This window comes from Paenibacillus sp. FSL R10-2748, assembly GCF_038005565.1.
GTDB lineage: Bacteria > Bacillota > Bacilli > Paenibacillales > Paenibacillaceae > Paenibacillus > Paenibacillus polymyxa_B.
On sequence record NZ_JBBOTK010000006.1, the window covers coordinates 57,672 to 115,342 of the forward strand.

47 protein-coding genes, 1 tRNA gene, 1 pseudogene and 3 riboswitches (2 of these 52 cut by a window edge) are annotated in these 57,671 nt (G+C 45.8%); of the genes and pseudogenes, 22 read left to right on the top strand and 27 right to left on the bottom strand.

The genetic code is table 11. From position 1 onward, the window contains the following. Together NSS66_RS18395 and NSS66_RS18400 are read right to left on the bottom strand one after the other, a co-directional pair. A protein-coding gene (locus NSS66_RS18395) for a carbohydrate ABC transporter permease (RefSeq protein ID WP_028541563.1) crosses the window boundary here: on the bottom strand, window positions 1-693 show its 5' portion. It extends 201 nt beyond the left edge of the window; only the first 693 of its 894 coding nucleotides appear in the window; it begins with the start codon at window positions 691-693; the stop codon falls past the left edge of the window. A 70-nt stretch (window positions 694-763) separates the two neighbouring features. Beyond that, window positions 764-2,092 carry an ABC transporter substrate-binding protein gene (locus NSS66_RS18400; RefSeq protein ID WP_075154653.1) on the bottom strand — a complete coding sequence of 443 codons (1,329 nt, stop codon included), beginning with the start codon at window positions 2,090-2,092 and terminating at the stop codon, window positions 764-766. Between the two features lie 284 nt (window positions 2,093-2,376). On the opposite strand from NSS66_RS18400, the gene NSS66_RS18405 reads away from it, so the two are divergent. Further along, window positions 2,377-3,417: a LacI family DNA-binding transcriptional regulator gene (locus tag NSS66_RS18405; RefSeq protein ID WP_023989982.1), complete on the top strand. Its 1,041-nt coding sequence runs from the start codon at window positions 2,377-2,379 to the stop codon at window positions 3,415-3,417. A gap of 85 nt (window positions 3,418-3,502) precedes the next feature. Here NSS66_RS18405 and glpK read toward each other — a convergent pair whose 3' ends face one another. Next, window positions 3,503-4,996 (bottom strand): glycerol kinase GlpK, encoded by a 1,494-nt coding sequence (gene glpK, locus NSS66_RS18410; protein ID WP_053325979.1) that lies wholly within the window; start codon window positions 4,994-4,996, stop codon window positions 3,503-3,505. A 32-nt stretch (window positions 4,997-5,028) separates the two neighbouring features. Next, the gene (locus tag NSS66_RS18415) at window positions 5,029-5,853 is read right to left on the bottom strand and encodes an MIP/aquaporin family protein (RefSeq protein ID WP_028541560.1); all 825 of its coding nucleotides are present in this window, start codon (window positions 5,851-5,853) and stop codon (window positions 5,029-5,031) included. Window positions 5,854-6,169: 316 nt separating this feature from the next. On the opposite strand from NSS66_RS18415, the gene NSS66_RS18420 reads away from it, so the two are divergent. Next, the gene (locus NSS66_RS18420) at window positions 6,170-7,648 is read left to right on the top strand and encodes a PTS transporter subunit EIIC (protein WP_068941698.1); all 1,479 of its coding nucleotides are present in this window, start codon (window positions 6,170-6,172) and stop codon (window positions 7,646-7,648) included. A 141-nt stretch (window positions 7,649-7,789) separates the two neighbouring features. Here the strand turns inward: NSS66_RS18420 and NSS66_RS18425 are convergent, their stop codons facing one another. From NSS66_RS18425 to NSS66_RS18455, 7 genes are all read right to left on the bottom strand, one after another. Beyond that, a complete protein-coding gene (locus tag NSS66_RS18425; protein ID WP_340959521.1) occupies window positions 7,790-8,914 on the bottom strand; it encodes an acyltransferase in 1,125 nt (374 codons plus the stop codon). 79 nt (window positions 8,915-8,993) lie between these two features. Then, the gene (locus NSS66_RS18430) at window positions 8,994-9,614 is read right to left on the bottom strand and encodes a malonate decarboxylase holo-ACP synthase (RefSeq protein WP_068941702.1); all 621 of its coding nucleotides are present in this window, start codon (window positions 9,612-9,614) and stop codon (window positions 8,994-8,996) included. Beyond that, window positions 9,608-11,281: a biotin-independent malonate decarboxylase subunit beta gene (gene mdcD, locus NSS66_RS18435; RefSeq protein WP_068941704.1), complete on the bottom strand. Its 1,674-nt coding sequence runs from the start codon at window positions 11,279-11,281 to the stop codon at window positions 9,608-9,610. Before mdcD ends, NSS66_RS18430 begins: the two co-directional genes overlap by 7 nt. Continuing rightward, on the bottom strand, window positions 11,271-11,570 hold the full coding sequence (locus NSS66_RS18440; RefSeq protein ID WP_023989989.1) for a malonate decarboxylase subunit delta: 300 nt from the start codon (window positions 11,568-11,570) through the stop codon (window positions 11,271-11,273). The genes mdcD and NSS66_RS18440 overlap by 11 nt, the downstream gene beginning before the upstream one ends. A 27-nt stretch (window positions 11,571-11,597) precedes the next feature. Next, the gene (locus tag NSS66_RS18445; RefSeq protein ID WP_023989990.1) at window positions 11,598-12,422 is read right to left on the bottom strand and encodes a triphosphoribosyl-dephospho-CoA synthase; all 825 of its coding nucleotides are present in this window, start codon (window positions 12,420-12,422) and stop codon (window positions 11,598-11,600) included. A 4-nt stretch (window positions 12,423-12,426) separates the two neighbouring features. After that, complete coding sequence (gene mdcA / locus NSS66_RS18450; RefSeq protein ID WP_023989991.1) at window positions 12,427-14,073, bottom strand: malonate decarboxylase subunit alpha; 1,647 nt, start codon at window positions 14,071-14,073, stop codon at window positions 12,427-12,429. Continuing rightward, window positions 14,070-14,933, bottom strand: a complete 864-nt coding sequence (locus tag NSS66_RS18455) for an ACP S-malonyltransferase (protein WP_023989992.1) — start codon at window positions 14,931-14,933, stop codon at window positions 14,070-14,072. The genes mdcA and NSS66_RS18455 overlap by 4 nt, the downstream gene beginning before the upstream one ends. Before the next feature lie 175 nt (window positions 14,934-15,108). Here NSS66_RS18455 and NSS66_RS18460 point away from each other — a divergent pair, with 175 nt between their 5' ends. The 5 genes from NSS66_RS18460 (at window position 15,109) to NSS66_RS18480 (ending at window position 20,575) form a co-directional block, all read left to right on the top strand. Then, the gene (locus NSS66_RS18460; protein ID WP_023989993.1) at window positions 15,109-15,981 is read left to right on the top strand and encodes a LysR family transcriptional regulator; all 873 of its coding nucleotides are present in this window, start codon (window positions 15,109-15,111) and stop codon (window positions 15,979-15,981) included. A 229-nt stretch (window positions 15,982-16,210) separates the two neighbouring features. Beyond that, window positions 16,211-17,494, top strand: coding sequence for an ABC transporter substrate-binding protein (locus NSS66_RS18465; protein WP_023989994.1), 1,284 nt, complete (start codon window positions 16,211-16,213; stop codon window positions 17,492-17,494). Window positions 17,495-17,525: 31 nt separating this feature from the next. After that, a complete protein-coding gene (locus NSS66_RS18470; protein ID WP_034095207.1) occupies window positions 17,526-18,401 on the top strand; it encodes a carbohydrate ABC transporter permease in 876 nt (291 codons plus the stop codon). A gap of 22 nt (window positions 18,402-18,423) precedes the next feature. Next, window positions 18,424-19,251, top strand: coding sequence for a carbohydrate ABC transporter permease (locus tag NSS66_RS18475; protein WP_023989996.1), 828 nt, complete (start codon window positions 18,424-18,426; stop codon window positions 19,249-19,251). Window positions 19,252-19,402: 151 nt separating this feature from the next. Then, a complete protein-coding gene (locus tag NSS66_RS18480; protein WP_053325982.1) occupies window positions 19,403-20,575 on the top strand; it encodes an iron-containing alcohol dehydrogenase in 1,173 nt (390 codons plus the stop codon). Window positions 20,576-20,632: 57 nt separating this feature from the next. Here the strand turns inward: NSS66_RS18480 and NSS66_RS18485 are convergent, their stop codons facing one another. Both NSS66_RS18485 and NSS66_RS18490 read right to left on the bottom strand, forming a co-directional pair. Next, on the bottom strand, window positions 20,633-22,051 hold the full coding sequence (locus NSS66_RS18485) for an alanine/glycine:cation symporter family protein (protein ID WP_023989998.1): 1,419 nt from the start codon (window positions 22,049-22,051) through the stop codon (window positions 20,633-20,635). A gap of 159 nt (window positions 22,052-22,210) precedes the next feature. Beyond that, window positions 22,211-22,305, bottom strand: a riboswitch (glycine riboswitch). A gap of 18 nt (window positions 22,306-22,323) precedes the next feature. Further along, a riboswitch (glycine riboswitch) is annotated at window positions 22,324-22,400 on the bottom strand. 172 nt (window positions 22,401-22,572) lie between these two features. Continuing rightward, on the bottom strand, window positions 22,573-24,030 hold the full coding sequence (locus NSS66_RS18490; protein ID WP_069079901.1) for a glycoside hydrolase family 1 protein: 1,458 nt from the start codon (window positions 24,028-24,030) through the stop codon (window positions 22,573-22,575). Between the two features lie 213 nt (window positions 24,031-24,243). On the opposite strand from NSS66_RS18490, the gene NSS66_RS18495 reads away from it, so the two are divergent. From NSS66_RS18495 to NSS66_RS18510, 4 genes are all read left to right on the top strand, one after another. Further along, a complete protein-coding gene (locus NSS66_RS18495) occupies window positions 24,244-25,215 on the top strand; it encodes a LacI family DNA-binding transcriptional regulator (protein WP_340959524.1) in 972 nt (323 codons plus the stop codon). A 233-nt stretch (window positions 25,216-25,448) separates the two neighbouring features. After that, the gene (gene licT, locus NSS66_RS18500; protein ID WP_023990001.1) at window positions 25,449-26,291 is read left to right on the top strand and encodes a BglG family transcription antiterminator LicT; all 843 of its coding nucleotides are present in this window, start codon (window positions 25,449-25,451) and stop codon (window positions 26,289-26,291) included. Window positions 26,292-26,521: 230 nt separating this feature from the next. Next, the gene (locus NSS66_RS18505; RefSeq protein ID WP_340959525.1) at window positions 26,522-28,378 is read left to right on the top strand and encodes a beta-glucoside-specific PTS transporter subunit IIABC; all 1,857 of its coding nucleotides are present in this window, start codon (window positions 26,522-26,524) and stop codon (window positions 28,376-28,378) included. A 256-nt stretch (window positions 28,379-28,634) separates the two neighbouring features. Continuing rightward, a complete protein-coding gene (locus NSS66_RS18510) occupies window positions 28,635-29,150 on the top strand; it encodes a thioredoxin family protein (RefSeq protein WP_028541550.1) in 516 nt (171 codons plus the stop codon). Window positions 29,151-29,346: 196 nt separating this feature from the next. On the opposite strand, the pseudogene NSS66_RS18515 reads toward NSS66_RS18510, so the two are convergent. After that, window positions 29,347-30,706, bottom strand: a pseudogene (locus NSS66_RS18515) (sugar phosphate nucleotidyltransferase). 160 nt (window positions 30,707-30,866) lie between these two features. Here NSS66_RS18515 and NSS66_RS18520 point away from each other — a divergent pair. Then, a complete protein-coding gene (locus NSS66_RS18520; protein ID WP_023990005.1) occupies window positions 30,867-31,562 on the top strand; it encodes a response regulator transcription factor in 696 nt (231 codons plus the stop codon). 42 nt (window positions 31,563-31,604) lie between these two features. Here the strand turns inward: NSS66_RS18520 and NSS66_RS18525 are convergent, their stop codons facing one another. The 3 genes from NSS66_RS18525 to NSS66_RS18535 are packed head-to-tail and all read right to left on the bottom strand — an operon-like array spanning window position 31,605 to window position 38,268. Next, a complete protein-coding gene (locus tag NSS66_RS18525; protein ID WP_340959527.1) occupies window positions 31,605-36,035 on the bottom strand; it encodes a hypothetical protein in 4,431 nt (1,476 codons plus the stop codon). A 50-nt stretch (window positions 36,036-36,085) separates the two neighbouring features. Continuing rightward, on the bottom strand, window positions 36,086-37,822 hold the full coding sequence (locus NSS66_RS18530; protein ID WP_076264937.1) for an ATP-binding protein: 1,737 nt from the start codon (window positions 37,820-37,822) through the stop codon (window positions 36,086-36,088). Then, entirely contained in the window at window positions 37,819-38,268 is a 450-nt protein-coding gene (locus NSS66_RS18535; RefSeq protein ID WP_023990008.1) for a hypothetical protein, read from the bottom strand. Before NSS66_RS18535 ends, NSS66_RS18530 begins: the two co-directional genes overlap by 4 nt. 45 nt (window positions 38,269-38,313) lie before the next feature. On the opposite strand from NSS66_RS18535, the gene NSS66_RS18540 reads away from it, so the two are divergent. Further along, window positions 38,314-39,018, top strand: a complete 705-nt coding sequence (locus NSS66_RS18540) for a response regulator (protein ID WP_023990009.1) — start codon at window positions 38,314-38,316, stop codon at window positions 39,016-39,018. Here the strand turns inward: NSS66_RS18540 and NSS66_RS18545 are convergent. The 4 genes from NSS66_RS18545 to NSS66_RS18560 are packed head-to-tail and all read right to left on the bottom strand — an operon-like array spanning window position 38,986 to window position 43,458. Next, window positions 38,986-39,897, bottom strand: coding sequence for a glycosyltransferase family 2 protein (locus tag NSS66_RS18545; protein ID WP_023990010.1), 912 nt, complete (start codon window positions 39,895-39,897; stop codon window positions 38,986-38,988). The two genes, NSS66_RS18540 and NSS66_RS18545, sit on opposite strands and share 33 nt — an antisense overlap. Beyond that, a complete protein-coding gene (locus tag NSS66_RS18550; protein ID WP_023990011.1) occupies window positions 39,857-41,083 on the bottom strand; it encodes a glycosyltransferase family 4 protein in 1,227 nt (408 codons plus the stop codon). Before NSS66_RS18550 ends, NSS66_RS18545 begins: the two co-directional genes overlap by 41 nt. Continuing rightward, window positions 41,067-42,332 (bottom strand): transporter, encoded by a 1,266-nt coding sequence (locus tag NSS66_RS18555; RefSeq protein ID WP_053325987.1) that lies wholly within the window; start codon window positions 42,330-42,332, stop codon window positions 41,067-41,069. The genes NSS66_RS18550 and NSS66_RS18555 overlap by 17 nt, the downstream gene beginning before the upstream one ends. A 4-nt stretch (window positions 42,333-42,336) precedes the next feature. After that, the gene (locus tag NSS66_RS18560; protein WP_028541542.1) at window positions 42,337-43,458 is read right to left on the bottom strand and encodes a glycosyltransferase; all 1,122 of its coding nucleotides are present in this window, start codon (window positions 43,456-43,458) and stop codon (window positions 42,337-42,339) included. Between the two features lie 505 nt (window positions 43,459-43,963). On the opposite strand from NSS66_RS18560, the gene NSS66_RS18565 reads away from it, so the two are divergent. The 5 genes from NSS66_RS18565 to thiE all read left to right on the top strand — a co-directional run bounded on the left by NSS66_RS18565 (window position 43,964) and on the right by thiE (window position 49,160). Beyond that, the gene (locus tag NSS66_RS18565) at window positions 43,964-45,685 is read left to right on the top strand and encodes an NAD-dependent malic enzyme (protein WP_340959529.1); all 1,722 of its coding nucleotides are present in this window, start codon (window positions 43,964-43,966) and stop codon (window positions 45,683-45,685) included. A 92-nt stretch (window positions 45,686-45,777) separates the two neighbouring features. After that, a riboswitch (TPP riboswitch) is annotated at window positions 45,778-45,880 on the top strand. Between the two features lie 136 nt (window positions 45,881-46,016). Continuing rightward, entirely contained in the window at window positions 46,017-46,706 is a 690-nt protein-coding gene (gene tenA / locus NSS66_RS18570) for a thiaminase II (protein WP_071558338.1), read from the top strand. A 74-nt stretch (window positions 46,707-46,780) separates the two neighbouring features. Then, window positions 46,781-47,623 carry a hydroxyethylthiazole kinase gene (gene thiM / locus NSS66_RS18575; protein ID WP_179085460.1) on the top strand — a complete coding sequence of 281 codons (843 nt, stop codon included), beginning with the start codon at window positions 46,781-46,783 and terminating at the stop codon, window positions 47,621-47,623. Further along, window positions 47,620-48,450, top strand: coding sequence for a bifunctional hydroxymethylpyrimidine kinase/phosphomethylpyrimidine kinase (thiD, locus tag NSS66_RS18580; protein WP_076264934.1), 831 nt, complete (start codon window positions 47,620-47,622; stop codon window positions 48,448-48,450). Before thiM ends, thiD begins: the two co-directional genes overlap by 4 nt. Continuing rightward, entirely contained in the window at window positions 48,447-49,160 is a 714-nt protein-coding gene (gene thiE / locus NSS66_RS18585; protein ID WP_076264933.1) for a thiamine phosphate synthase, read from the top strand. The genes thiD and thiE overlap by 4 nt, the downstream gene beginning before the upstream one ends. Here the strand turns inward: thiE and NSS66_RS18590 are convergent. The 3 genes from NSS66_RS18590 to NSS66_RS18600 all read right to left on the bottom strand — a co-directional run bounded on the left by NSS66_RS18590 (window position 49,105) and on the right by NSS66_RS18600 (window position 52,216). Continuing rightward, on the bottom strand, window positions 49,105-49,272 hold the full coding sequence (locus NSS66_RS18590) for an aspartyl-phosphate phosphatase Spo0E family protein (RefSeq protein ID WP_071558335.1): 168 nt from the start codon (window positions 49,270-49,272) through the stop codon (window positions 49,105-49,107). The genes thiE and NSS66_RS18590 overlap by 56 nt on opposite strands. Window positions 49,273-49,664: 392 nt before the next feature. After that, window positions 49,665-51,083 carry a helix-turn-helix domain-containing protein gene (locus NSS66_RS18595; protein WP_023990020.1) on the bottom strand — a complete coding sequence of 473 codons (1,419 nt, stop codon included), beginning with the start codon at window positions 51,081-51,083 and terminating at the stop codon, window positions 49,665-49,667. 158 nt (window positions 51,084-51,241) lie between these two features. Beyond that, window positions 51,242-52,216 (bottom strand): LacI family DNA-binding transcriptional regulator, encoded by a 975-nt coding sequence (locus NSS66_RS18600; protein WP_053325993.1) that lies wholly within the window; start codon window positions 52,214-52,216, stop codon window positions 51,242-51,244. Window positions 52,217-52,402: 186 nt separating this feature from the next. Between NSS66_RS18600 and NSS66_RS18605 the strand changes: the two genes are divergently transcribed. Beyond that, window positions 52,403-53,746: a 6-phospho-beta-glucosidase gene (locus tag NSS66_RS18605; protein WP_028541535.1), complete on the top strand. Its 1,344-nt coding sequence runs from the start codon at window positions 52,403-52,405 to the stop codon at window positions 53,744-53,746. A gap of 95 nt (window positions 53,747-53,841) precedes the next feature. On the opposite strand, the gene NSS66_RS18610 is transcribed toward NSS66_RS18605, so the two are convergent. Then, window positions 53,842-54,816, bottom strand: a complete 975-nt coding sequence (locus NSS66_RS18610; protein WP_023990023.1) for a nitronate monooxygenase — start codon at window positions 54,814-54,816, stop codon at window positions 53,842-53,844. Between the two features lie 191 nt (window positions 54,817-55,007). Here NSS66_RS18610 and NSS66_RS18615 point away from each other — a divergent pair, with 191 nt between their 5' ends. Then, window positions 55,008-55,616 (top strand): TetR family transcriptional regulator, encoded by a 609-nt coding sequence (locus NSS66_RS18615; protein ID WP_069080426.1) that lies wholly within the window; start codon window positions 55,008-55,010, stop codon window positions 55,614-55,616. A 122-nt stretch (window positions 55,617-55,738) separates the two neighbouring features. Here the strand turns inward: NSS66_RS18615 and NSS66_RS18620 are convergent. Next, window positions 55,739-55,812: transfer RNA gene (locus NSS66_RS18620), tRNA-Arg, on the bottom strand. Window positions 55,813-55,986: 174 nt separating this feature from the next. On the opposite strand from NSS66_RS18620, the gene NSS66_RS18625 reads away from it, so the two are divergent. Then, window positions 55,987-56,280 carry a DUF4870 domain-containing protein gene (locus NSS66_RS18625; RefSeq protein WP_016324668.1) on the top strand — a complete coding sequence of 98 codons (294 nt, stop codon included), beginning with the start codon at window positions 55,987-55,989 and terminating at the stop codon, window positions 56,278-56,280. A gap of 319 nt (window positions 56,281-56,599) precedes the next feature. On the opposite strand, the gene NSS66_RS18630 is transcribed toward NSS66_RS18625, so the two are convergent. Then, a complete protein-coding gene (locus tag NSS66_RS18630) occupies window positions 56,600-56,959 on the bottom strand; it encodes a hypothetical protein (protein WP_069080427.1) in 360 nt (119 codons plus the stop codon). A 163-nt stretch (window positions 56,960-57,122) separates the two neighbouring features. Here NSS66_RS18630 and asnB point away from each other — a divergent pair, with 163 nt between their 5' ends. After that, window positions 57,123-57,671, top strand: partial view of an asparagine synthase (glutamine-hydrolyzing) gene (asnB, locus tag NSS66_RS18635; RefSeq protein WP_028541532.1) — the start only. It continues 1,296 nt past the right edge of the window; the window shows 549 of its 1,845 coding nt (coding positions 1-549); its start codon is at window positions 57,123-57,125; its stop codon lies beyond the right edge, outside the window.

Consider the following 57,671-nt stretch of genomic DNA (forward strand, 5'->3'; position numbering starts at 1 on the left):
CTGCAAGGCGCCGATAATGGACAGCAGCATATTGACGGTAAAGGACGGTGCAATCATCGGAAAGGTAATATTTTTGAACGCTTTCCATCCAGAGGCACCGTCCATATACCCTGCTTCATATAAGTCACTGGGGATAGATTGGAGTCCGGCTAAGAAAATAGTCATCGAGTAACCCATATACATCCAAATTTGCACAAAAATAATCAACTCAAATGCAATATTGTAATCCCCGAAGAAGTTAGAGCTCGTTCCAAAAAAGTTCATCAAGGCTTGCGCAGGACCCCCAAGCGGATTGGCAAGCAGCTGCCAGATCAGGCCGGATACCGTTACCCCGAGTACAACAGGGAGGAAAAATACAGAGCGATATAACATATCCCCTTTAAGCTTTTTATTAATCAGGACGGCCATGAACAGCCCTACCGCATTTTGAATTACAACCACCGCTACGGCAAAATACAAGGAACGTCCTATAGAAGCGAGACGATCTCCAGAATCGGAGGAGGTGAAGAAAGTTGTGTAATTCTCGAATCCGATAAAACTCCATGTCTGTCCCGGAACCCCGGTAGCATCTGTAAAGGAAAAAAGCACCGTTACCATAGAGGGTCCAAAACCAAGAAGCAAATAGAGCAGAACCGGTATACCCAGCAAAAGATAGGGCATTATCCGGGCCGCACCCTTTCCGAAGGGATACATGTGCCTCACACCTTTTTACATTATTTAAGGTCTTGCAGTTGCCCAATTGTTTTCCTGTAAAATCTATGCATTATTTAGGAGCAGCCGCATCCCAGTCAGCCTGAGATTTCTGAGCAAGTTCCAAAGGCGTCTTTATCGGACCAGCAGGAGCCAAGAATTCTGCATGTGCACTGGCATCCTTAACGTATTGCCCAGCATTCTTACGGTTGATAAACAACTGATCCCAAGAGAGCTTGAAGTTTTCAAGTGACGGCTGAATTTCAGCAACAAAATCACTTTTTATCTTCACATCAGGCTGTGTTGGCAAAAATCCAGCAACGTTCACGAAATCGGTATAGTTCTGCTTCTCAGAAAGCATTTCAAGCCATTTAATCGCATATTCCTTATTCGGTGATTTTTCCAGAACCATCCATGTCATATCGTATTTTCCTGCTAGATTTTTATTTTTGGCAGGATCATTACTACCTGGAATCGGGAAATATCCAAATTTCATCTCTGGATTGGCTGTCTGAATCGTAGTTGCATCCCATGTACCATCCGCAATCATGGCCACACGACCTGAAGCAAACAAGCTTGGCAAGGTTCCATAGTCAATCCCCATAAATCCACTAATGGCGTTGTTCATCAAAATTTGTGATTTTTCCAAAACCTCGAGCTGGACGGGGTCTGTCAGCTTCGTCTTACCTGTCCACAACCCTTTGATATATTCCAGCTGATCATCATGGATAGAGGCTTGAAGCCCTTGGACAGCAAGGTTAATAGGCCATACATCCTTACCGCCAAAACCAAGCGGTTCTACGCCATTATCCTTGAGCACCTTCATCACATTCACCAGTTCGTCCCATGTCGTTGGCACAGTAAGATTATATTTTTCAAAAATCTCTTTGTTGTAAAACAGACCTGTCAGGGCCACCTTTCCCATGTTTACACCGTATACTTTGTCGTTGTAGGTCATGGCATTTTTGACATCTGTAGGATTATAGTTTTTGATAAAAGCTTGATCCGACAGATCTGCAATGAGTCCTCCCTCAATCCACTGCTTCCACATCGGATCAGCTGCTCCCTTAGACCATTCCTGCGGTGCGCCTACGAAGCTGAATTTCAAAGGAATAATGTCTGCATCACCGGTTGAACCAGCATTCATACGCGTTTGCATCAGTTGATCATAAGTTGAATCAGCAGGAACCGTCGTATACTCCACCTGAACATCGGGATACTTCTCTTCAAACTTTTTATTAAATCCCTTTATATAGTTATTAATATTTTCTTGCTGCCAATGAATAATCTTTAACGTGACCTTTTTATTCCCGTTCTGTCCAGCTTCACCACCTTTGCCGCAAGCAGCCAATACCACTATTAAAGCGGTTACAACAAGTAAAGAAAAACACTTTTTCAGCATTGCAAAATTCCCCCTGTACTCTTAGAATAAATGCATTCACTTTTACGAAAGCGGTTTAGTTAATTACAGCTACTATTATGTATCGGATAGCCTGTATTTGTAAATAGAGAATTGTAAATTATCAAATAAAACATAAATCACCGTTATTACTCCTTGAAATATTAGGCAATATCCTTTATTCACACTGTTGACTCACTTCTATGAGGTAGCATAGAATACGAGTAATCATTAAGTTTGAAAAGCAAAGTCAATTTAACTAAATCAGTTTAGTTACGGAGGATTCCATGAATATAAAAACAATAGCTAGCATGGCAGGCGTTTCAGTGGCAACGGTTTCGAAAATCATTAACAATTACACGGACATCAGTGAGGAAACCCGGCAGCGGGTACTTAAAATCATGGAGGAAACAGGCTATAGACCCTCCTCCTCGGCTAAAACGCTTGCTACCAAAAAATCTAATCTGGTAGGCGTTATATTTGCCGGCAAGCTGAATGTTGATTTTAGTCATCCTTTTTTTGTAGATATCATTAATGTCTTCAAAAAACAGATTGGCTTGCTCGGTTACGATCTGCTGTTTTTTTCAAATGAGAAATTTCTGGATAATGGAGAGGACTATTTGGCTCGCTCGAAATATTTTTCAGTGGACGGGTGCATTATTATTGCTGGAGATGAGGTGGAGAAGAGTGTTTTTGATCTCGACGCCAGCCCTATCCCCTGCATCGGTGTCGATATTGAGCTAACCGGAGCTAGTTCCTGCTATATCATGTCCGACAATCAGAAGATTTCAATGAAGGTTGTTGAGCACTTTTACATGAATGGATACCGCGAAATGGGTTTTATAGGCATTGAACGCCCCTCCTTGGTTATTAAAGAGAGAGAGGAGGCTTTTATTGCTTCACTAAAACGGTTTAGTCTTGATGTCAGACCTGAATGGATCGTGTATGGTAAGGACTACGCGGCAGAAGATGGATACCAGATCGCGAAGGCGTGGATACAGCAAGGAAATTTACCAAAAGCTATTTTTGCGGCTACCGACTTACTTGCTTTTGGTGCCATACGTGCTTTCAAGGAAAGCGGCTTGAGGGTACCCGAGGATATTGCTGTAGTGGGATGTGATGATATAGAAGCCTGTCGTTATACCGAACCTCCACTGACGACGGTAAAACAAGACAAGCAAAAAATAGGCCGTCTAGCCGCTATGGTGCTGTTTGACCTGATGAATAAACAAATGGACACGAAATGTATTAAAGTAGAGCCGGAACTAGTCATTCGTAGCTCCTGCGGAGCCCGGCAACATTGGAACCATACGAAGGTCAAGAGTTAGCATATGCCTTAAAAAAGATGACTTCTGATAAATTCAGAAGTCATCTTTTTGCAGTTTAATATTCAGAGACCCAACGCTTAATCTATTACTTGTAGGCCATCGTCGCATTCACAGCCTTTTTCCAGCCTTCATACAAGCTTTCACGTGTTGATTCATCCATATCCGGGGCAAAAGAGGTTTCCACCCTCACCCGCTTGCGAAGTTCATCCGTGCTCTTCCAATATCCAATAGCCAAACCTGCCAGACATGCAGCCCCCAGTGCCGTCGTCTCATGGATAACTGGCCGCTCCACTGTTGCATCCAAAATATCGCTCTGGAATTGCATCAGAAAATTGTTCAATACAGCTCCTCCATCCACCCGCAGCGTCTTCACTGCAATACCTGAATCAATCACCATGGCTGTAAGCACATCCTTGGTCTGATAAGCAAGTGACTCCAATGTGGCGCGAATAAAATGCTCCTTCGTGGTCCCGCGTGTCAAACCGAACATCGCTCCGCGCACCTCGCTATCCCAGTAGGGGCTGCCCAGTCCGACAAAAGCGGGTACAAGATACACTCCTTCTGTAGACGAAACACGGGCGGCATAAGGCTCACTGTCCTTCGCTTCACGGAACATACGCAGCCCGTCTCGCAGCCACTGGATCGCCGACCCCGCTACAAACACACTCCCCTCGAGTGCATATTGTACTTTGCCTTCCTCCAGTCCCCAAGCGATGGTCGTAATCAGGCCGTGCTTGGATTCAACAGGCTGATTCCCCGTATTCATCAGCATGAAGCAGCCTGTGCCGTAAGTATTTTTGATCATCCCTTTTTCGTAACATGCCTGACCAAACAAAGCTGCCTGCTGGTCACCTGCTGCACCGGCGATTGGTACATTCTGACCAAAGAAATGATAATCCACGGTGTGCGCATATACCTCGGAAGAAGGTCTTACCTCAGGTAGCATGATTTTCGGAACACCCAGAATGTCCAGCAGCTCTTCGTCCCACTTTAGTTCATAAATGTTGTACATCAGCGTCCTAGCTGCATTGGAGTAGTCTGTTACATGTGCCGTTCCGCCGGATAATTTCCAGATCAGCCACGAGTCAATCGTACCGAATAACAGGTCACCTCGTTCTGCCTTTTCCCGAGCGCCCTCCACATGGTCCAGTATCCACTTTACTTTAGTGCCTGAAAAATACGGGTCGATCAACAGCCCTGTTTTGCTGTGAAACAGCTCCTCGTGCCCTTGCCGCTTCAATTCTTCACAGATGTCCGAGGTTTGGCGTGATTGCCATACGAGTACGTTATACACAGGCACTCCTGTATTTTTGTCCCACACAGCCACCGATTCTCGCTGATTGGTAATGCCGATGGCAGCCACTTGATTTGCTTTTACACCGGATTCGGAAAGACAGGAGGCAATGACTCCGAGAATAGAGCTCCAGATTTCATTCGCATTCTGCTCTACCCAGCCGGGATGAGGAAAATATTGCGGAAATTCTCGCTGAGCCGAGTACACTACATCTCCTTCGCTATTGAACAAAATCGCTCTTGAGCTTGTCGTTCCCTGATCTAGTGACAGAATATATTTTCCCATTGTTCATCTCTCCCCTTGTAAATCCATCGTTTTTACGCTGTAAGTTTGTGATCCGTTTTATGATTTTTATAAGTACGACTCATACGGAAGGTAATCAAAAGTACAATCACGATGATCCCTAGTAAAATCCAGAAAGCCGGAGTCACACTCCCCTTAAAAACAGCCTGATAAAATAGCCCTGCGAAAGATCCACCCAACAGCGGCCCTACAATGGGTACCCAGGCATATTTCCAATTGGATGCTCCCTTACCGGGAATCGGTAGTAAATAATGCATCAGACGCGGCCCAAAATCTCTCGCTGGATTGATGGCATAGCCCGTTGTGCCTCCAAAGGATAAACCGATACTGACAACCAAAAAACCCACAATCAGCGGTTTCAAGCCCCCTGTAAATGAATTGGCACCAAATGACTGCAGAGCAAGAACAAAGATGAAAGTACCTATCATTTCACTAAGCACGTTGGCAAACGGATGATCAATAGCCGGTCCTGTCGCAAATACACTGAGTTTGGTTGCTGTGTCCTCCGTCTCTTTCCAGTGAGGCCAATAATGCAAAACGACGATTATCGCACCCGCCATGGCCCCGAGAAGCTGAGCCACAATATAGCCGGGAACGTCCTGCCATGGAAAAATGCCCTGAAATGCCAACGCCAGTGTCACTGCCGGATTCAAATGCGCTCCGCTGATTTCACCCACTGCATACACCCCAATAGCAACCGCGAGCCCCCATCCCATTCCAATCACAATCCAGCCGGAAGCGTGAGCAAATGACTTTTTCAGAGACACCCCTGCGCACACTCCGCCACCTAGGGCAATAAGAATCATTGTCCCTATGAATTCGGCTGCGTATGGCGACATACAACCTACCTCCTCAATAGATCATCCGATTTCGATCGCTTTCATCGCGCAAAAAAAGAAAAGCCATCACAAACCAACCCTGTGCTGTACCATGGGTGTCTGCGTGGCTCTCTTGTCTCCGTCACGATTATTAACTTAAATTTGATACTATATAAGCATGTAAGCGATGTCAACTACGGATTTACGTCTTTTCATAGCTTAAAATAATCGTTGACCATGTTAGTTTCTCCGATTTATGATGTAAAAAAATGGTTTAATGTAAGGGTTTCAGGATGAATACGACACTCCCAAACTCGATGAAGAAGGGAAGAATGTTATGCTGAAATTTCTGCAAAAAATCGGCAAGTCGTTAATGCTTCCAGTAGCCACTCTACCCGCCGCAGGGATTTTACAAGGATTAGCACTGATTAATTATGAAACGGATATACCACTTGGTCCCGGAGTTGGCGGATTTCTGAATCATTATGTCACTCCTTTTCTGAACGAGGGGGCGGGGGCCATCTTCGGTAACCTTGCGCTCATTTTCTCCATCGGTGTTGCCATTGGTCTGGCAGGCGACGCAGTAGCCGCATTATCGGCAGTCATTGCCTATATGGTGCTGACCCGTATTTTGGCGGCAGTGCCGGGTATATTTGCATATATTCCAGACGACGTCAAGCTGGACATGGGCGTATTGGGTGGTATTTTTATCGGTGGATGGTCTGCTTTTCTGTTTAAAAAATATCACAATATTCAGCTCCCAGATTGGCTTGGCTTCTTCTCGGGCAAACGTTTTGTCCCCATGATCACCGCCTTTACGACCATGATTCTGGCCATTCTGCTCGGTATGATCTGGAGTCCGATACAAGATGGGATTGCAGTCTTCGGCAACTGGATTGTCGGCTTTGGCGGAATCGGATCAATGATATTCATGATTGCCAATCGGCTGCTGATCCCGCTCGGTTTGCATCATGTGTTGAACTCGATCGCATGGTTTCAAATTGGTGACTACACCAATGCTGCCGGTGAGGTCGTTCATGGTGACCTGACGCGTTTTTTCGCAGGCGATACATCGGCGGGTATATTCATGTCCGGCTTCTTCCCCATTATGATGTTCGCTCTCCCAGCAGCAGCCCTCGCATTCATCCATACGGCCAAACCGGAAAAACGTAAAGCCGTCGCTTCCATTTTCATCGGTTCTGCACTGGCATCGTTCCTGACCGGAATTACCGAGCCCCTCGAATTTTCGTTTATGTTCATTGCACCATTGCTTTACGGCGTTCATGCTCTGCTGACAGGCCTGAGCGGCCTGGTCGTATACCTATTGGATGTCAAACTCGGCTTTTCTTTTTCAGCAGGACTCATTGACTATCTGGTCAATATGAAACTCTCCACCCACCCATTGCGAATGATCCCGGTTGGGCTTGTCTTTGCCCTCATCTATTACTTTCTGTTCCGATTTATCATTCTCAAATTCAACCTAAAAACTCCTGGGCGTGAAGATGATGTAGAAGACAGTCTCCTGTCTGAGGTTAACGAAACTATACCCGATGGAAAGGCAAGCACCACATCCGATACTCAGTCCAGTCAGGCAGGCAGAATACTAACCTATCTCGGCGGTTCAGACAATATCCAAAGCATTGATGCCTGCATCACACGGTTGCGTCTTGTCGTCAAAGACGACAAAGCGGTTAATGATCAAGCTCTCAAGCAGCTCGGAGCGTCGGGAATCATCAGGCTTGGTAACGGTACCCTGCAGGTTATTTTCGGGACTCGGTCCGAAATTCTGAAAGATGAAATACAGCGATTGATGTAAGTAAGTTCAGGTTCACAAAAAGGGTATCTCTTCAATCATCGAGATACCCTTTGGGGTTGCCGTCAATACGCCAATAACTTAGATACGCCTAAATTATGATGTCATATATGCGTTGTTATCTGCATTATTTCTTTTAGGCATTTATCTTAGATCGGTGCTTTGCGCTCTTTTTTGTTTCAACAATAACCATTCACGACATACCTTTATCTGCGCAAAGGCATAGACGATGCCGAAGGAGCATGCTACAGTCGTCAGATAAACCAAAAGCAGTGCCACAAATAAAGGAAGCTGACTTACCAAATCACCGACCAAGCGCAGCACGATGACCAAAATAAATACGTTCGCTGTAAAGGCCCGGTACGCATAAGTAGATAACCATTTGTAATAGGGAAGTGAACGGGAATTTACGCTGATTAAATGTCTTGCCAGCATGTAAATCAGGAAAATCACTACCAAGCTGTACAAGGTCATGGACGGCTTCAGATAAATCAGATTTCCGAAGGACATATCCTCAAATCCAAAACCGAAAAATTCGTGATTTGTCCAAATGAGAATAAGAAGCATTACCGGAATGAGTATGAACTGAATCCGGCGAAGCACTCCGTCGAACTGTTTCTTATATACCCAAGCGATTCCACCTAGTAAAGCATAAATAAAATAACTAACGAAAAAGCGGTCAAGGTAACGCAGACTAATCGCATATGCTCCTTGGAATACGAAGGTATCGTACATCCATAGCCACGCTCCGAAGATCACGAAGCTCACAATAAGCAGCGGAATGACCCGCTTAGGCTTAGCCAAGTATTTGTAGCAGATGAAAATAAGGACTGGCATCAGCAATTGAAATTGCAACATCATCACCGTGTACCAAAACTGTGATGATGCATTACCGAGCACAAATGACTCGATGAGCGTCCGGAATGATGCAACGTGCTGATTAACCTGAATTTCCGGGAAGAAAATTAAGCCAGCCGCTGCCCACAGTAAATAAGGGATCACGAGCTCCCCGAATTTTTCCTTGTAAAAATGGGATACCTTCGTATGCTGATTATTTTTCACCATCCCATATACAATGGCAAAAATAAAGACTGGCGCAGTATACTTTACTATATTGAAAATGACGCCTAATAAGGCTAGGTTATCGTTAGTGTGTGCATACTTCAGAAACATCCCCAGAACGCTTTGCAAGATCGCTCCGCTGACGGCAAACACCTTTAAGATGTCGCTCTCATTAATATTAATATTCCGCTCTTCAGTGTTTTCCATAATACGCACTTCCCCTTTGACAGCTTGCCTGAAGCCAAATGGTCGTGCATTCCTCCCTTTTGCCGTTGATTATAGCTCCTTATTGCCAAGGATTACGAACGAGCTTGGGACCCGAAGAAGTTCGCAGCACCACAGTGCTGGCCCGTCTCTCAAGAATTTCGCGCAGGACGTAGGCACCGTCTCTTGTCTCCAATTGAATGTCAATTCGAACACCCAGATGCTCCAACTTGTGCACAAGTCTTTCAACTACTGCATAATCAATAACCTCTGAACCATCTATAACAAGGTCAAGATCACTCGTTTCCTTCACAGTCGGGTATTGCGTTACTATTTCGAATCCTGCGCTCCCCGCTGGCCCCCAGCGCCAATCCGCCATCATTTCTGCTAACAAGTCCATCAACTGAAGAACAGGCTGCTGCCGTCTCTCTGTAGGCAAGGAGTTCCACATCTGACGTTTCACTATCGCATAGGGAGACACGAGCTGGGACACCCCCTTCGGGTCCAGGAATGCAGCTTCCCGTTGATTTCGCTCCTGTCCACGTACTCCGACGGGAATACAACCATCCGCCGACGGATCGGCTCGGCGAACGACCACAAAGGGGGTCCGCCTCAGCGAGGCGGTTACCCACTCCTTGTCTTCATATAAGGAGAGATATTTCAAATTGGACACTTCAATCAGATCATGTGGATGGATTACCATTGCTCCAAAAGCGCATCTCGAACGCCACGGGTTGCAGTCCGCCCGCCCGCCATAGCTTCCTTGGTCTGCAATCGGAAGCTAAGGTCGCGGGGCGCTCCTTTTGTACTCTCGATTGCCTCGGAAACGGTCTTTTCCACGATGGCTACATCACTACTCTGTGGATCGTCTGCATGGATACCGCTCAGCATCTGATATAATGCCCCCAGAGTACTGTAGCTACGAACATCGTAGGCCATAGCTGGAACTTTCTTGGTAGCTTCTTCAAGCTCGGCAATCGTCCGCTTGGTAATCCGAGCAGCAGAAGCCTTGGACATGGCCTGAATATTGACCTTGCTGTCATCCAGTGCGATCAAACGATTCGATTGCAGCCCATGCGCGAGGAAGCCCCCGGAAATCGCGTTACCGACAATCACACCGATAACTGGATGGCCTTCTAATCTAGCGGTTGCGTAAGCATCTGCACTTGCAGCCAGGGCAAGACTGATACCGACCATTTCTTCCTTATAGCCATAGGCTTGACTGGGTACATCAATGATGGCAATGATCGGACGTTTGGTTTCTTTTTTCTCATCTTGACGGATTGCGTCCCTGATGATTTGAGCCACCGTCCAGCCTTCAAGCATACCAACCTCACCGTTTCTGACACGCGGGAATCGGTTGGAGGCATTCGGAACAATGGCGATATATCTGCACAGTTGTCCGTTCTTATCCACGTCTGCCGCAAGCACTGAAGGAACATCGCTGATTGGGTGAGCAATGCCCGTCAAGCGGGAGAACCAGCGATAACCTCTACTATCCGACATGTCGGCCGCACCCTCTTTTGCCAGCGGGACAGGCTGCTGCACAGGCTGTATCTGCGTGTAAAATTCGCGATAGCGCTCAGGTGTCCAAGCTTCTGTAGGATCAAGAGTGTTTAACAGGGTCAGATAGAAATCGATTTGCTCTGTTTTAGCAGGCTTCGCCGGTGCCTTGAGCGCAGTATCAATCGCTTCGACAACTGCATCCGTCGTATCTTCCACCATTTCGTCAATCAATCCGGTTTGGAAGCGCTGGTTAGCTCCGATTGTGTTCCAAATCAAGGCTTTGTCGCTTGCATCGAACTCCATGACCCCTGCTTCCTGCTCAATGACCTCCGGCCCGTTCAGACCGAGGCGCGCTTTCTTCGTAGCAATCAGAGTGGTAAACAATTCTGCAGTAATGGACATTCCCCCAAATGCCCCTACGCGGCCCGGGATCAGTCCGATAACAGGAACGTATTTACGCAGGGCAACGATCTGGGTAGCAATCTCCGAAATCGACAACAATCCATAGTTCGCTTCCTGTAGCCGAACACCCCCTGTATCGAAGATCATGACGGGATATAGTTTGTTCCCTCTCTTATTCTCTTCCAGTGCCAGTTCGAGCGCTCCGGAAATTTTGGCCCCGCTGACTTCTCCAATCCCCCCTCCTTGAAAAGCGCCTTCCATCGAAATGATCAAGACCTTCTGTTTGTGTATTTCGCCAAGAGCCAGAATAATCCCGTCGTCGCTCTGAGGAACAATGCCTTGCGGCTCTAGGTGGGGGGATTGGATTTTGTCTAACGGCCCAAGTATCTCACGGAAAGTCCCTTCGTCCAGCAGCGCTTTAGCTCTCTCGCGTCCATTCAGCTCCACAAAACTATTCTGCATAATCCAGCACCTCCAGCACTTGCGTAAATCTAAGCATTACTACACCCGGAGTAGCTCCGAAGTCATGAACTGTAATATTGGCAGTAATCGGATAACGGTTAAAAAAACGGGTCAGAACATTCTCCCATACTTGTTCAAATCCTTCACTGCCTGTTAAAATGCTGACGTTGGTGGTCTGGCCTTTTACAGGCTCTACAATAATCTCCAAATCTCCCGAACCGACAACACCGATATGTGCCGGCTTACAGATGGGCTTCGTAGTCTGGTATTGAAACTGTAATTTTTCCATCCTTCAGAAACACCTCCAATTAAAGTATCAATCGATTAGAAATAATGTGGCAGCTAGCAGATCGGCACTACCTCCGGGTGAGAGTTGTCTAACATTACAATACTCGGACAAGCGGTAGAGCAGCTTTCTGCCCGACTGGGTTCTTAATCCATCTGCTGCAAGGAAGGCTGCGGCCATACTCTGAATCGCCATCAGATCCGTCAACTGACCGCGGTGTAGGATGCAGGTATCATCCACACATGCCACCAAGGCCAATAAAGCTTCTAAGCGTGCTTCGACCTCTGTCTTCCCACAAGCCCTAGCGCGCAGCAAAGCAGGTAAAGCTTCGTCCCGGATGTGCGGAAAGCCTAGCTTCGCTTCTTCCTCTGCCCCCACTACCGCGTATTTCTTCTTAACCGTTCGTCCATTCGTCTGCTGCATCGGACGGTACCGGTCATGGAACGATGCAATTCTTCCTGCAATGCTCATAATCTGATGTGGGTCCCGCTCCCTTGGAAAGGCTGCCCGTGCACTTGTTAAAAGCCCAAGGGCCCAAATGGCACCCTTATGTGTATTGACACCGTTCGTTGCACTGAGCATCACCTTCTCGCCCTCCCGCCCGATTAGAGCGATCTGCTCACGCAAAGTCTGGTCCACCGGGTGAAGGTATGACACAATGGCTATTTCCCGAAACGTATCCTCCAATGCTCTTGCGGATGCAAGCATAAGATCGATGGACATATCAGTATGAGAGCCATTGTCTCTGGCATCGACAAGTCCAGGCTTGGGCGTAAGAAGAGCCTCTTCCATCAGTGCCTTTACAGCTTTGGCAGCCAGAGAAGCCGCGAAAGCTGAATGATTCATCGTGAGCATGGCTTTAAGACCAGCTCCGGAATTTAGCCGGTGGATCATACAATCCGTCTGACCAATCTACGAGATCGTTAATCGTCTGTGCTGCCAGCATCGAGCGCTTGGCTTGTCTGCGCATGATCCCAAGATCCTCCGGATAGGCCACGATCCCTCTGTCACGCAACAGGCTTGCATCGCTTTCATTACTTTCCATTCCTAAAGGTGTTACGCCTCCGATTGCCGCGAGAGCCTTCTTTCTCTCCTCTATGCTGTCCGTCTTGTAGAGGTATGCAATGCCTTCCTCGGTAAGGACGTGGGTGACATCATCCCCGTAAATCATAATTGGCGTAATGGCGAGACCAGATTCATCCTTCACCTTGATGGCATCTAGCGAATCTACAAATACTGGCTTTTTGTTGGCACCGTATGTTTCAACCATCTGCACGACCAATTTCCGGCCTTTGGAGAGTTCCGTCGGGCGCTCGATCATGTCAAGCCAGGCAGGAGTCGCATGTCGCCGCCCCCGAGGATCATGCCCCATATTCGGCGCTCCTCCAAAACCGGACAATCTGCCGGAAGTAACGGTAGACGAATTACCTGCACAGTCCATTTGTAGCGTTGATCCGATAAACATATCTACAGCGAACTGGCCTGCAACCTGACACATCGCGCGGTTGGAGCGCATAGATCCGTCCTTGCCGACGAAGAACACATCTGAACGAGCCGCAATGTATTTCTCCATACCGACCTCGCCTCCAAAGCTGTGAATGCTTTCGACCCAACCCGATTCAATCGCCGGAATCAAAGTTGGATGCGGATTCAGGGCCCAGTGCTTGGCAATCTTCCCTTTCAGGCCAAGCTGTTCACCATAGGTCGGCAGCAAAAGCTCAATCGCTGCAGTATTAAAGCCAATGCCGTGATTAAGCGACTGCACCTGATGTTTTCCATAAATACCCTTGATCGCCATCATGCCCATCAGGATTTGCAGTTCAGTAATATTCTGCGGATCACGGGTAAACAGTGCTTCCAGTGCGTACGGTTTTTCGGCCTGTACAATGACGTCGACCCAGGACGCTGGAATATCGGTTCGCGGCAGCTCATCCACGATTTCGTTAACCTGCACGATTACGATCCCATCCTTGAAAGCCGCTGCTTCCACGATCGTCGGAGTTTCTTCCGTATTGTTTCCGGTATACAGATTGCCCTCGCGATCTGATTTGTCTGCCGCTACCAGCACCACATCTGGAATAAGGTCAATGAAGAGACGTCCGAACAATTCCAAATACGTATGGATGTCACCGAGCTTAAGTATCCCGTCATCAATCATTTGCGCAACACGCAGGCTTTGGGAGCCACTGTAGGAGAAGTCCAGCTTCCCGGCGATGCCCTTCTCGAAAATATCCAAATGTTCGGGTCTTGAAATGCTGGACATAATCATATGCAAATCATGCACTTTGCCAGGATCGACTTCCAGCAGCTTCTGGGAAAGGAAAGACGCTTGCTTCTGGTTATCTCCTTCCAGGACGACCTTCGCGCCTGGATCAATTAGCGCCTCCATCAGGTCGACAATTCGGGAGGAGTCGATGTATTTTCCGTCGAGCCACTTTTCCACCTTTCCTAACTTTTCCTGCTTTTTATCACGTTTTTGTGACCAGGATCGCAGTACTTTATTCATTCTTCTTGCTCCTTCCATTTTCTAATCAGATACTGAGTCGCTTCCAGACCGATCTCGTCCACGGCCATTTGCCGGGTATCCTTGTGGGCTTGCTTGACAAGTCTGGAAAGAGTATGACCCGGCGGCATCTCGATGAAACAGTCAGCTCCCGATTCGACGCAGACAGCCGCCATATCCATCCACCGAACGGGATATGCTACGTTTAGTGCAAGGTCCTCCGCGATTTTTTCCTTGGCTTTCGTCTTTCTGCCCGTATGATTCACCAAATATGGTATTTGAGCGTCCCGCAAAGAAAAAGTGTGTATTTTCAGCAATAGCTTATTGGCTACCTCTGACATCAGCAGGGAGTGTGAAGGAATCGGAACCTTCAGAAACGCCGTTTTAGCGGTCCCAAGCTCTTTCACATGCATAAATGCTTTATTTAACCCTACCAATGATCCGGATACGACGATTTGCTGCTCTGCGTTTATATTCGAGAGGTAGACTGGCGTCGCCTCACTATGGGAGAGAAGCACGGCTTGTTGAACCTCGGCCTGCGTAAGCCCAATAATCACACCCATTCCATAGCCTTCAGGAAAGGTTTCTTCCATCAACCGGGCACGGAGCCATACGATCCGAAGCGCATCCTCGAACGAGAGAACTCCCGCGATGACCGCCGCAGGAAATGCACCAATGGAATGCCCTGCCACGAATTGGGGCCGGATACCCTGCTCGATCAACCGGTAGGCTATTGCCGTCTCCTTAACGAAGAGTGCCATCTGAATCCAGACCGTTGAGCCCATAGCCTCCTCATCATCACGCAGTTCAGTTCCGATGATACTTGTTGCCTTTTTCACATACTCGGGTACATCTTGGAGCATTCCAGGAACCTGTGACCCCTGGCCGGGAAATGTAAAAACGATGTTCAGAATCTCACCACCTTTAGCGGATTCATTTTCTTTACATTGTTAATTGTAAGAAGTGAGTAAATACCTGTAAAATATATATATTCACATATGATCGATAACCTAGTGGTTATAAAGGAGATTTTTCACTATGGATTATTTGCAGCTTAAGTATTTTCAAGTGACCTCGAAGTATGAGCATGTCACACGTGCCGCGAACGAGTTGTTTATCTCACAGCCTGCCTTAAGTAAAATGATTAGAAACCTGGAGACGGAATTGGGTGTGCAGCTATTTGACCGCGAAGGAAAACATATCGTGCTGAATGAATATGGCAAGAAGTTCCTGAAAAGAGTGAACCAGTCGCTATCAGCACTAGAGCAAGGCGTATCCGAAGTCAAAGAAATGAAGAACGAAAAGGTAGAGGTCATCACGTTATACGTCGCTGTCGGCTCTATGCTATTGCCCAACCTTGTCGGCAAGTTTCGCGATCTCTATCCTCAAATTAGATTCAACCTGACCCAGCACCCTGCGAAGATGAAGAAAGGACCGGCGTACGATTTTGCGATTACGTCCGAAGAGTTGGCGGACAACGAGCATGCGATCCTGCTGGAGGAGGAAATTTTGCTTGGCGTACCAAAATCTCACCCTCTGAGCGTTCAGGACACCGTATTCCTGAAAGATCTAGAGCATGAGAAGTTTATCAGCCTTACACCTGGTAATTCGCTTAGGAAAACAACGGACCTCTTTTTTACTCACATCCCTTTTGAACCCAACATCGTCTTTGAAAGTGATGATCCGGCTACGGTAAGAGGGTTGATTCAAACAGGACTTGGCATCTCCTTTATTCCTTCTATCCTGTGGAGGAACGTCGTAACCGAAGACATTAAGCTGCTTCAAATCAGGGAGCCTCGATGTACGCGAACAATCTATCTGTCCTTTCCTACTGGGGAACTGCACACCGATATAGAGAAATCGTTCTTCGAATTCATCATTAGATTTTTCCAAGATATTGCTCAGCATTGACGATTTAGATACCTTTTGACATAATATCTGCCTTATTGTTTTATCATTCTTCGGATTAGTAAGATCAATATCTTTAGAGTATTTAATTTCTATACATGCTTTGTTTCAATTTTTTTGTTTTTGGTTAAGTCAATGCACATAAATGGGTAACAGCTTCATATGATGGAGCTAAACCATTTACAACTTGTTTAGCAGGCAGATTATCTCAGACAGCAAGGAGGGAAATGATGTGAAAACAGTACAATGGCTGGTATTATGTCTTGCTTTTCTCACGATGTTCAGTGCTTGTAGTGGACCCTCGTTCTCTGAAAGTCAATCATCTGAAACTAATTTGTCAAACGGAAAAAAGATAACGCTTACATTGTGGTACTGGAACCGTTCCATTGACGATGAACTACTCGCCCAGGCGGAAAAACAATTTCCCAACATTGAATTAAAAACTCAAAAAATAGGCGGTGACTTCAAAGCCAAACTGAAGACAACGCTCGCAGCTCGTTCCGGTGAACCAGACATCGTAGCTCTGAACGATTGGATGGTGGAGCTGTTCCCCAGTGCGGATCGTTTTTATGACTTAAGGGAACTCGGAGCAGACCGCTTAAAGGATCAATATTTGGAATGGAAATGGAATCAGGGGATTACTCCTGATGGTAAAATGATCGCATTTCCCATGGATACAGGACCTACCGCCCTCTTCTACCGAAGTGATCTGTTTGAACAAGCAGGCTTGCCTAGTGATCCTGAAAAGGTTAGTGCCTCCATTCGCACATGGGATGATTACATGGCGGCCGGAGAACAACTTCGCCAGAAATTCGGAAGCCGTTCATTTTTGGCTGACAATATTGTAAACGTTTACAATCAGGTACTCGCTCAGCATACAAACCTTTACTTCAAGCCAGATGGCAGCTATATCGGCAATCAATCTCCTGACATCCGTCTGGGCTGGAAAACCGCTGTCGATTTCCACAAGAAGCATCTGCTCGCCAATGCGGATGGCTGGACTCCCGAATGGAACGCTTCAGTCAATAACGGCAAAATCGCCTCTTTTGTAGGGGCTATCTGGATGAAGCAAGTTCTCACAGAGGCCGCGCCGGATACAGCGGGTAAATGGAGAGTCGCCCGTGCTCCTGGAGGAGACGGCAACCTGGGTGGTTCTTTCATTTCTATCCTCAAATCCAGCAAACATCCCAAAGAAGCCTTTGAAGTGCTGACCTGGCTGCAAAACCCGGAACACCAACTGGAAGCCTACCACAAAATCGGACTGTTCCCGTCCACTCCCGGCGTCTATAACGATCCTATCATGGGGACACCCGAGCCTTTCTTTGGTGGTCAGGCCACCGGACTCATCTTTGCCACCTCCGCACGTAATGTGAAAAGCAGCTATTTCGGCGAGCGCTATCCTGTCATCCACGGCATTGTGACCCGTCGTCTTGCTAATGTCGCCAAGCAGGATGCCAATTCCGATGCATTATGGACGGAAACAATGGATCGAATCGAACGGGAATTACAGCGGTAAAAACAAAATCCAAAAAAGGCGTGTGGACAATATGCTGAGAGAAATCTGGAAGCACCGTGCCGTTTATGCTGCGATCTCGCCGTTTTATCTACTGTTTGGCATCTTTGGACTGTTTCCGATTGGTTTTTCATTATATCTAGCGTTTCACAAATGGGACGGGATCGGAGACATGACCTACAACGGCTGGGGCAACTTTCGCTACCTTGTAACAGATCATGAATTTTGGCAGGCTGTAGGCAACACCTTTGTGATCTGGGTGTATGCAACGATTCCGATGCTATTCTTCGCACTGATTATTGCCTTTCTGCTTTATGCCCCTTTTGTGAAAATGCGTACCTTATGGCGAGTCGGATTCTTCCTGCCAAATGTGACGTCTATTGTAGCTGTTGCCATCATATTCGGTGCCTTATTTGCCAACAATTTTGGATTTCTCAACTACCTTCTGCAACTCATGGGGCTACCCATGGTTCAATGGCTGAATGTGCCATGGGGTATCCAAATCGCCATTTCTTCTATGGTCGTATGGAGATGGATGGGCTATAACTCAATCATCTATCTGGCTGGACTCCAGAGTATTCCGCATGTGCTGTATGAGGCCGCCAAAATAGACGGGGCAACCGGAGCGCAAGCTTTTTTCCGCATCACTATCCCCATGCTACGCCCAGTCATTCTGTTTACGGTGATTACGTCCACCATCGGCGGTATGCAGCTCTTCACCGAGCCACAGGTCCTGGTCGGTAATGACGGCGGTTCCGGGGCAAGTGGCATGACCATCGTTTTATACCTGTATCGCGAGTCGTTCATTAACAACTATTTTGGATATGGTGCAGCCGTCGGATGGGGCATGTTCCTCATCATTGCTCTATTCTCCATCATAAACTGGAAACTCGTTCAAGGTAAAAAATAACGATGGGAAGGAGCTTCACAACATGATGCAGACACGCGCAAAATCCTTTGTTTTATATGCTGGATTGTTGGTGGGAATCATCCTGTCGATGTTTCCATTTTACTGGCTGATCGTCATGGCAACCCGTACAACCTCAGACATCTATCGTTTTCCACCACAATTGTGGTTTGGCAGCCACTTCTTGGATAACATAACGAGAGTATTACAACAGATTAATTTTGCCGGAGCCTTTTTTAATACCCTTTTTGTAGCCGGTTCTGTTACCCTATTGGTTCTGTTTTTCGATTCACTAGCAGGTTTTGCATTCGCCAAGTTTGATTTTCCGGGCAAAAAAGTGCTATTTATCGTTCTGCTAGCTACGATGATGGTCCCTTCACAACTTTCGCTTGTCCCCTCCTTTGTCATGATGGCCTCCTTTGGATGGGTAGGTACGTTCAAAGCGCTTATCATCCCGGGGATGGTAAATGCCTTCGGCATTTTCTGGATTCGTCAATATGCGGAAGAATCCATTCCAAAGGAACTGCTGGATGCGGGCCGGATGGACGGATGCAGCTTTTTTCGACTGTACTTGAATGTAGCACTGCCTATTCTACGTCCTGCGTTCGCTTTTCTCGGCGCGTTTACCTTTATAGGAGCCTGGAATGATTATTTATGGCCGCTAATCGTCTTAACGGATGAGCGTAAATTCACGCTCCAGATTGCACTGTCACAATTGAACGGGATTTACAATACGGATTATGCGATGGTCATTGCGGGCACCCTGCTGGCTGTACTGCCACTTATTATTTTATTTCTTTTCATTAGCCGCCAGTTTATTTCCGATCTTGCCGCCGGAGCGGTCAAAGATTAGATTTACTTGAATTCCCTTATTCATTTCATGTATAATAGTTAATCGTCATTTCAAATAGCTTACATGATGAAGTTAGGTATCCAACAGGCAATCAGGTTAAGCGATTTACGATTTGAACATGAACAATGAAGAACTGAGGGAAACTTACCAGATGAACAAATTCACATATTATAACCCCACCAAATTAATTTTTGGAGACAATCAAATTGAAGAACTCCAGCAGGAACTGCTGAATTACGGCAAAAACATTTTGCTGGTATATGGAGGCGGAAGTGTCAAACGAAATGGTCTATATGACCAGGTATTAAACGCGTTAGAACCGCTACATCTGAACATTCATGAATTGTCCGGCGTAGAACCGAATCCGCGCTTGTCCACCGTTAAGAAGGGTATCGACATTTGCCGAAATGAAAAAATCGACTTCTTACTTGCTGTAGGCGGTGGAAGCGTTATTGATTGCACCAAAGCCATCGCAGCAGGGGCTGAATATGACGGCGATGTGTGGGATATTATCAACAAAAAGCACATGCCGACCCAGGCTCTGCCATTCGGCACCATCCTCACACTCGCCGCCACCGGTTCAGAAATGAATCCGGATTCTGTTATCACCAACTGGGAAACGAACGAAAAATACGTATGGGGCAGCGCGGTAACGCATCCGAAATTCTCGATTCTGGACCCAAAAAACACCTTCTCTGTGCCACGTGATCAGACGGTATATGGCATGGTGGATATGATGAGCCATGTGTTTGAACAATATTTTCACAATGTTAAAAATACACCGTTGCAAGATCGTATGTGCTTTTCCGTGTTGCAAACCGTGATCGAAACTGCACCTAAGCTGCTGGAGGATTTGCACAACTACGAGCATCGTGAAACGATTTTATATGCCGGAACGATTGCCCTTAACGGAACACTACAAATGGGCTACTTCGGGGACTGGGCTTCGCATACGATTGAACATGCATTATCCGCTGTATATGATATTCCTCATGCTGGCGGTCTGGCGATCCTGTTCCCCAACTGGATGAGACATACGGTGGATCAGGATGCTGCACGCATGAAGCGGCTGATGCTCAGCATGTTTGATTTAGATACCACTGGTAAAACGGATAAGGAAATTGCTTTGGAGGGGATTGATCGCCTGAGTGCATTCTGGACAAGTCTCGGTGCCCCTTCCACCCTGGCCGATTACAATATTAATGATGAGCAATTGGAAAAAGTCGCAAACATTGCAGCCCGTGAAATGGAATACGGAGGCTTCGGTAATTATAAAAAGCTGAACCAAGAAGATATTTCAGCTATTTTGCACGCATCGTTATAACATTCAAAAGGGAGTGTCCTCAAGCCTGTGATGACTGAGGGCACTCCCTTTTGGAAATTATGAATTAACCGTTTGTCCTTTTTCTTCTACTTGGATAGCTGCCCCTACACTGGCACCTGCAAGAATGCCCTTTTTCTTACTAGAATTCAGAGAATCCATATAGGTTCGGGTTTCTGCGACTACAATTCCTGATAAGCCGAGCAGGGCAATCAGGTTCGGGAAAGCCATCATTGCGTTAAAGATATCTGCCAGCAGCCAAATCGCATCCAGTTTAATGAACGCGCCCCCGGCAACCAGTAGGATGAACAGATAGCGGTATGGCTTAATCCACTTGACCCCAAGCAAATATTCAACACAGCGTTCCCCGTAATAGTTCCAGCCGAGCATGGTGGTGAACGCAAACATAATCAGAATGATTGTGAGCAGTTCTGCCCCCAGCGGGAATGCGCTGGAAAATGCTTGCTGAGTCATCAGGCCCGCATCGGTAGGCCCGCTCCACACACCACTAACCAGTAGCGTCAACCCGGTCATCACACAAATAACCATCGTATCAATAAACACGCCTGTCATGGAAATTAGCCCTTGCTCCGCAGGCCATTTGGTTTTGGCAGCTGCGGCTGCAATCGGTGCGCTTCCCAATCCGGCCTCATTGGCAAAAATACCTCTGGCTACCCCACTTCGCATCGCCAGCATAATCGTAGCTCCGGCAAATCCGCCCGTTGCAGATGTAGTTGAAAATGCCGAATGGAGCACCAGCGCAATTGCGGCAGGTAGTTGGTCAGCAAACCGAATTAGTACGATGAGACAGATCAGTACGTACAAGCCTGTTTTAAAAGGAACGACCTTCGTCGATACCTTGGCAATGCTTTTGAGTCCTCCAATAGTAACAAGTCCTGTAAGGATAGCAATAATCAGTGCCGTTACAATGGGCGGAACGCCAAAACTATTTTCAGTCGAAGATACAATCGCTTTGACCTGCGGAAACGTTCCAATCCCGAACAACGCTACCAGCATGCCCGAAAAAGCAAACAGCATCGCCAGCGGTTTAAAACGGCGTCCCAGACCTTTCTCAATATAATACATCGGGCCGCCGGAAAATTGCCCATTCCGATCCTTCACCCGGTATTTTACCGCAAGTACACCTTCCGCATATTTCGTCGCCATCCCAAAAAAGGCTGCAACGACCATCCAGAACAAGGCACCCGGCCCGCCCAGCTTAATGGCTGTCGCTACGCCGACAATACTTCCTGTGCCAACTGTAGCCGCCAACGCTGTACTCAAAGCCGCAAAACTACTTACATCCCCGCTGCCTTCATTCGGGGCCTTACCGATCAGCTTGATCGCCAGGGGCAGGCGGAATACCTGCAGCATCTTCAAACGTATGGTCAGCCACAACCCCGTTCCCATGACAAGAATGATGAGAGGCGCCCCCCATATCCAACTGCTAATCGCTTCTAACACATGTACCAAATTCATTTCAACCCGCTCCTCCAGCATATTAGAAAACAAAAAAGAGTCAAATCCGCTGATTCGACTCCTGGAGAGGTTAAAGGCACGAAAAAATACAACCATCTTGCGCAGGTTTCTGCCTCTAATAGCTTATAAAAAAGCCTAGGGCATCCCCTGTCACAGGTTATTCGCGTCTCTGTCCTTTTGCCTGAGAGTTTAAGCAGATGTTCTCTGCGGTGCACCTTCGGCGCCCAATTAAGGGTCTCTCCAGAGTTCTGTCCGTTTACGGTCCCCGCTTGTTGCTGTAATCAGCCTAAGCACCTGAGAGTTTTGCCCCTTCGGTCGGAACTTTCGTTCCATCTCCCGCAAACATCAACCAGACATATGAAATTTTTATTTATTATACAGAAAACTTTCAGCTTATTACAAGTGAAAAGTTTGTGAAGCCCTCTGAAATAAATATTATTATTATGTCTATCAAAAAAGCGGGTACAGCAGATTGCATCCTTAGGATGTCCTCTGCTATACCCGCCCGAGAAAATTTGGAATTACAATTCTTCACCATTGGTTGCTATCACATTTTTATACCAGTTAAATGAGTCCTTTTTGGAGCGTTTGAGCGTTCCGTTACCGTCATCATCCAGATCAACGTAAATAAATCCGTAGCGCTTGGACATTTCGGAAGTAGACATGCTCACAAGGTCGATAGGACCCCAGCTGGTGTAACCAAGCAGATCAACACCGTCGGCAATTGCTTCCTTCATTTGAACAATATGCTGACGCAAGTAATCAATACGATATGTGTCATGCACAGAACCGTCTTCCTCTACCTTATCATAAGCACCTAGGCCATTTTCCACGATGAACAGTGGCTTTTGGTAGCGGTCATATAACGTGTTCAGCGTAACACGCAGACCGATCGGATCAATTTGCCATCCCCAGTCAGAGGACTGTAAATATGGATTTTTCACGCCGCCAATCAGGTTTCCTGCTGCTTTCTCGCCTTCTGGACCTGCAGATACGGTCAAGGTCATGTAGTAGCTGAATGAGATATAATCGACCGTGTTATTTTTTAAAATTTCGGCATCGCCTGGTTCTGTGTGTATAACAACATTATTTTCTTCAAAATAACGATTCATGTAGTTGGAATATTCCCCACGGGCATGCACATCCGTAAAGAACAGGTTCATCTGATTTTCATGCTGGGCTTTCAGTATATCCTCTGGGTTACACGTATGTGGGTAGCTTTCCAAACGAGCCAGCATACAGCCGATTTGAGAGCCCGGGATGATCTCATGTCCTCGTTTTGTCGCCAGTGCACTAGCTACAAATTGATGATGCAGTGCTTGGTATATCGCTTGCTGCTTGTTTTCTACGCGGTCAATGACCACCCCGCCACCAGTAAACGGACTCATGGTCATTACATTGATTTCATTAAAGGTCAGCCAGTATTTTACTTTATCCTTATAACGCGTGAACACAGTTTCGGCATAATTTACGTAGTGCTGTATAACTTCACGACCCAGCCAACCATTATACTTCTGAGTCAAACCCAGCGGTGTCTCATAATGTGACAATGTTACCAGCGGTTCAATACCATATTTGCGCAGCTCATCAAATACATTGTCGTAGAATTGCAGTCCCGCTTCATTCGGCTCGGCATCATAGCCATTTGGGAAAATCCGCGACCAGTTGATGGACATACGAAATACCTTAAAGCCCATTTCCGCGAACAATGCAATATCTTCTTTGTAGTGGTGGAAGAAGTCCACACCTTCACGTTTTGGAAAACGGGCATTGACTTTGCCTGCCAAAATGTCTTCGAGTCGCTCGGACGAAATCTCCATAGCATGATCGTTCTTGCGCTCTGCTTTGGGTACATAGGCAACCATGTCCGCACTGGACAATCCTTTTCCATCTACGTCAAAAGCACCTTCCAATTGGTTGGCTGCGGTTGCCCCGCCCCACAAGAAGTTTTTCGGAAATCCTTTTAGCGTCTTCGTCATGGTATAAAAACCTCTTTCCGTATTTAAGATTTTTACTTTGGTCAAGTAATCCCATCAAGTGCTGCAAATGTGAATCAATACCTAACGGTAACCGTTCTTCCTTTGAAAAGGATTGACAGATGCTTTAAAATAGACGTAATGCCTTCATAAGCATCCTAATCGTTGTAACGCGTTTCATGTCAAGTATTTTTTTCTTATGTGAGGAGAAGCACCATGTCGAATCTTGATCAAATTGCAAAACTGGCGGGCTTTTCCAAAGCTACGGTATCCAGAGTATTAAATCAGTCACCCCATGTCAGTCACGAAACAAGAACTAAGATTTTGAAAATCATGCAGGAATTGGATTATGTTCCTAATCGGAATGCCATTTCTCTATCCAAGGGTCAGACGCTTCAGATCGGTATCATTACTTCAACTATTAATGAAATTGTTCTCGCTTTTCTGGACAGCTTTGTGGAAGTAGCCGGCCAGTATGAATTCCAAACCATTATTTATACTTCGGGAGAAGACAAAAAGAAAGAGCTTCAAGCCTTTGAGGATTTAAAAAGAAAAAGAGTCGATGCGCTGGTCATCATTTCCTGCGTGAATGACACTGATTTTTTGAGTACCTATTGCAAATATGGCCCGATCGTTTCGTGGCAACGAATGGAGCATACCGATATTCGCTCCGTCGCTATGGATCAGTATGAAGGATATATGTTAGCGCTAAAACATTTGATACAAAAAGGCTATACTCGTATAGCCAATGCTTTTGGTCGTCCGAGCAGCATCAATACCCATAGCAGACAACGAGCCTACGAACAGATCATGAGTGAGCACAATCTGCCAGTGTTGCAACACTGGAATCACTCTTCTATTTATAATATCCGTGATGGCGAACAGGTCGTACGGGATTTGTTACAGCGTCGGGAAGAATTCCCAGAGGCTATTTTATGTGCTAACGATTATGTAGCAGTGGGCATTCTCTGCGAAGCACGCAGACAACGGCTGAACGTACCGGAAGATCTGGCGATTGTCGGATTCGATAACACGGAGCTGGCGCATACGATGGGGATTACAACGATTCAAAATCCCATCATGGCTCAAGCACAAAATGCTTTTTTCATGCTTTCCCCTCAGCTGATTGGACGCCAACTGGAGCTTCATTCGCTAGAGTACTGCCTCATTGAACGTACGACCACGTAAGGTAACGATTTACTTGCAAATTAGGCAAAAGGGCCTTGATATGAAATATTTTTTGTCGAATCAGAATAAAATATGTTGAAATCGCTTTTTTTTGTGCTACAATAGCACTATATCGAAGGATTGTGACCGGTGATGCGGGCAATGCCTGAGTTCAATTGAGTGCTATTGCTAACAATAGTGTTGAATTGTGCTTAGGCATTTTTTATTGGTAAAGGATGGGAGGGGGAACTTCAATGATTATTGAGAAGGTGCTCAATAACAACGTCCTATTGACTAAAAACGATAAAGGCAAAGAGGTCATCGTGATGGGAAGAGGTATTTCCTTCAAAAAGGTGGCTGGCGATCAAGTCGATGATGATAAAATAGATAAGATTTTCATGTTAAATGAAAACGAGTTCACGGCTAAACTAACTGAACTGCTGAACGATATTCCAGTGTCTCATCTGGAGGTCGTGAATGAAATCGTAACCCATGCAACGGAAGTGCTGGATACGGAGTTAAGCGATAATATTTATTTAACATTGACCGACCATATTCATTTTGCCATACAACGGCAAGAAAAAGGACTGGCACTCCAAAACGCGATGCTGTATGAAATTAAACGCTTTTACAAAAAAGAATTTGCAGTTGGACTGGATGCTCTCCAAAAAATTGAAAATACGCTCGGAGTAAAATTGGGCGAAGATGAAGCAGGATTTATTGCATTGCATATGGTGAATGCACGGATCGACGGTAACGAAATGAAATCTACACTGAAAATGACCGAGATTGTCCAACATATATTGAACATTATTACGTATCATTACGGAATTGTGCTGGATGAGTCTTCTTTTAGCTATTCGAGATTTTTGACACATTTGCAATATTTTGCGATGCGAGTGATTCGCAAAGAAGTCATTCACAGTGGTGAAGAATTTTTGTACAACCAGGTGAAGCAGACGTATACCGAAGCTTTTGCTTGTGCCCAAAAGATCAATGAGTATCTGGAAAAAACATACGATCAATATTTAAGCAAGGATGAATACGTATATCTAACTATCCATATTCATCGGGTTACTGAGCGTAATAACATATAAGATTAACAACTTCATATCCTCATCGTTCATGGATTGTGACTGGTAAGGCAGGCAAAACCTAAACTGATGGTGAAATCGACGTTCCTCTATAGGAGAGTGCGTAGTTTTCACCACGAGTTTAGGTTTTTCTTGTTTACAAGTTTAAAAAGGTGCACGCCGGCGCATCTTAGCAACAGATGTAAACAGTAAATCCTATCAGTAGCAAGAATAACCCATAAGGAGTTCTGAACATGAGTGATAAAGAACTATCTAAAAAAATAGTGACCCTCGTTGGTGGCGAAGAGAATGTCAATTCGGTATTCCATTGCGCTACACGCTTGAGATTTAAATTAAATGATCGTACAAAAGCAGACAAAGCCGCACTGGAAGCAACCCCTGGTGTCATTACAGTAGTGGAAAGCAGCGGCCAGTTTCAAGTGGTCATCGGTAACAATGTAGGTCAAGTGTTTGAGCATATGATGGCAGAAACGAATTTGCAGGATGCAGATAATCCTAATGCCAAAAAAGAAGAATCTTCTGAAAAAACGAATTTTCTTGGCAAAGCAGTCGATATCATTTCCAGCATTTTTTCTCCCATTCTTGGTGCTCTTGCCGGGGCAGGTTTGCTTAAAGGGCTACTGGCGTTAATTTTATCTTTTCAATGGATTAATGATAAAAGCGGTACGTACCTGATCCTAAGTGCAGCTTCCGACAGTGTTTTCTATTTTCTACCTGTGTTCTTGGCTATTACATCGTCCCGTAAATTTAAGACAAACACCTTTGTATCGGTGGCAATCGCTGGAGCTCTGGTCTATCCAGCAGTTATAGCGGCGGTAAGCAACCCAGAAAGATTGGCGTTTTTAGGTATTCCGATCATTCTGATTAATTACAGTTCCAGTGTCATTCCAATTATTCTCGCGGTCTGGGTTCAGTCCTATGTGGAGCGCTGGTTCAATTCCTTTATCCATCAATCGGTTAAAAACATTATCGTGCCGATGCTTTCGCTCCTGGTCGTTATTCCGTTAACATTTCTGGCCTTTGGTCCAGTAGGTAACCTGATCAGTCAGGGCTTGGCAAACGGTTTTACATGGGTATACAATTTAAGCCCACTAATTGCCGGGGCTGTTGCCGGGGCATTCTGGCAAGTGTTTGTTATTTTCGGCGTACACTGGGGCTTCGTTCCGGTCATGCTGTCGAATATTGCAACATTGGGCTATGACACGATGCTTCCGATGCTTACAGCAGCCGTACTTTCTCAGGCTGGTGCAACATTGGGGGTATTCCTGAAATCCCGGAACACTCAGATGAAGGCTTTGGCAGGTTCCTCTACGCTGGCCGCTATTTTTGGGATTACAGAACCAACAATTTATGGAATAACTTTGAAATTGAAAAAGCCGTTCATTTATGCTTGTATTTCCGGAGCAATCGGCGGGGCGATTATCGCTTCTGGCGGAGCGCACGCACAATCCTTTGCATTACCGGGTCTACTGGCGTTGCCGACTTATTTCGGACCTGGATTCTTGTGGGTAGTCATCGGTTTGCTCGTTGCCTTTGTACTTGCAGTTGTATTGGTTATGATTTTGGGCTTTGATGATCCAAAAGAAGAAACTGCAAAAACAGAAGCTGCACCCGTAAAGAAAGAAGTGGCAATCGAGAAAGAAATTCTCGTAAGCCCACTGCAAGGTAAAGTATTGCCTTTGGAACAATCTTCTGATGTTGCTTTTGCTTCAGGTGCTATGGGGAAAGGAATCCTAATTGATCCTACAGAGGGTGTGCTGACATCTCCTGTCAATGGAACGATTACGACAGTATTCCCGACCGGACATGCCATCGGTATTACTTCCAATGACGGAGCAGAAATTCTGATTCACGTGGGTGTTAATACAGTGAAGCTGAAAGGACAATTCTTTGACAAGCGCGTCAAGGAAGGCGATATAGTTAAGCAAGGACAACTGTTGCTTGAATTTGATATCGAGCAAATTAAGGCGGCAGGCTATACTACGGCTACGCCGATTATCGTAACAAATTCCGCTCAATACCTGGATGTGTTGAACACAATGGAAACTGAAGTGAAGCGTGAGGATTACTTGTTGACTGTTGTGGTCTAACGTTTAACTTTCAGACTAGAGCATTTTGCATAAATCCCAGGAGCGTTTTCAAATCAGCAGTATATAGATCGAAACGCTTTAGTTCGTCTATATATTGTACTTACAAGCGTTGGGAATCGAATTATGCAAAATGCTGATTAAAGAAGCTTTCCCCATGGAAAGCTTCTTTTTTTATACATAATGAGACAAGTGTTACAGCGAAAAATGGAAATATCATTTATTGTAAGTGTAAGAATGTAAAAAAAGGAGGATTTCTGTGAAAAAAGGATATATCGCCGGGTTAAGTGTCATTGTGTTGCTTGTCATTGGTATCGCTATTTCAGCTGTAGTTAAATTTCAAGACCTAGAGCAGGTTGTTCAACAAAAAGACAAAGAAATCCAAGCGAGCAAAAGCAATTACCCAGAAATATATGACCACTTGAATGCGGTTACATTTGATGGTTTTAAGAGTTTGATTCAACAGGATCAAAGTGTATTTGTCTATGTCGGCAGACCGAGTTGTGGCGACTGCAATAGGTTTGAGCCTAACTTTAACAAGATGATCGAACAGTATAATCTAGGCTCTAAAATTACTTTTTTGAACGTTCACAAAATCCATAAGGACAAGCCCCAATGGAATAAATTCAAAGAGGATTACAACGTTAAATACACCCCCACCATTGCAGAATTCAGAAACGGCAAGCTGGTTGATAAAATAGAATGGACGCCTAAAAGAGACCTCAGTACAGACGCTGTAAAAGAGTGGCTGACCTCCAAGAAACTTATTTTATAAGTCTCTTTTCTATCCATTTCATTACGCACACAAAGAACTGTTTATGCAAAAAAAGGTATTCATTCGTGTAGCGCATGAATACCTTTTTTAGGAATGTACAGGTCATCTAAGCTCTCATAAAAAATAGTTCCTACTACTCTTCACTGCCTTCTGATAAACCTCGTTCGTATCTATCAGTCCCTATATTGTAGACACTTCATAGAGTATGATCGTCAATCGAATCATGGAAATTCATATCGGATAATATCCGTTTCGGATACGATATGTCCGATTTGTGACTCAATGAATTCTAAATCTCCCTCTACTGCCCCTATAAAATGCTTTGTACCGGGTTCTATGACGATGACCTCACCAGGGCTGACTGTCTGTGTCACGCCATTGATAGAGACACTCCCGGTTCCAGAAACTATAGTCCAAACTTCTTTACGAAACTGATGCTCATGATAGCTGATAAATCTCCCATTTGAAATGACCACGCGTTTGGTCACTGTCTGCAATCCACTTGCCGCCTGTTGATGGGATAATACGGTTTGCTTTCCCCAGAAGCGCTCCTCAAAACGCGGGCCGATTTCAATTTCTGCCACCATATCCTTAATTCCTGTTGACGACTGTCGATCCGTAACCAGCACGCCATCTGGACCAGCAACGACAATAATGTCTGGAACATTCCAGATGCTAACCGGAATCTCCAGTTCATTGATGATATGCGAGTCATGTGAAGCTTCTGAAATATATCCCGGGCCACTCAGCTTCGAACTTACTTCCCGTACCAAGGAATCCCATGTGCCCAAGTCTCTCCACTCTCCATGATAGGGAAGCACGGAGAGCTTATGAGTATGCTCTACTACCGCAATATCGAAGCTAGTTTTAGGTAAGTCTGCGTAATTTGTCGAAAGAGATTCATAGTCGGCTGGTAAACCCATTTGCTCCAGAATATCCAACAAAAAGCCCAGTCTAAAAGCAAACACCCCGCAATTCCATAAGGCCCCTTCACGGATCAACGCTTCTGAACGGATCAGATCCGGCTTTTCAACAAATGAACTAACCCTGTAATATGGCTGGTCAAGTGAAGGAGAGGCTGAAGGCACAATATATCCGTATTTATCTGAGGGCTCCGTTGGGGCAGCCCCCATTAATGCGATATGGCTTCCTGATTGCTCTAATATCGAAGGAAGCCTACGCAGATGCTCGAAAAATTCATCCCCCGCATACCCGTCCACAGGCATGACCCCTACGATCTCATCGCGTGATGCACCTGCAACGTCATGCAAGTAGGCCGTAGCCAGGGAAATGGCCGGGAAGGTATCCCGTTGAGTCGGCTCCTCAATAACTACAGCATCTCCGCCAATTTGCCCCCGAATCAGCTCGGCCTGAGTTCCACTCGTTGAAAAATAGGCCTCATCTGCCAAATTCGCCTCATCTAATTGCCTCCATATTCGTTGCAGCATGCTTTCTGGACGTTCATCATGACGTAAAATAGAAAGAAACTGCTTGGGGCGGTTCACATTGGATAAGGGCCATAGACGTTTACCCGAACCTCCAGATAATAAAATCATTCGCAAAGATGCAACCTTCTTCCTCTAAATTAATATTTTTCTTTCATTATAGGACTGTTCGATTTTCGCATTTCTGCCGAATACATAAGTATGTATTATCGTGGAAAATACATACTTATGCAATGTAATTGTATCTTTATCCGTACAGGAGATGTCAGTCATGCCCATAAAAATACTCATCATTGAAGATCAAAAAAGTTTGGCAGATATGATTGCTCTTCATCTGCAGGAGGAAGGCTATCATACCGAACTTATCTATGACTCTAAACTTGCAATTCCTACACTTATGCGTTTTAAGCCCGATATTATTGTGACCGCTCTAATGTTTTCCGGTAAAGTCGAATGTGCGCTGATCAGCCAAATCCGTCAATTTACTACGGTCCCTATGCTGGTTATCTCTAATAACACCCTGCTGAATATAAGAATAAAGGCTCTGGACGACGGAGCAGATGACTTCTTATGCAAACCATTCAGCCTGATAGAGTTAAATGCCCGCATCAAAGCCCTGCTGCGCCGCTGCGGCCCCAACATGCCCATTGAATCGCAAACGGTAACTCAAAAGCTTAAAAAGGTAAGAGTGTGGGTGAATGATTACCGTCATAGCCTGTTAGTCGATGACCAAGAAATAGAAGTCACTCAAATTGAATTTTCCATTATAAAAGAGATGTCCTGCAATCCAGGTAAAGTCTTTACCCGCAGCGAGCTGATGGATCGGATCAAAGGCGGAGATGGCGCTTATCTGGATCGTACCATCGACGTACATATTTCCAGCCTTCGCAAAAAAATAGAACGTGACCCTAAAAATCCTCAGCATATCCGTACCGTCTGGGGCAGAGGCTACAAATATGAGATGTAGCCGTATCATGGCTACCCATTTCCCCACTGAGCAGCTTGCTTTTTATGAAAGATTTCGCTTCTTCCATCGCCGATAAGGAAGAAAACAAGCTGCTCCACCCAGTATCCCTATGAGGAACAGTACCCAGCCGAAACGGTAGGCGGAAGCCAGAATAACGACGACTTTCCCGTTCCCGTTACCATTGGTAATGAATCCGGTAGTCACTCCATTGACGGACAGACGGGCTCGCTGATTTTCGCTACCTAGCCTGAACTCCCACAGTGGATTGGGTGATTCGGTCTCCCGGATCAGCACCTGTTCATGCGTTGGATTATATAGCGTAAAACTGCGTTCCATGGAATTTTCACGAGTTGCCTGAATGCTCTCCGATGCATGTGGAGCCATAAAAAAGGTATCCATATCCGATCCCTCAAACAACGTAAACTGATCCACTGTAATCATGGCTTGATAAGGGATGATGGAATATTGCTTCATTTGAAATAAGCCTGACTGCTTCTTGTGCGCATGCGCCAAAATCTGAAACTGCATCAAGGCAGTTCCTGCCGGAGCCTTCACAATTTGATCATAATGATTCCATTGTTCCTTATCTCTCTCCTCCACCTCATCAATATAGGAGGTTTGGAGAACCTGGGACGCTTTATTCAAAAAAATGACCTTCATATGCCGACTTCCAATTTGTTCTGATCGCGCATCCAACTGAACGGCATACTCTTGCAGCGGCTCTGCCTTCATTTTCTTGGACGCATAAATATTCCAGTCACAGGAATAGCTAGGTGCGTAACGGATAGAGAGTCCTTCGTCCTTGATTGACAGATTCGTCTGCCCAGGTCGAATATCCGCCACACATCCGACATCCGTCGTGCTCAATGATTCCTTCGTATCCTCCCACGGCATCACCGTCACTTCCTGCGCAGCCATTCGATGAATATCTCCAAAACGGCTCAATGACGGCACCTGACTATCCAGCACAAGGGTTAAGCGATACTTCCCCTTGGTTAGGAACAGATTTTTAAATTCGACTCGGCCGTAGTCATTCAGCAGACCGGGAATTTGTATGATTTTCTTGGCAAAACCATCCTGATCGGGCACCGTTTCAATAACCTGCTTTTCGGATAAAGAGGTCGCGGGTAGCCGCTTATACGACTCCTTCGTACGAATCGTTCTGGTCAGCACCTTTCCCGTCTCTTCATTCGTCCACTTCATCGTTAATGACCCCTGGTACCCAGCGGGGAGATTAGCCAAAATAGCTGTGGCATAGGTTCCCGTTTTGGCGACTTCCACATCCCTGCTTAACGTCCCCTTCTGATAGCTGATCCCCCGCCCCATACTAAGTCTTGGTAAAGCACGTTCCGTCTGTACATTCCCTTGTGCGTTAAAATCGCTCTCTGCCTCCAAGGTGAAAAAAAGCTTGCCCCGCTTCAATGCCTGCTCCACTGGAAAAGATAGCTGATCTAGCTGATCCACAGGGACAATCGCAAATTGATTGATCGCATTAAAGCCTTGCAGGTTATTAACCGTGACTGGAGTATCTCCTTTTGGAAAAACATGTTCTCCCAGATCCACCCATTGAAATTGGTTTAAACCATCATCCTGAGTCTTGATACTAACCACTTTGTCCGGCAGTGTGACTTGTAATTTTCCGCCTGCCTTATTCATAAACACTCTAGCATATACATGCGAGGTTTGAGGTTGATCCAGTTTTTTGTGCATCGTAAACGTATTAGGCTTGCTATATTGCCCCAAATCACGCAGCTGGATATCATGAATCCACCAGTAATTTTTTTGCTGTGGACGCTGTAGGGTTAACAAATCCATTCGCATCCAATAGCTACCGGGCGGCGACACGTATTCCCCGTAAAATTTCACACTGTCAAAATTATATCCCTCCGAAGGCGCCACGACATAGCTAACCCCCAGTTCACGCATTTGCTTATCATAAAATCTCATTTTCACATGCATTTTGTTCGTTCCGCGACCGGAAACAGTAATTTGGAACTGATACGGATTATTTTCCTTGGCTTCCAGCAAACCCGATCTAGCGACCTGCCATATATTACTCGGGTCTCCCTTCATAATTTCGCCGTGCAGAGTTGGCACATCATTCAATTCCTCACGGGGATTAGCCTGCACACTGAACAACTGCGGATTATCCGGCTTGAAGAAGGTTTCGGTCCGCAACATGGAATCAAAGTCCACGACCGTCTTCCCTTCGATACTGCTCATCTGATACGGGGCCACATCCAGCTTCTTACTGGCAAAGGTGACCGCAATCCCTGCATCCATTTCCATATCGAACGGAAAGTTCCGTATATTTTGGGAGGATAAATACCATAACCAATCGTTAGTCGAGGCAAAGGTTTTGGACCATTTTAAAAAGGCATTACCATCCTCAATGGCATCAAAAGGGCGTAAGTAATCCTCGGCTGGAAGCTGTGACAACAACAAGTCATTAAAGGACGCCGCTTCCACATAATCCCCTTTGTTAATCATCTGGATGGTTTTTAGCTCAGGCTTTAACGCACTGAACAGCACCCCAAAGCGGCTAAAATCAAAACCAGGCAGATGACTGTAGCTCTCCAGTCGGCTAAAACCGTAAGGTGTTACAATTTTACTCGCAAGGATGTTCATATAGGGCGGTGTCTGATCGAGATTGAATATGGAAAATAGCCCGTTCTGGTACGTACGTTTCAGCCCGGTCTGACCTTCCAGCTGAGACAGGTGGAAATCCTGCCGCTTCTCCTGCCCCACATATTCATCATGGTAGACCAACTGATTGACCCCAAAGGTAGAGAACAGCCAGCCTAATCGGGAGCTTAATCCGTTGTCCATGACATACTGCAGAAAATTCATATAGTATGTAATGCCGGGATCATTCCCCTCATGATGAAAGATCGTATTTTTAGGAGAAGAGTATACCTGAAAATCTCCGGTTGCCTTTTCGTTTGCGGTCTTCCCTTTATTCCATTTGGGCGTGGCTACTCCGTTATAGCTCTGAATCATATTGTCAGCAATCGGAAAGTATAATGCCTTGCTATCGAAACGATCCGGGTCAGTCAGCTTTTCAGCCATTTGACCATAAGCCTCCGGCACTTGTACCGGCTTGTAGTACCCCTCAATGAACTGAGTACGCAAGGGAGCAAAATATATCCCCAGGCACAAAACGACAATAACTACCGCCAGCTTTTTATATACACGCTGCAACGGGGATGATCCGAACCATTCCATAAATTGAATAACACCGAAGGTCAGCAACACCCCGAAATTAAGGGCAATCAGTCCAATAAATTTGTTAGGATCACGGAAAACCGAACCAATCACAGGGGTTTTCGTAACCAAAATGACAAACCACTTGGCAATGGATGGAAACGTCGTCCCAGTAGCTGCAACCAGAAACAGCAACGTAAGTAGCGAGAAGATCAGAATGATCGGATTTTTATGTGAACGTGTCAACATTGCATACCCGATCAATAGCAACAAAAACCCCCCTCCTACATAAAACATGACAGGCAGTGAGGACAAGGAAAACATGGGCCACCAATAGCTCAGTAAATAACCCACATTATCTAAGCTGCTGTTGCGGCTGAACAGAGACAACGTATCCACGACGTTAATATTATGCTGAGACGCTTGAGCGTCCATCAACATGCTACCGACATATAGAGACAACCAATAAAAACTGAGCAGACCGAAAAACACGCCAAAAATGATCCCTTTACGCAAAAAATTGCCGTATAACGGCTGCAAATAGGTGCGACCGGCCTTACGATGGGTCCAGGTCAACTTGATCAATAGCAACATGGTGAACAATCCCAAATAAATCATACCGAAGAAAAAATAATGAATTGCCGCAGCACTAACGGTGAATACCGCAGCCAACAGGAACAGGTCGATCCAGTTTCGCTGATACAACTTGTGGGGATGATAGTTTTTAATTTGTTGAATTTGAAACTTGGGGTCCACCGCACTGAAAAAGAATCGCAGCATTAACGGAAACAAACTATATCCACAGAGCAAATAAATATGCTGAATGCGGAAAATAACCCACGGATTCAGCGCATAAAACAACGAGCCGACCATGATGGCAAAAATACGGGTCTTCGTAAAGCTTGGTGAATAATACACGCTGACCAGTCGCTTGGCAAAGGCATACATCGAAAATGCCGAAACAAATAACAAGCCTGTAATAAACGACTTGAGCAAGACCGGGCCGCTTTCGTCAAATAAGAGTGACAGTCCATAGAAGGGCAAGATGTACAGGATACGTGGAGCATTGAACAAGGTCGAGGTAGACCATCGCTCGTTCCATACTCCGGTTATTTCCTCCAGATACCGATGAGAGGTGGCTCCAAAAGCAATGTCGCTAAACACAATTTGCCCTGGTCCATAGATGGGTGCAAGATATGCAACAATCGCAATCAGCATCAACATCATTGCCGCCATATCGTAGCGGTAGCGAAATATCCATTTTTTCATGCTTGTCCCCCTCTCTTGAACTTCTCGTATATCTGTCGGTTATCTTGGGCCTATCTCCTCAAACGAACGATTGCCTGCAAGCCCTGATCGGTATTACGCAGCTTTAAACGACCGCCTATGGTCTTCAGGTATGCATCCATATGATACAGGCTGAACGCATGCTCCTGGGAGTTTTGGGAATAGTCTGGCTGGAAATAGCTCCAACGCATTTTATCATCAATCCCGCCGCCCGTGTCTTCAATGTTAATAATAATTTCTCCTTCTTCCAGCCGTGAACTAACCTTAAGCACTTGAGATTGCCGCTTGGACCGCAGACCTGTTCGGCCCTTTTCCTGATTCTCAGGCTGCTCTCCACCTTGGCCCATGGCCTGAACTGCATTTTCCAGCAGCCCCTGAATCGTTTTGTACAGCATGGGTGCTTGTGCTGCAATCGATGGAACAGGCTCTTGCCGCAAGATCACTTGAATGTTCTTCATGTTCAATGAACGGTTCGCCCATTTCAGCGACTCAGACAATACTTCATTCATATCTGTAAAGCTAATTCCACTATTATCATGCATCTTCTCTTCCAGCTCATCGCGCAAGCTACGGACTCCCGTCAGTAACTCTCCCAGTGAGGATTCCTGTCTGAGACGACCCTGGATGAAATTTTCATTCAACTCGCGAAAATACTCCAGTTCCTCATGAGAGGCTCCTTTTCCCTGACTGGAAGCCGCTTCAAAACGGTTTGCTAGATCATGATAAAATCCCAGCAGCTTCAAATCATCACCGCCTGTGAGACGGCTAGTCTGCTCTTGCAGCTCTTGTAGCTGCTGCTCAATCGTCTGCATTAACGGCAAATAATATGTGTCCTGCTGCTGTCGCATATCTTCATCCCGCCGTTGGTCACGCACCTGATTGTTCACGATGGCATCCTTTACAATCCTTTTGCGGAACTGTACGAGCATGGCCCACAGAATGAACAATATCAGAACCATGACCATCCACAATTGTTTGCGAAAGGAGCTGATTCGCTGTGCTGTATCCTCGCTGACATCCTTAACCGATATGTAAAGGGCCTCTTCACCAATCCGGCTGAATCCTATTCCGTGTTTCTCACCGTCATCTTCAATGACACCTGTATTGCCCTCCAGCAGCCTACGGGTTACGCCCGTGATGTCCGTTCGGTTAATATCCGGAGTACTTCGGGAAGCTACGACCTTAAATTGACCGTTATAAAATAAAGTCTCATGCTGGTTAACTGGTTTACTTTTAATAATCCCGCTGAGCATATCAGCGTCAACCGTGCGCACCATAAAACCGCCCATCTGCGCTCCTTGAATCCTGCATGCTATATACTGGGCAGGCTGATGATCCTCTGTCACAAAAGAGCTTACTGCACAACCATTTTGCAGCCATTTAATCTGCTGGACCGCACTTTTCATCTCACGATTGTCTCGTCCGACCATCACACGATACTGCTCATCCAGCACATAAAAGGCCCCGCCGCTTTCACGCTTAAACCCTTCAGGATACTGGCGTGTTCCCTGATTCAGCATATCTCTGCCCAGACTGGACGACAGCTCCTTCAGTTCAGTCTGCCATGCAGCATAACGCTCGGTTATGCTGCTGGAAAGTTCCTGTACCTCATACTGGAGCTGCTCGTTCTGAATCTCCGCCAAGTGACCACTGAATTGCCGCACAACAAACCATTGAAGCACAGCGGCCAAGAACAATGTCACACCCAGAACGATCAGGTACAGGATCAGCTTTTGCCAACCTGGTTTCAACAAAGCCCATTGCTTCATGCTTCCCTGTCCCCTCCATTCTGTTCAAGACGGCTCAAAATAGCCTGCATCAGGCATTCCAGCTCGTAGCTGACCAGCGGTAGCCGTGCGCACAGCAACCGGGGAGTACGGCGCTGGAGTGCAGCAAACCTCGCAGCGGTTTCCGTTGCCCCGTCCGTCAGTAGGATCAACTCGCATGTTTTTGCGATATATAAGCGATCCAGCTCTTCCTCGCCGTATTCTCGCAGATCAACAACGTAAATATCATGACGATCGTCCATATGCTGAAGTGCGCTGGAGACAGCCAGGGTCACTCCTGTATGCCGTGCAGCATGATACTGATGAAGGAGACGCATACCTTTTTCCCAGAGGGCATGTTCAGCCGAATCAAATCGTTCACAAAAAAGACGCAACGCCCGTTCTGTATTGACATCTTTCAAAAATGCCAAAACGCTGATATTATACATGTAGTTCCTCATTTCTTACTTCCTGATTGGAGTTGCGCAGTTCTTATGACACCCCAAAACATTCTATTTGTTGACGACAGCCCTATGGTTCTGTCCCTGCTTGAACGGACCTTGACGCAAGAAGCATTCACCTTACATACCGCTCACACGCCCAAAGAAGCCTTACAAGTGCTGGAACAGCACCCGATTGATGTGGTAGTTTCCGATCTGCTCATGCCTGGTCTGGATGGGATTACCTTCCTTCGCATGATTAAGAAGGATTATCCACATATCGTACGAATTATTTTGTCTGGTCACCTGCATACGCAGTCCATTTTATCGGCGATTAACCAAGTCGGTGTGTTCCGTTTTTTGACGAAACCGCTGGAGCTGGATGATGATACGCTAAAAAAAATACTGTATGAGGCGCTTGATCAGGCCAAACTCAACCGAAACAGCCTACATGCAGACCAGAACGTAGCTTCCAACCTGTCAGTTTTTATAGACAGCATTTTGAATGCACCGTACCGACCCTATGTGCTGCTGAATGAACAAGATATCGTAACCGCTGTACACATTGCACTCGCTGAGCTGTATCCTGTCGGCTGCTCACTACGTCATCCTGACGGGGAAGGTATTCAGTTAACCACGCATTCATTATATATACCGTATGAGGAGTCGGAATCTTCCGATCCCGACTTATACACGCTGGATACACTGACCCTCGGCCATTCATCGTTACGCCTTATCCGCCTTAGCGAGATCGCCTGAGTGACGGGTGCCGCCCTTTAACACGGCGGCTACCCCAATCACAGTCAGGCATACATACATCCACAACATCCCCATCGTCAGCAAGGGGTGACGGATATAGTTTTTCAAATTCCCCCATGTATACAGCACCGGACGGAAGAAGTACCAACGTTCCAGCGCTTTTCGCAATCCGCCCTCTTCAGATGACATCGTACGATCCATCACCGAAAAGTAGTAGGCTTTTTTACGTAATACATCGTGCAGATACACCTGTTTTTCATCATGGTATACCCGTGTAAATACCGCCCGGCGAATGACTCCGCCAGACTCTATATAACGCAAGGTCGGCTGTATTTCTTCAAAAGCAATTTGCTCCGCATTAAACCCGCCCGTCGATTCGTAAGCGCTCATTCGCCAGAAGCGTGCCGCTTCAATGGAGCGTTTTCCCAAGGTCTCACCCGCATTGTTAATCACATTTCGCTCAAAAACTTTCACTTTGGAAAAAAAATTATTTGCTTCCGAATACGCCTCTTCCGGAACGACCAAGGCGCCAATATCCTGATGATCGTCAAAAAAGTCAATGCTCTGCTGAATCAGATGTTCGGCTAAAATCATATCGGAATCCAATACAAATATGTATTCGGCACCCAAGCGTTTCGCTTCCTCAACTGCCCTGACCCTAGCGACTCCCCGCTCCCCATGGGGAAGCTCCAATACCGTTACGGGTACTGAACTCCCTGCCGACAGCATACGAATCGTCTCAACGGTCCGGTCATTGGATCCATCATCAGCAATTACAATATGCAGATCCTTGTAATTTTGCCCCATACAGCTTCGCAAACAAGGCTCTATCGTCCGTTCATTGTTGTACGTGGAGAAGAGAATGACCACTTTGTCCACTCTGTTCCGCCTCCTCTACCCAATCTTCCATCAACTGCTCAAACGCAGCAGCCGTATGATCAAAATGGAATCTTAACGCATATTGATACGCCCGCTCACGGATGGCCATGTAATCTTCGCCGCCCTTCGCTGCTCTTTCCATTTGTTCAGATAATCCTCGGATGTCTCCGTGAAAGCATAGATACCCGCTTTTTCCGAAATCAGTTGCATCCACCAGACCCGGTGAATTGCTGACAATGCTAGGGGTTCCAACAGCTGCCGCTTCGGTAATCGTCAAACCCCAGCCTTCACGTAAGGAAGGAAATACGAGCGCGTGGGCACGACTCATCAACTCCAGCTTATGCTCTGCTGAAACAAATCCGTAAAAGGTAATATCGGCTTGCGATTGCCCCTGTTCATCCGGTTCTCCGTATGTCAAACCATACTGTTTCATAATCGGCACTAATTGTTCTGCTACATAGGTTTTATCGGTTTTTCCGGCAATCCATAACATAGCCTGAGGGAACTTTTCCTTGAGCTGCCCAAAGGCCTCAACGACCAGATCAATACCTTTATATTTGACGAAGCGCCCAGCATACATGAAGGTCGGATTAGGCTCCTTCGTTAAAAATTGTTCGCGCGGCCAATGATCAAACTCAATGCCTTCCGGTAAAAGATGAACACGATCCGGGTGAAAGCCCAGCTTAAGCAGATCATATCGGGTAGACGGAGATACCGTAAGCGTCCGATCCTTACGAGCCAGCTTAAGCATCAAGGGCTCCATATGAAACCCAATAACATTTAGCGGGAATTTGGCGTTCTCAAACCATATTTCCCTTGTTAGTTGATGTATGAAAAAGATCCGCTTGGATGCCTCCACCCAAAACCGGGTAAAGAATTGATGCGTATTCGCCTGGTTAATTACATAATCGATCTTCCCTCGATGACGACGGTAATAGCGCATCGCATAATAAATAACACTGTATATGTTCCCTTTTCGAATATACGTAATACCGTCAATAATTTCATGCTCAGGCATCCCCTCAAATTGGGGTGAAAAATGAATGAACTGGAAACGTCCTTGCTGTGAGCGTTTAAGCATTTCATGGGTAAAAATTTCTGCTCCCCCGCTTTTAGGTGAACGAATGTCACGCCAGGAAAGCAATAGAACTACGGTTTTACCGTCCTGTTCATGTATGGTATTCATGGGGTAAATCCCCCTTTATCTTTATTTTGAACAAATGCACATAGGCGTCTATCACAAAGTAGAGAGCCATAACCCCGTAAACTATGAACTCAGATAGCAAAAAATCTACCGGATCTGTGTGGGCAATATGAAAGGCTACTAATAAAGCCGCGGCTCCTGCCATCAGACTGAACATAAATTTTCGTCTGCCCACCAATACGTGCACATGCACAAAAAACAGCACGATGGAAAATAGCCAGTACACCCATCCTCCCCATGGAATATAGGCCTCGGCCGATTGGTAAGAGGCTCCGAATAATATGGGAATAGAGGAAGGGAACACAAAGGTCGTGCCCACATATACACAGATTGCAGCTATAGCCATTAAACCGGCATAGACGGCAATCAACTTGCCCAAAGCTTGGCGGTCATGCCCCTGCGCACCGATCTTTGGAATAAAGGCAGCAATTAGACTATACGAAACGTAATAGACCAACTGGCTGTACTTCAGCGCAATGGCATAGCTGCTGGCCTGCTCAGGAAAGTAATGCTGTACATACAACATGTCGATGGAGATACAAAACAAAATGAATAAATTCGTCATAAGGCTATCGGTGAAATCCTGACCCAATGATTTCCATAGCCCAGAAGGGATATGTTCTCCACTGTATGTGAATAAGGACAAGCCACGAGCCGAAACGATCCAGCCGTGGAGCAGCGACAGCAACATTCCTCCACAGCTTGCTAACAGTAGGGCTTCCAGCTTTAACCCCAGTGCAGCCAGAACAAAAAACAGGCTCAGCTTCCCTAATACCTCAATGTAATAGTTCACATTGAGCGCCAACATGCGTTCCCTGCCCTGTAAATCTCCGCGGCACGAACTTACAAGAATATGCAGTCCGATCAAGCCATACAGCATGAACAGCGGGCCGGATTCGACGCCTAATAGCGAACGCAGTAACGGATGAAAGATGAGTAAAATGATCATGGCAAGTACGGTTAGCACCAGAGGTGCTTTGAGTAATAGAGAACCGAGCGGTAAGCTTCGTAGCGCAAGCTTTTGGTCTCCCTTAGAGACCAGTTTGGCGGTTAATAGCTGGATGGATAAACCCAAAACGGATAAAAGTGCAAAAAGTGCCAGCAGCGCATTCGCCTGGCCATAAGCTTGTCCGGTAAGATACCAGCTCGCTGCAATGTGGAAGAAAAAATTAAATCCGTTAAGCAGCACATTAAAGAGAGGGAACATCAACGATCGCAATCGGTTGTTCACGTTGTTATCTCACCCGCCGATCCAGTCGCCAAATATCAATGATGGAGCGTAAAAAACGAATAGAATCCTTCCAGACATGAATGTGCGATCCATCGCGGTCAATACATTTGACGGGTAATTGCAGCACACGAAGCTGGAGTCGCTTGGCAATAAACATCATTTCTAGATCCAGCGCCAGTCCGAGCTGTTCCTTTAAATGCGGAAACATCCGTTTCACTGCAACCGAACTCATCACTTTAAGCCCAGTCTGCGAATCTACCACACCTGTTGGTAAAAAAGGACGGGAAATGACCCGCTTACCAAAGCTGACAACAGATCGCAATAAAGATCGATTCTCGGCGGTCATATCCTTGGTTCCGATCACGACATCATAATAGCCCTGCTGAACAACATTAATCATTCTGGCAATATCCTCAATAAAAAAGGAGTCGTCCGCATCCACAAATACGTAGTAATCCGCACCTATGGTCCGCATCCCTTCCAGATACGTCCCTGCCTTACGTGTATTGCGTCCCAATTCCCTTGTTTGAAGCAGCGGGCTAAGATTCTGATTAATCCTGTTTACGGACAAGTCCGTTGCTGCCTCCAGCGCTTTAATCAAGGCATTGGTACCATCGTGGCTGCCATCATCAATGAGATAAATCGAACCTTCAATAATATGGCTGCGGATAAAGGCTTGCAGTCGTTCAGCAAAGGTTTTGACATGAACAAAACGTTGCTCTTCGTTATATACAGACAAGATAAATGCAATATGTTGGCTTTTGGTCGAATACTCGGGATAGAGCAAGCTTTGTATTTCCGAAAGCATTTCTTCGGTGTCATTGGCTTGCCAAAATAGCAGCCGCAAACGGCCTACTCCGGTGATTTGCACCATATGCTGATCACTGAACGGAATTGTTACATCCGTCACCAGTAACAATGGCATTTGCGGAAATTGGCTACGGATCTGATTGGCTTTCCGCACCGCCTGCCCCGGCTCCCTATAATCAATCAGGCAACAACATGCGTTCTCGTAGACTGAAGCTGCCTCCGTGTCCTCGCACTGTATATATTGGTAAAAACAAATCACATTGGGATAATCAATAGCCCTGTCGTTATCGCTAAAAATGGCTATAGGTCCCTGCACACAAACCTCTCCTTTTCCTCCGAATAGTTCTATTTTGTTGAAAAAGAATTAAGAATGTTTGCTTATAGGAGTTAAATTAATGTCCAAATACTTCATATTTCCTTAACAAAATAGCTGACACTCCATGATATATAAGGATATAAGAGAAGAAAAACTGATTTTCATATTTGATAAAAACAGAGTATTTAGACCTGATTCATTAGAACCAAAACCATCAGAATAAGTTAGCGCATCCATATCGAAAATTAGTTCTTTTAGATCAACAGAAGGAAGAATATACGGTTATTTTGTCATAGATAAATAGAAGAATAAAACAGATTCGCACGTCCATACTATGGACAACATGTCATCTTGAGGATTTTGCAAAAATCCGATAAGCGACTTTCAATGAACAAGATATAGATCGAAATGGTTTAGTTCGTCTATATCTTGCACTTCGGAGCGACTGAAATCGAATTTTGTGAAATCCTTACCATATGTAAATGAAGAGAAGGAAGGTCTTTCTATGGAAGCATTTTATGTCAATCGCGATGGGTCATTATCTACTCCATTACGGGGAAAGGATGTGTTGGCAAATCCTCTTTTGAACAAAGGTGTCGCTTTTACAGAAGAAGAACGCAAAGAGCTGGGTTTGGAAGGAATCCTTCCTCCAACCGTCCTTTCATTGGAGAAACAGAGCGTACGGGCATATCAGCAGTTTCTCGCACAACCCACCATGCTGCGTAAAAATGCTTCTCTCAACGACCTTCACAACCGAAATGTCGTACTCTACTACCGGCTGCTAACCGATCATTTGAGTGAAATGCTGCCCGTAGTCTACACGCCGACCGTAGGAACCGCGATTCAAGAATATAGTCACGAGTACAACCGCCCTGGAGGCGTATATTTGTCGATAGATAACCCGAACGGTATTGGACAAGCATTCCATAATTCTGGTTTGAGCGGCCATGATGTGGATCTGATTGTCGTGACAGATTCCGAAAGTATTTTGGGGATTGGTGACTGGGGCGTCGGGGGGATTAACATTGCTATTGGCAAGCTTGCAGTATATACGGCTGCGGCAGGCATTCATCCTGGGCGGGTGCTGCCAATTGTACTGGATGTAGGCACGAATAATGAAAAGCTGCTGAATGATCCACTGTACATCGGAAACCGCCATAAACGAGTTCGCGGAGAAGCCTATAACCAGTTTATTGATACTTTTATCAGCAAAACGTTAGCGCAATTCCCGAAGGCGCTTTTACATTGGGAAGATGTGGGTAGCGTTAATGCGCGCCATATTATAGGAAAATACGGTCAAAGCATACTCACCTTCAACGATGATATACAAGGTACAGGAGCAGTGACCCTGGCTGCGATTCTTTCGGCGGTGGGTGTCACCAAGACTCCGCTGCGTGAACAAAAAATACTTGTTTTCGGCCCAGGGGCTGCAGGGATCGGTAACGCTGATCAAATTCGGGGCGCTATGATCGAGGATGGCCTTTCCGTAGATGATTCATTCAAGTCCTTTTGGGCCTTTGATTATCGCGGGCTGTTAACGGAAGATATGGAAGACGTATTGGAGTATCAGAAACCGTATGTGCGCAAAAAGGATGAAGTCAGCTCATGGACCCGGTCGGGTGACGGCAAAATACCGCTACTGGAGGTCATCCGTCAGGTGAAGCCTACGATATTGATTGGAACTTCCGGTGTAGCAAGTGCCTTTTCTGAAGAGATCATCAAGGAGATGGCAAAGCATGTAGAACGCCCGATCATTATGCCCATGTCCAATCCTACAAACCTTGCAGAAGCAGTACCCGAGGATTTGATCCGGTGGACAGATGGCAGAGCACTGATCGCAACCGGAAGTCCTTTTGAGCCCGTTACCTATAACGATACAAATTTTGAGATTGGACAGGCGAACAATGCCTTTGTTTTTCCGGGACTGGGTCTGGGTGCGATTGTGGTTAAAGCCAAAAGGATTACCCCTGCGATGTTTACAGCGGCAGCAGTTGCTGTTGCCAATGGTGTAGATTCGAATACGCCTGGCGGTGCGCTACTCCCTCATATCCGAAAATTACGCGAAGTTTCGTACGCTGTTGCGATTGCGGTTGCAAAAGCCGCGATTCAGGATCAGGTAGCGCAGGCGCACATTTCAGATGTGGAACAAGCTATACAAGATGCAATGTGGAAACCGGAATATGCCAAGGTCAAAGCAGTGGAAAGTGTAATTCATCATCCTCACTAAGCCCAAAACACCTAACTAGAGGAAATTTAATATTTTGCACACTATGTTTGACATAGCGTATGAACGTATGTACAGTAATAGTCAAAAGAATAGAAGTCCACTAGGGGAGCCAATATGGCTGAGACAAGAATGTATCTTGGACCCTTTGAACCTGATCTAGTTCGTACTAGCGTAGGAAAGTGGAGCCTTCGTATATAAGGTTTCAAGCGTTTTTTGCGTATTGGGCCTATTGTTGAAGCCGCTCCATTTTTCCGGGGCGGCTTTTTAGCGTTGTTCCGGAATTATATTCTTACAGGACTTCTTGCTCTTCAATTTAATGGAGGTGGGGAAATTGAGTTTTACACAAGAACTCCGTCGGCAGGCGGACGGCATTTTTCAAGCGATTTTTGAGCATCCCTTTGTGAGAGGTATTGCTGAAGGAAGTTTGACAAGGGGACAGCTGATTCACTATGTAAAACAGGACTTTGAATATTTGAACGCCTACATGCGGATATACGGCATCGCAATCTCCAAATGCACGAATCGGGAGGACATGGCTGTATTTAATGAACAAATCTCTTTTATTCTCCACAGCGAGGTTCATCCGCATCAAAATTTCTGTGCTGTCGCAGGGGTGAGCTATGAAGAGTTGCAGGGATATCCGCTCGCTCCGTCGGCTCATCACTATATCCGTCACATGCTGACGGTTGCGCATGAGGGCAGCCTGGGCGAGATCTTGGCTGTGCTGCTGCCATGTATGTGGACGTATGCCGAGATTGGTCGCAGGCTGCTGGATGAAGTAAAGCCGGATGAGTCTCATCCGTTCTATGAATGGATGGGCTTCTATGGAGACCAGCTTGATGATACAACACTCAAGTTCCGAGAACGTGTAGATGCTTGGGCGGAAGGCGCAACGGCTGCTGAGCGAGAGCGGATGATTGAGCATTTTATACTGAGCTGCCAGCTGGAATATAAGTTCTGGGACATGGCCTATAAGCAGGAAGAATGGCCGGTCCAGATACAGGCAGCGGTCTTGGAATAGTCAGCTTGGCAATTCGATGCGTGAAGTACAGTTAATGCCCTGTTGAACCACCAACTATAGAGAGGATAATCATTATGAGTACATGGGAAAAAAGTTATTCGGATCTCCTGACGAAGGTACAAAACAGCAAACCCCTCGTTCACAATATGACCAATGTGGTAGTCACTAACTTTACGGCCAACGGCCTGTATGCATTGGGCGCCTCCCCGGTGATGGCCTATGCACCCGAGGAAGTAGCAGACATGGCAAAAATAGCGGGAGCCGTCGTGTTAAACATCGGTACGCTGAACCGCGAACTGGTGGATGCCATGATCATTGCTGGACAATCGGCGAATGCACACGGTGTTCCGGTCCTGCTAGATCCGGTCGGTGCGGGAGCAACGAGCTTTAGAACTGAGTCGGCACTGCGAATCCTGAGAAAAGTCAAAATCTCATTGGTGCGGGGCAATGCAGCCGAAGTCGCGCATCTTGTTGGAGAAGCGCGTGAGATTAAAGGCGTAGATGCTGGTGACAGTGCTGACAGCGGAAATGTCGATCTGGCAATTCGGGCTGCTCGAACGCTCAATACAATGGTTGTCATTACTGGAAAAGAGGACGTCATCACCGATGGGGCCGAAGTACGAATGATTAGCGGTGGAGACGCGCTGCTCACGAAGGTAACCGGAGCAGGCTGCCTGCTGACCTCTGTGTTAGGTGCCTTTGCAGCTGTTGAACCCAACCTGCTGCTCGCAGGTACAGCAGGCTTGGCATTTTACGGTGCAGCAGCTTCCCGAGCCGCAGCACGTACCGCAGAGCTGGGGCCCGGCAGCTTCCAGATTGCCTTTCTCGACGAGCTCGCCAAACTACATACAGGTTCGCTAGAGGGGCATGTCACTGTCCGTGAAGCCGGAACAACCACAGCAGGTGGTGCGCGATGACAGACGTTCGTGTACCCAGAGCACTGACGATTGCCGGTTCGGACAGTGGCGGCGGGGCCGGGATTCAAGCCGATCTCAAAACCTTTCAGGAGCTTGGCGTTTACGGCATGTCGGCTATTACGGCCATTACCGTACAGAATACTTTAGGGGTCCACGGCGTATATCCGCTGCCACAGGAAGCAACAGCGGAACAGATCGAAGCTGTAGGATTAGACCTTGGAGTGGATGCCCTGAAGACTGGCATGCTGTTTAATGCGGGCATCATCCGTCTTGTGAGCAAGCAGATTCGAAAGTTCGGCTGGAAAAAGGTCGTCGTCGATCCCGTGATGATTGCCAAGGGAGGCGCTGAACTGCTGCAACTGGAAGCGGTGCAGGCTTTGAAGGACGACCTGCTACCCTTGGCCCTGGTCGTTACACCGAATATCCCGGAGGCAGAAGCCCTGACAGGGATCAGTATCCATACGATGGAGGATCGCCGCGAGGCTGCGAGACATATTAGCAGTATGGGATCAAAATTCGTTGTGATCAAGGGTGGCCACGCTGACGAGAGCGAGAGCAGCGAACAGATTGTGGACCTACTCTTTGACGGAACCGCCTTTACAGAGCTGAGCGGCAAGCGAGTACGGACTGTTCATACACACGGAACAGGATGCACCTTCTCAGCAGCGATTACCGCGGAATTAGGGAAAGGGATGTCTGTACCGGAGGCTATCTCGAATGGCAAAGCCTTCATCCAGGCAGCGATTGAGGAACCTTTGCAGCTTGGACAAGGACATGGACCCACCAATCATTGGGCCTTCCGCCGTCGTCAGGAGATGCTGCTATGAACGGCAGAATGTTGTCAGAGGTGGTGCGCCGCCAGCTACAGATGTACCTGGTGCTTGGAAGCGTGAATTGCCTCGCGGAACCAGGCTGGGTCGTGCAAGAGGCTCTGGCTGGCGGCGCAACCATGGTCCAGTTCCGAGAAAAGGGTCTTGGCGCGTTAACGGGCGTTCCTATGTTCGAACTTGCGTGCCAGCTACAGGAACTGTGCCGTCACGCTGGTGTCCCCTTCATCATCAATGACGATGTGGAGCTAGCTCTTGAAATCGACGCCGACGGTGTTCACATCGGTCAAGACGATGAATACGCCGAATCCGTCCGCGAGCGAATCGGAAATCGAATTTTAGGCGTCTCTGCCCATACCATTGAGGAAGCACGTCGAGCCATCCTGCAAGGTGCTGATTATCTCGGCGTCGGACCCATCTATCCCACCATCTCGAAAGATGATGCCCATGCCGTACAGGGACCGGCAATTTTATATGAGATGCGTAAAGCGGGAATTGATGTGCCGATTGTTGGGATCGGAGGTATTACAGTGGACCGTGTTGAGGAAGTCGCACGTGCAGGTGCAGATGGTGTGGCGGTGATTTCAGCCGTGACACAGACAGAGCAGGTTAGAGGTGCGGTCAAGGAATTAAAGAAAAATATGGTCTCATTTCTCAATGATCCGATCTACATGTTTGATAATGATTCAACAGATCATCCAGCTTTTTAGATTGTTCTATTACTTTGGGATGTGTTAAAAATCCATACTTTTTCTGGACCTGGTACAGTTTCTTCCTAGCTCGTTCGACACAAAGTAAAGTCACACCTTGGTTCATCAGCATGATCCCTCCTATATGTCATATTTTATGACAAAAAGACGTTTTTTGGATTTTTGAATGATGCACCTAACAAAAAAAGAACATCCCAAAAGTTTGCATAAACAAAGATGCCCCTAAATCCACGTTAAAAGAGCCTCCGTTTCCACTAATTAAGTGGAACAGAGGCCCTTTTCATAAAAAGATCCAATGAATACAGAGCATACATGCCAATTCTGACCTAGAGATTAACCTTATTTTGTTGGCTCTCTAATAGTCGCTGAACTCCCCAAACTTGAACTGGTCGGTGAGAATTGTCTTTGTTTCTAGCCGTTTAAGCACCTCCAATTTGTACGTGAGGCGTTATTCTTTGATTTTGGTTATGCGACTGAACAGGCATTGCTAAAATAAACAAGAAGCTAGCTGCGATGACCAGCAGAATCATTTTTTTCAACATTGTCTAACCACACCTTTTCTAGTAGTTTGAAATACTCTTCCCTTGTTTCGGGAAGCGCATGTGCTTGGAAATGTGCAAAAAGCCCTGTACAGTTTATAAAGTAAGTCTCATTGTTTAGTAGGTGGGCTTTTACCAGTGCATATATTAAGTGTTTAAAGCCATCATTGTACATTCCCCGCCTTAAATAGTAATAAGCCAGTTCGTAACCAAACCATGCAAAATAATCCGGCATCACTTGTTGGGTGTACATATCAGTAGATTGTGATAGCAGAGCAAAAGAATTAATCTCCACTTCAAAACGTGAAAGGATATCATTGATATCTATTGCATATCGGTTAGCAGCAATCATAACGTTCAGCAACTTGGATAGCTTTTCATTCTCGGTAGTGATTGATGTGGATGCAATATATTCAACATAATGAGGAAGCACATTGGTATCTCCAGATAGGAGTCTATTTACAAAAGTATTACCTTCTGCCCAATGCTTGAACAAGTTGACCCAGTGTTGGGTTTCCTGGTCTGTCTCGATCACCCAATCTAAATCAGTGTAGGCGTACGTAAATTGTAATGCTTGCTGATAATCGCCTTGCGCTTCACAGACACTCGCACACAGTAAATCAGCATAGGTAATGTACACAAACATCGGGCGACTCAGCCTCTGTTCAGACTCCTCCCACTCTCGCTTTTTCTGTTGATGTTTCAAAGAATATTGGATCTCCGCTTTGGCTCTCATTTTTCGAGCAGTTGCATCGAGCTTGTCCCATTCACGCAGAGAACGATACACATTCGCCAAATCTTTTAACGCATCGAGTTGATCTATTTCATTCAGACGTTCCACAAAGGGTTCAAATCGTGTAGCCGCCTTGAGATTTCGGATCTGATTGTTCCCTACCTGAATGGTAAACAGACGATACTGACAGACAGCCAAGCGTTCAGAGTGCTGGTACTTCTCGCCTTCCGCAATCCCTTCGTAGAGCAACAATGCAGCATTGTGCTGACCTTGTGCGAATAATTTTTCTGCTGCATCAAATAACTTTGGGGAATATAGAAGGTTGTCCATAATATGTCCCACTACAAGCTGGATAGCATCCAACTTGTCCAGTTCCGCACAGCGAAACAACAACGGCTCAATTCGCCTCCAATCCGGGGAGCGCTCAATGATGTAGTTATCTATGTATAGTTCGTAAAAAAAACCCTCTGGTAGTCCCATAGCCCAAGTGATTCGATCTAGCTGATGTATCGCAACAGGACGATGCTTGGCAATCCAATTATTAAGTGTTCTTTGATGAACACCTGAATATTCGGCAAATTGTGCCAGCGTCAAATTATTTTCCCCTAAATAATCCTCTAACTTCGCCAAAATCGTAGGTGTATGTCCCAAGTCATAACCACCCTTCATACAAAAAATCCAAATTTTATACTTTCACCTCAAATTATTCACCAATTATTAACATGTGTCAACATTTTTATTCCATTATTCCTACTATATAAACTTGAATATGGTAATTAATAACCACTAACATGAAGTTCCTTTTGGAATCAGGTGGTCGCTCGTTCTACTAATTTGAATTCCAGATGATGTATCGTTTCATCCAACCCTTCAAGGGCATTGCAAATCATAATGAACGCATTCTCCGCTTGCTTGTCTATCGGATAATGAATCGTAGTTAAATCAAGCAAATGCGAGATTTCGGTGTTATCAAAGCCTACTACTGCAAAATCGCTTGGTACAGAAACACCGAGTCTCCGTGCTTCAGTCAAAAGACCTGCTGCCAAATAATCGGTAGAACAGGCAAAAGCATCCGGTCTATCTGTTTGTTCTCGTTCTGCCCACCAATGAGCTATTTGTTCACCAGCTTCTATTGAATTTAAATCATAAAAATGCGGGAAGGCCTCAGCATCCAAATCGTATTTTTCGCAAAAGTCATGATAAGCTCGAATGCGTTCTTTTGTGTTCAACCCCCGCATGCTGCCGTACACATTCACAATTTTCCGATATCCTCGGGCGTACAAATGTTCCAACGCCAGCGTATAGCCCTGATACTGATCCATAAATACAGACGGGATTGCCTCAATGTTTACACGCTGCCAGGTCACAATCGGACCATATTTTGTATAATGCTCAATCACACTCCACTCATTAACACGAATCATACAGACCAAGGCGTCCAGTTGCTTTCTCCGCAACATTTCCAGCGCTTCAAGTTCTCGCCCCTTCTCCCCATTCGTAATAAACAGCGCTATATTAAAGCCATGCTCCTGAGCATACATTGTAAATCCACGCACAAATAAACCCAATGAATCATTAAAAGAAAGTGAAATAATCCCTATGAGCTTGGTCATGCCTTTTTTTAAAGATACCGCATTTAGATTAGGAACATAATCCAGTCGGTCTATGACCTCCTGCACACGCTGTCTTGTCGGTTCACTTACATACGGATGGTTGTTAATGACACGGGACACCGTAGCCGAGGATACGCCCGCCAGCTTTGCAATTTCATGAATATTCGCCATTTTTCTCACCTCGTTCTTTCTATTTTAGCATGTTCGTGTTTAGCATGTTCGTAGTGCCCGCCCTATAATTGTCACCTTCCCAAAATAAGTTTTTTAAAAGCGCTTGACCTGTAATGCATTACAGGGATTACAGTGAATTTGTGCTTAAGAAAGCGGTTAAAAAAACATACTTAGGAGGCACTAACCATGAAAAAAGGCATAAAGATTGCAACCATTGGCGGAGGTTCCAGTTATACACCAGAATTAGTAGAAGGCTTCATCAAACGTTATGCAGAGCTTCCCATTCGGGAATTGTGGCTGGTAGATATTGAGGCAGGACGTGAAAAACTGGAGATCGTAGGCGCCATGGCCAAACGGATGGTGAAGGCCGCAGGCATTGATTGTGAGGTACATTTGACCCTGGATCGTCGGGAAGCGTTGAAGGACGCCGATTTTGTAACGACCCAATTTCGGGTAGGCTTGCTGGAAGCCCGGATTAAGGATGAAAGTATTCCGTTAAAACATGGCATGATCGGTCAGGAGACCAATGGTGCCGGAGGAATGTTCAAAGCGTTTCGCACCATACCCGTTATCCTCAGTATTGTCGAAGATATGAAAGAACTGTGTCCGAATGCATGGTTGATTAATTTTACCAACCCTGCGGGTATGGTCACCGAAGCTGTGCTTCGTTATGGTCAGTGGGATAAAGTCATTGGATTATGTAATGTTCCAATCGGCGCGATCAAGAGTGCATCGGCTGTGCTGGACAAACCGGAAGAAGAGTTGTTCTTTAAATTTGCAGGGATTAACCACCTTCATTGGCACAAAGTTTATGACAAAACAGGGGCCGAATTAACAGAGCAAGTCATTGAAGGACTGTACGCTCCTGGCGCAAAACCGGAGAAGGTCGTTGAAAATATTAGAAACATGCGCTTCCTGTATGATCAAGTTCGTCAATTGAAAATGTTGCCTTGTCCTTACCATCGGTATTACTATATGACGGATAACATGCTCAAGGAAGAATTAGAGGAAGCCAAAAACGAAGGAACTCGGGGCCAAGTCGTCAAACGTCTGGAAGATAGTCTGTTTGAATTGTATAAAGATCCGAATCTGGATTACAAACCAGAGGAACTATCCAAACGCGGCGGTGCGCATTACAGCGATGCAGCCTGTGAGATCATTAATTCCATTTATAACAACAAAGGCACATTGATGGTGGTTAGTACACGTAACAATGGTGCGATTGATGATGTTCCTTATGATAGCGCCATCGAAGTGACCAGTGTCATTCGCGCCCATGGCGCCGAACCTGTCAACTTTGGCAAATTCCCACCTGCACAGCGGGGCTTGCTGCAAGTGATGAAGGCAATGGAAGAGCTGACGATTGAAGCGGCGGTCACCGGTGACTATGCAACAGCACTGCAAGCCTTCACCCTGAATCCGCTCGTACCAAGCGGGGACATTGCTCAAACCGTACTGGATGAATTGCTAGAAGCACACAAAGAGCATCTACCTCAATTCTTTGCTCATAAGGAGAAGGCGACGGTATAAATTTATAAAACAGATTGTTCATGCTGGACGTATGAAAAAACGGTCGTCTCCCTCATTTCGGTTGGGATCACGGCCGTTTATAATGACATTAACTTTTAAACTTCAAACTTAGTCATCTTAGATATTGTTTCATGGTATCCTTCTAATACATCATTTATGATATCTTTTACACTCTTAATCTCAGTTATTAGTGGTACTATTTGTCCTACCATAACAGCGCCCTTCTCTTCAACGTCGCCTTCCAGCATCGCCTTTTTCAAAGAACTTTCAGCAACTTCTTTTAGTTTTACTGCTGCTTCTTTTTTGCTGTAATTGTTTTCAATTTCCGTCATTTCCTCTGAAAGCTTGTTCTTCAATTGTCTGCATGGCTCATCAGTAGAATATCCTGTTATCACAGTCTCCATGTCACCAGCTTTTAACATGGCATCTTTTACATTTGCATGTACTACTGTTTCCTCTGCGCACATAAAAATGGTTCCCATTTCAATGCCTTCAGCACCAAGAGCGATAGCTGCTGCCATTCCTCTTCCATCTGCAATACCGCCAGAGGCTATCACTGGTACAGATAAGCAGTTCGCTGCTTGTGGAACAAGAACCGTTGTTGCTTCATAAGTAGTATGTCCGCCACCTTCCCAGCCTTTTACAATAACTGCATCAGCCCCCGCCTTCTCCGCAGTCATTGCATCTTGAATTGTACTTGCTTTTACGATTACTTTTATTCCTAATTCATGCCATATAGAAAAGTATTTTCGGGATAACTCAAAATCAAGTCCCACTAGCGTATCTGCATATATTACTGGTGGTTTTTCCTCCGAAGCAACTTTAGTTACATGATCTAATAATTCAGAGTTCATAATTACATTGATTCCAAACGGTTTACTCGTAAGATTTCTTGTAGCAATAATCTGGTCCCTAATAAAATCTAAAGGAGCAAATCCTACTCCTAATACACCAAGACCTCCACTTTCAGAAACTGCTGCAACTAATGGTGCTGTTGAAACCCAAGCCATAGGTCCTTGAATAATTGGTTTTTCAATTCCTAAAACTTTACATAAACGATTGTTAGACATAAAAGATTCTCCTTTTCATATTGAACAAAATGGATACCATTTATACAAATATTCTTTTATATTAAGATTATAATAAAGAAAAAAGATCCAGAATATCAGTAAGGCTTACCCTGAATGTTGCTTAAACAACAGTTCTGATAGCTTTTGTTGTTTTTAATATGTAGAATTAGTGAATTGGAGTGTGACACATATTGAATGAGATAACAGACTTACGTGTTGTGAAAACACTTGAAAATATAAAACATGGGTTTGCTAAATGTATTAGTCAAAAAAACTTTTCATCTATTTCCGTAAAAGATATTACTACAACTGCAAGAATTAATCGTTCTACATTCTACAAATATTATGAAGATAAATATCAGCTAAGAGAATCATTGGTAAAATCAACATTAGAAGAACTTTCAAACAATATTAATCTAGCATCTTTTAATCTGGAGAATAATGACATCGAATCCTTGAATGCTTTAAGAAAACAACTCCAATTTATGTATGATCATAAAGATTGGTACCTTATATTGTGGAATAAAAATATGGAGTTATATGTCTATGAAGATATGACACGCATATTTGAAAGGAGAACCGGGGAATGTCTTCGTGAAAATAGCAATGGAACAGAAATTACGAAGAAGGAACTTTCAGAAAAGCAGGAGTTATTAACTCGTTTGTTTGCAGCATCTGCAATGACAACGGTTAAATGGTGGTATGAATATTCACCAAATATGACTCCAAAGGATGTGGCAAATATTATTATGGATAATATCAAATTTGGAATGCATCATACCTTTTTTCAAGCTCCATGAACATGGAATACCCTCTCCATTAGCTTCACCGGATAAAATCCACCATGTGCGCAGGTAGCGCAGCGCTTTGGCAGCACTGAAAAACAAAAAAGCTTCCTACATGTAGGAAGCTTTTTGCTATACGTCCCAGGAGGGATTCGAACCCCCGACCGACGGCTTAGAAGGCCGTTGCTCTATCCAGCTGAGCTACTGGGACAAGATAGTGATCAATAAAACCTTATGTATTCAGCGCATTGATTATTATATCACATTTCGGGCAACTGTCAAAAGCATTTTTTTATGATATAGGGAAGCTGGCTGCAAAAGGAATCATTTGGACGCTAACGGGGTATTATGTACAAAGAACCATGCATAAAGGAGGGGTTAATCCGTGAGAGGTCTTTTGTCGTCACTTTGTTATTTCAGCATTTTCTTCGCACCTTTTCTAGTGCCTGTCATTGTGTGGATTGCAGTACGGGACGAATATGTTCAGGGACATGCAAAAAAGGCTATTTTATCGCATATTTTCCCCATTATTGCGGCAATTCCGCTAGTGTATTTTATTATTACGGCGAATCATGCAGGTTCAGTGATCGGGTTTGTACTGCTATTCGTAGTGGTCTATCTCGGGGTTTTTGTTTATAACATCTACAAAGGGATTATGACGCTGCGTGAAGCGGCTTAGTTCAAAAAGAAGCCTCCTGCATACCGCAAATTTGGCGGGATACGGAGGCTTCTTTAGGGTCATTTTTGATGAGTTGCTGTTGCTATTTAGTTCAATGGCTGCTTATTTATTCCCAAAGCGTTTAGGACTTTTCCGTACTTCATGTCTTACGTTTTTCTCCAGCACTTCTTCCGCGAACTCATTGTTATGAATATAACTGCTGCCTTTGTTTTTCTTATACTTCGCTTTGCCGTCTATGATTTCCCCCTCCTTTCACGCTGATCCGGCGATGGCGCCGGAGCCCAAATCAACAAAAGCCGAGGCATAGCACACCATATCCTCATGCCCCGAACTCCTTGGCGAACTCTGTACTGAGCTGCCCATAGGAGAGCAATTCTTTTTTAAACTTCTCTCGCTCCTCACCAGCAGTAATGTGTGTAGAGTCGGTAAAAGCCTTGTCTGTCACTTCCTCAAATGCCGAATGCAGATTATTGTCGTACCAATCCAGCTCCAGATCGGCGTCATTGCGGATGATCCGTACCATGTCATAGTCATGCTGACCATCCGTCTGATCCTTGACCGTGATATAGACCAGCAATTCCGGGTCATCTGCGGCACCGGGCCGCACCTCTACCTCAGCGCAGCGCACTCCGTCAAGTTCAGTGAAGCGGCGTATTTTGGCATCCTTGATGTAGTACATGGTCTCCCTCCTTCCTTGCGAGTAGACGGGTTTCCCCATCTGTAGTTTTCGGAACGGACAGACATTTTATGCTTCTTTTCGGCATATATACTGATGAACTGGGGATTTAGTTTTTGATTCATTCCAACACTGGATGAACACGACAAAGAGAGGATGAACAGACATGTGCGGAATTACAGGTTTCATACAGTGGAACGGAGACTTAATGCATCAATCTGAGCTGCTGCTGAATATGACACAAACGCTCTCCGATCGCGGACCGGATGCTGCGGGTACCTGGATATCCAACCCGTGTGCCTTCGGACACCGAAGACTGAGCGTAATGGACCCGGAAAATGGCGCTCAGCCCATGATCCGGCAGCTGGAGGATATCACTTATACGATTGTATATAACGGGGAAATATATAACGCGCCTGAGCTGAAAAAAGAGCTGCAACAGCGCGGGCATTTTTTCCGTACACAATGCGACACGGAGGTGCTGCTCGAATCCTATATCGAATGGGGCCCTGAATGTGTGGATCGGTTAAACGGCATTTTTGCGTTTGCGGTCTGGGATAGCGAGCGGGAGCAGGTATTTCTGGCACGGGATCGGCTGGGAGTGAAGCCGTTATTTTATAGCCAAACCGAAGAAGTATTCGTATTTGGCTCAGAACCCAAAGCACTGCTTCAGCATCCAGCAGTAGAAGCAGCAGTGGACGCCGAGGGATTGGCC

What these genes read in the sequence shown, in the direction of transcription:
- NSS66_RS18400 (WP_075154653.1), bottom strand. Translation starts at nt 2,092, where the DNA reads ATGCTGAAAAAGTGTTTTTCTTTACTTGTTGTAACCGCTTTAATAGTG.
- NSS66_RS18405 (WP_023989982.1), top strand. Translation starts at nt 2,377, where the DNA reads ATGAATATAAAAACAATAGCTAGCATGGCAGGCGTTTCAGTGGCAACG.
- glpK (WP_053325979.1), bottom strand. Translation starts at nt 4,996, where the DNA reads ATGGGAAAATATATTCTGTCACTAGATCAGGGAACGACAAGCTCAAGA.
- NSS66_RS18415 (WP_028541560.1), bottom strand. Translation starts at nt 5,853, where the DNA reads ATGTCGCCATACGCAGCCGAATTCATAGGGACAATGATTCTTATTGCC.
- NSS66_RS18420 (WP_068941698.1), top strand. Translation starts at nt 6,170, where the DNA reads ATGCTGAAATTTCTGCAAAAAATCGGCAAGTCGTTAATGCTTCCAGTA.
- NSS66_RS18425 (WP_340959521.1), bottom strand. Translation starts at nt 8,914, where the DNA reads ATGGAAAACACTGAAGAGCGGAATATTAATATTAATGAGAGCGACATC.
- NSS66_RS18430 (WP_068941702.1), bottom strand. Translation starts at nt 9,614, where the DNA reads ATGGTAATCCATCCACATGATCTGATTGAAGTGTCCAATTTGAAATAT.
- mdcD (WP_068941704.1), bottom strand. Translation starts at nt 11,281, where the DNA reads ATGCAGAATAGTTTTGTGGAGCTGAATGGACGCGAGAGAGCTAAAGCG.
- NSS66_RS18440 (WP_023989989.1), bottom strand. Translation starts at nt 11,570, where the DNA reads ATGGAAAAATTACAGTTTCAATACCAGACTACGAAGCCCATCTGTAAG.
- NSS66_RS18445 (WP_023989990.1), bottom strand. Translation starts at nt 12,422, where the DNA reads ATGCTCACGATGAATCATTCAGCTTTCGCGGCTTCTCTGGCTGCCAAA.
- mdcA (WP_023989991.1), bottom strand. Translation starts at nt 14,073, where the DNA reads ATGAATAAAGTACTGCGATCCTGGTCACAAAAACGTGATAAAAAGCAG.
- NSS66_RS18455 (WP_023989992.1), bottom strand. Translation starts at nt 14,933, where the DNA reads ATGCTCCAAGATGTACCCGAGTATGTGAAAAAGGCAACAAGTATCATC.
- NSS66_RS18460 (WP_023989993.1), top strand. Translation starts at nt 15,109, where the DNA reads ATGGATTATTTGCAGCTTAAGTATTTTCAAGTGACCTCGAAGTATGAG.
- NSS66_RS18470 (WP_034095207.1), top strand. Translation starts at nt 17,526, where the DNA reads ATGCTGAGAGAAATCTGGAAGCACCGTGCCGTTTATGCTGCGATCTCG.
- NSS66_RS18475 (WP_023989996.1), top strand. Translation starts at nt 18,424, where the DNA reads ATGATGCAGACACGCGCAAAATCCTTTGTTTTATATGCTGGATTGTTG.
- NSS66_RS18480 (WP_053325982.1), top strand. Translation starts at nt 19,403, where the DNA reads ATGAACAAATTCACATATTATAACCCCACCAAATTAATTTTTGGAGAC.
- NSS66_RS18485 (WP_023989998.1), bottom strand. Translation starts at nt 22,051, where the DNA reads ATGAATTTGGTACATGTGTTAGAAGCGATTAGCAGTTGGATATGGGGG.
- NSS66_RS18490 (WP_069079901.1), bottom strand. Translation starts at nt 24,030, where the DNA reads ATGACGAAGACGCTAAAAGGATTTCCGAAAAACTTCTTGTGGGGCGGG.
- NSS66_RS18495 (WP_340959524.1), top strand. Translation starts at nt 24,244, where the DNA reads ATGTCGAATCTTGATCAAATTGCAAAACTGGCGGGCTTTTCCAAAGCT.
- licT (WP_023990001.1), top strand. Translation starts at nt 25,449, where the DNA reads ATGATTATTGAGAAGGTGCTCAATAACAACGTCCTATTGACTAAAAAC.
- NSS66_RS18505 (WP_340959525.1), top strand. Translation starts at nt 26,522, where the DNA reads ATGAGTGATAAAGAACTATCTAAAAAAATAGTGACCCTCGTTGGTGGC.
- NSS66_RS18520 (WP_023990005.1), top strand. Translation starts at nt 30,867, where the DNA reads ATGCCCATAAAAATACTCATCATTGAAGATCAAAAAAGTTTGGCAGAT.
- NSS66_RS18525 (WP_340959527.1), bottom strand. Translation starts at nt 36,035, where the DNA reads ATGAAAAAATGGATATTTCGCTACCGCTACGATATGGCGGCAATGATG.
- NSS66_RS18530 (WP_076264937.1), bottom strand. Translation starts at nt 37,822, where the DNA reads ATGAAGCAATGGGCTTTGTTGAAACCAGGTTGGCAAAAGCTGATCCTG.
- NSS66_RS18535 (WP_023990008.1), bottom strand. Translation starts at nt 38,268, where the DNA reads ATGTATAATATCAGCGTTTTGGCATTTTTGAAAGATGTCAATACAGAA.
- NSS66_RS18540 (WP_023990009.1), top strand. Translation starts at nt 38,314, where the DNA reads ATGACACCCCAAAACATTCTATTTGTTGACGACAGCCCTATGGTTCTG.
- NSS66_RS18550 (WP_023990011.1), bottom strand. Translation starts at nt 41,083, where the DNA reads ATGAATACCATACATGAACAGGACGGTAAAACCGTAGTTCTATTGCTT.
- NSS66_RS18565 (WP_340959529.1), top strand. Translation starts at nt 43,964, where the DNA reads ATGGAAGCATTTTATGTCAATCGCGATGGGTCATTATCTACTCCATTA.
- thiM (WP_179085460.1), top strand. Translation starts at nt 46,781, where the DNA reads ATGAGTACATGGGAAAAAAGTTATTCGGATCTCCTGACGAAGGTACAA.
- thiD (WP_076264934.1), top strand. Translation starts at nt 47,620, where the DNA reads ATGACAGACGTTCGTGTACCCAGAGCACTGACGATTGCCGGTTCGGAC.
- thiE (WP_076264933.1), top strand. Translation starts at nt 48,447, where the DNA reads ATGAACGGCAGAATGTTGTCAGAGGTGGTGCGCCGCCAGCTACAGATG.
- NSS66_RS18590 (WP_071558335.1), bottom strand. Translation starts at nt 49,272, where the DNA reads ATGCTGATGAACCAAGGTGTGACTTTACTTTGTGTCGAACGAGCTAGG.
- NSS66_RS18600 (WP_053325993.1), bottom strand. Translation starts at nt 52,216, where the DNA reads ATGGCGAATATTCATGAAATTGCAAAGCTGGCGGGCGTATCCTCGGCT.
- NSS66_RS18605 (WP_028541535.1), top strand. Translation starts at nt 52,403, where the DNA reads ATGAAAAAAGGCATAAAGATTGCAACCATTGGCGGAGGTTCCAGTTAT.
- NSS66_RS18610 (WP_023990023.1), bottom strand. Translation starts at nt 54,816, where the DNA reads ATGTCTAACAATCGTTTATGTAAAGTTTTAGGAATTGAAAAACCAATT.
- NSS66_RS18630 (WP_069080427.1), bottom strand. Translation starts at nt 56,959, where the DNA reads ATGTACTACATCAAGGATGCCAAAATACGCCGCTTCACTGAACTTGAC.